Annotated in this window: 56 protein-coding genes and 2 pseudogenes (1 of these 58 cut by a window edge); 30 read left to right on the plus strand and 28 right to left on the minus strand. The window is 61.8% G+C overall.

Translation table 11 applies throughout. The features are described from left to right. Positions 1–477: 477 nt before the first annotated feature. The 5 genes from ACODTY_RS10020 to ACODTY_RS10040 form a co-directional block, all read right to left on the minus strand. Positions 478–1476 (minus strand): hypothetical protein, encoded by a 999-nt coding sequence (locus ACODTY_RS10020; RefSeq protein ID WP_488994124.1) that lies wholly within the window; start codon positions 1474–1476, stop codon positions 478–480. Continuing rightward, entirely contained in the window at positions 1466–1915 is a 450-nt protein-coding gene (locus tag ACODTY_RS10025) for a hypothetical protein (protein WP_488994125.1), read from the minus strand. Before ACODTY_RS10025 ends, ACODTY_RS10020 begins: the two co-directional genes overlap by 11 nt. Before the next feature lie 750 nt (positions 1916–2665). Continuing rightward, entirely contained in the window at positions 2666–4480 is a 1815-nt protein-coding gene (gene lepA, locus ACODTY_RS10030) for a translation elongation factor 4 (protein ID WP_488994126.1), read from the minus strand. A 54-nt stretch (positions 4481–4534) separates the two neighbouring features. After that, on the minus strand, positions 4535–5170 hold the full coding sequence (locus tag ACODTY_RS10035; RefSeq protein WP_488994127.1) for an NrsF family protein: 636 nt from the start codon (positions 5168–5170) through the stop codon (positions 4535–4537). Position 5171: 1 nt separating this feature from the next. Further along, on the minus strand, positions 5172–5711 hold the full coding sequence (locus tag ACODTY_RS10040; protein ID WP_488994128.1) for a sigma-70 family RNA polymerase sigma factor: 540 nt from the start codon (positions 5709–5711) through the stop codon (positions 5172–5174). 256 nt (positions 5712–5967) lie between these two features. Here ACODTY_RS10040 and ACODTY_RS10045 point away from each other — a divergent pair, with 256 nt between their 5' ends. After that, positions 5968–6267: a hypothetical protein gene (locus tag ACODTY_RS10045; RefSeq protein ID WP_488994129.1), complete on the plus strand. Its 300-nt coding sequence runs from the start codon at positions 5968–5970 to the stop codon at positions 6265–6267. A 110-nt stretch (positions 6268–6377) separates the two neighbouring features. Continuing rightward, positions 6378–7103 (plus strand): peptide-methionine (S)-S-oxide reductase MsrA, encoded by a 726-nt coding sequence (msrA, locus tag ACODTY_RS10050; RefSeq protein WP_488994130.1) that lies wholly within the window; start codon positions 6378–6380, stop codon positions 7101–7103. A 138-nt stretch (positions 7104–7241) separates the two neighbouring features. On the opposite strand, the gene ACODTY_RS10055 is transcribed toward msrA, so the two are convergent. From ACODTY_RS10055 to ACODTY_RS10070, 4 genes are all read right to left on the minus strand, one after another. Further along, positions 7242–8351, minus strand: coding sequence for a porin (locus ACODTY_RS10055; RefSeq protein WP_488994131.1), 1110 nt, complete (start codon positions 8349–8351; stop codon positions 7242–7244). Positions 8352–8608: 257 nt separating this feature from the next. After that, positions 8609–9613 (minus strand): cytochrome d ubiquinol oxidase subunit II, encoded by a 1005-nt coding sequence (locus ACODTY_RS10060; protein WP_488994132.1) that lies wholly within the window; start codon positions 9611–9613, stop codon positions 8609–8611. Positions 9614–9617: 4 nt separating this feature from the next. Then, a complete protein-coding gene (locus ACODTY_RS10065) occupies positions 9618–10979 on the minus strand; it encodes a cytochrome ubiquinol oxidase subunit I (RefSeq protein ID WP_488994133.1) in 1362 nt (453 codons plus the stop codon). A 105-nt stretch (positions 10980–11084) separates the two neighbouring features. Then, positions 11085–11348: a PepSY domain-containing protein gene (locus ACODTY_RS10070; RefSeq protein WP_488994134.1), complete on the minus strand. Its 264-nt coding sequence runs from the start codon at positions 11346–11348 to the stop codon at positions 11085–11087. 174 nt (positions 11349–11522) lie between these two features. Here ACODTY_RS10070 and ACODTY_RS10075 point away from each other — a divergent pair, with 174 nt between their 5' ends. After that, positions 11523–12446, plus strand: coding sequence for an ABC transporter ATP-binding protein (locus ACODTY_RS10075; protein ID WP_488994135.1), 924 nt, complete (start codon positions 11523–11525; stop codon positions 12444–12446). After that, positions 12443–13204, plus strand: coding sequence for an ABC transporter permease (locus tag ACODTY_RS10080; RefSeq protein ID WP_488994136.1), 762 nt, complete (start codon positions 12443–12445; stop codon positions 13202–13204). Before ACODTY_RS10075 ends, ACODTY_RS10080 begins: the two co-directional genes overlap by 4 nt. A 54-nt stretch (positions 13205–13258) precedes the next feature. Here ACODTY_RS10080 and ACODTY_RS10085 read toward each other — a convergent pair whose 3' ends face one another. Then, on the minus strand, positions 13259–15262 hold the full coding sequence (locus tag ACODTY_RS10085; protein WP_488994137.1) for a PhoX family protein: 2004 nt from the start codon (positions 15260–15262) through the stop codon (positions 13259–13261). A gap of 186 nt (positions 15263–15448) precedes the next feature. Between ACODTY_RS10085 and ACODTY_RS10090 the strand changes: the two genes are divergently transcribed. The 4 genes from ACODTY_RS10090 to ACODTY_RS10105 all read left to right on the plus strand — a co-directional run bounded on the left by ACODTY_RS10090 (position 15449) and on the right by ACODTY_RS10105 (position 18653). Further along, positions 15449–15787 carry a hypothetical protein gene (locus ACODTY_RS10090; protein ID WP_488994138.1) on the plus strand — a complete coding sequence of 113 codons (339 nt, stop codon included), beginning with the start codon at positions 15449–15451 and terminating at the stop codon, positions 15785–15787. A gap of 19 nt (positions 15788–15806) precedes the next feature. Next, positions 15807–16505, plus strand: coding sequence for a phosphatase PAP2 family protein (locus tag ACODTY_RS10095; protein WP_488994139.1), 699 nt, complete (start codon positions 15807–15809; stop codon positions 16503–16505). Positions 16506–16597: 92 nt separating this feature from the next. Beyond that, complete coding sequence (locus tag ACODTY_RS10100; RefSeq protein ID WP_488994140.1) at positions 16598–16846, plus strand: helix-turn-helix domain-containing protein; 249 nt, start codon at positions 16598–16600, stop codon at positions 16844–16846. A 112-nt stretch (positions 16847–16958) separates the two neighbouring features. After that, the gene (locus ACODTY_RS10105) at positions 16959–18653 is read left to right on the plus strand and encodes a SulP family inorganic anion transporter (protein WP_488994141.1); all 1695 of its coding nucleotides are present in this window, start codon (positions 16959–16961) and stop codon (positions 18651–18653) included. Here ACODTY_RS10105 and ACODTY_RS10110 read toward each other — a convergent pair. Both ACODTY_RS10110 and ACODTY_RS10115 read right to left on the minus strand, forming a co-directional pair. After that, on the minus strand, positions 18622–19434 hold the full coding sequence (locus ACODTY_RS10110) for a C40 family peptidase (RefSeq protein WP_488994142.1): 813 nt from the start codon (positions 19432–19434) through the stop codon (positions 18622–18624). The genes ACODTY_RS10105 and ACODTY_RS10110 overlap by 32 nt on opposite strands. Before the next feature lie 48 nt (positions 19435–19482). Beyond that, positions 19483–19959: a CYTH domain-containing protein gene (locus tag ACODTY_RS10115; protein ID WP_488994143.1), complete on the minus strand. Its 477-nt coding sequence runs from the start codon at positions 19957–19959 to the stop codon at positions 19483–19485. A 115-nt stretch (positions 19960–20074) separates the two neighbouring features. Here ACODTY_RS10115 and ACODTY_RS10120 point away from each other — a divergent pair, with 115 nt between their 5' ends. From ACODTY_RS10120 to ACODTY_RS10135, 4 genes are read left to right on the plus strand one after another with little or no spacing between them, the layout of a single operon-like run. Next, entirely contained in the window at positions 20075–20761 is a 687-nt protein-coding gene (locus ACODTY_RS10120; RefSeq protein WP_488994144.1) for a CerR family C-terminal domain-containing protein, read from the plus strand. Continuing rightward, complete coding sequence (locus tag ACODTY_RS10125) at positions 20758–21711, plus strand: HlyD family secretion protein (RefSeq protein WP_488994145.1); 954 nt, start codon at positions 20758–20760, stop codon at positions 21709–21711. Before ACODTY_RS10120 ends, ACODTY_RS10125 begins: the two co-directional genes overlap by 4 nt. Then, entirely contained in the window at positions 21708–22628 is a 921-nt protein-coding gene (locus ACODTY_RS10130) for an ABC transporter ATP-binding protein (RefSeq protein ID WP_488994146.1), read from the plus strand. The genes ACODTY_RS10125 and ACODTY_RS10130 overlap by 4 nt, the downstream gene beginning before the upstream one ends. Next, positions 22625–23767, plus strand: a complete 1143-nt coding sequence (locus ACODTY_RS10135; RefSeq protein ID WP_488994147.1) for an ABC transporter permease — start codon at positions 22625–22627, stop codon at positions 23765–23767. The genes ACODTY_RS10130 and ACODTY_RS10135 overlap by 4 nt, the downstream gene beginning before the upstream one ends. A gap of 41 nt (positions 23768–23808) precedes the next feature. On the opposite strand, the gene ACODTY_RS10140 is transcribed toward ACODTY_RS10135, so the two are convergent. After that, positions 23809–24792 (minus strand): threonine/serine dehydratase family protein, encoded by a 984-nt coding sequence (locus tag ACODTY_RS10140; protein ID WP_488994148.1) that lies wholly within the window; start codon positions 24790–24792, stop codon positions 23809–23811. Positions 24793–25017: 225 nt separating this feature from the next. On the opposite strand from ACODTY_RS10140, the gene ACODTY_RS10145 reads away from it, so the two are divergent. Further along, positions 25018–25428 carry a hypothetical protein gene (locus tag ACODTY_RS10145; RefSeq protein WP_488994149.1) on the plus strand — a complete coding sequence of 137 codons (411 nt, stop codon included), beginning with the start codon at positions 25018–25020 and terminating at the stop codon, positions 25426–25428. 49 nt (positions 25429–25477) lie between these two features. Here ACODTY_RS10145 and ACODTY_RS10150 read toward each other — a convergent pair whose 3' ends face one another. Beyond that, a complete protein-coding gene (locus ACODTY_RS10150) occupies positions 25478–25798 on the minus strand; it encodes a hypothetical protein (RefSeq protein ID WP_056235501.1) in 321 nt (106 codons plus the stop codon). Positions 25799–25981: 183 nt separating this feature from the next. On the opposite strand from ACODTY_RS10150, the gene mbfA reads away from it, so the two are divergent. Then, positions 25982–26965: an iron exporter MbfA gene (mbfA, locus tag ACODTY_RS10155; RefSeq protein WP_488994150.1), complete on the plus strand. Its 984-nt coding sequence runs from the start codon at positions 25982–25984 to the stop codon at positions 26963–26965. Between the two features lie 24 nt (positions 26966–26989). Here mbfA and ligD read toward each other — a convergent pair. Beyond that, a pseudogene (ligD, locus tag ACODTY_RS10160) lies at positions 26990–27841 on the minus strand (non-homologous end-joining DNA ligase); the annotation flags it as partial. A gap of 312 nt (positions 27842–28153) precedes the next feature. Between ligD and ACODTY_RS10165 the strand changes: the two are divergent. Beyond that, positions 28154–28300, plus strand: coding sequence for a hypothetical protein (locus tag ACODTY_RS10165; RefSeq protein ID WP_488994151.1), 147 nt, complete (start codon positions 28154–28156; stop codon positions 28298–28300). Positions 28301–28483: 183 nt separating this feature from the next. On the opposite strand, the gene ACODTY_RS10170 is transcribed toward ACODTY_RS10165, so the two are convergent. The 3 genes from ACODTY_RS10170 to ACODTY_RS10180 form a co-directional block, all read right to left on the minus strand. Further along, positions 28484–29110, minus strand: coding sequence for a glutathione S-transferase family protein (locus ACODTY_RS10170; protein ID WP_488994152.1), 627 nt, complete (start codon positions 29108–29110; stop codon positions 28484–28486). 184 nt (positions 29111–29294) lie between these two features. Then, a complete protein-coding gene (gene cysK, locus ACODTY_RS10175; protein WP_488994153.1) occupies positions 29295–30275 on the minus strand; it encodes a cysteine synthase A in 981 nt (326 codons plus the stop codon). Positions 30276–30551: 276 nt separating this feature from the next. Continuing rightward, positions 30552–31169, minus strand: a complete 618-nt coding sequence (locus ACODTY_RS10180) for a LysE family translocator (RefSeq protein WP_488994154.1) — start codon at positions 31167–31169, stop codon at positions 30552–30554. Positions 31170–31341: 172 nt separating this feature from the next. Between ACODTY_RS10180 and ACODTY_RS10185 the strand changes: the two genes are divergently transcribed. The 4 genes from ACODTY_RS10185 to ACODTY_RS10200 all read left to right on the plus strand — a co-directional run bounded on the left by ACODTY_RS10185 (position 31342) and on the right by ACODTY_RS10200 (position 34764). Then, positions 31342–31566, plus strand: coding sequence for an aa3-type cytochrome c oxidase subunit IV (locus ACODTY_RS10185; protein WP_488994155.1), 225 nt, complete (start codon positions 31342–31344; stop codon positions 31564–31566). A gap of 81 nt (positions 31567–31647) precedes the next feature. After that, positions 31648–32940: a Re/Si-specific NAD(P)(+) transhydrogenase subunit alpha gene (locus tag ACODTY_RS10190; RefSeq protein WP_488994156.1), complete on the plus strand. Its 1293-nt coding sequence runs from the start codon at positions 31648–31650 to the stop codon at positions 32938–32940. Next, positions 32940–33362, plus strand: a complete 423-nt coding sequence (locus tag ACODTY_RS10195) for a proton-translocating transhydrogenase family protein (RefSeq protein ID WP_488994157.1) — start codon at positions 32940–32942, stop codon at positions 33360–33362. Before ACODTY_RS10190 ends, ACODTY_RS10195 begins: the two co-directional genes overlap by 1 nt. 1 nt (position 33363) lies before the next feature. Further along, complete coding sequence (locus tag ACODTY_RS10200) at positions 33364–34764, plus strand: NAD(P)(+) transhydrogenase (Re/Si-specific) subunit beta (RefSeq protein WP_488994158.1); 1401 nt, start codon at positions 33364–33366, stop codon at positions 34762–34764. A 137-nt stretch (positions 34765–34901) separates the two neighbouring features. Here ACODTY_RS10200 and epmA read toward each other — a convergent pair whose 3' ends face one another. After that, positions 34902–35957 (minus strand): EF-P lysine aminoacylase EpmA, encoded by a 1056-nt coding sequence (gene epmA / locus ACODTY_RS10205; protein WP_488994159.1) that lies wholly within the window; start codon positions 35955–35957, stop codon positions 34902–34904. Between the two features lie 66 nt (positions 35958–36023). On the opposite strand from epmA, the gene efp reads away from it, so the two are divergent. Together efp and ACODTY_RS10215 are read left to right on the plus strand one after the other, a co-directional pair. Further along, complete coding sequence (efp, locus tag ACODTY_RS10210; RefSeq protein ID WP_488994160.1) at positions 36024–36641, plus strand: elongation factor P; 618 nt, start codon at positions 36024–36026, stop codon at positions 36639–36641. A gap of 173 nt (positions 36642–36814) precedes the next feature. Then, positions 36815–37582: a transporter substrate-binding domain-containing protein gene (locus ACODTY_RS10215; protein ID WP_488994161.1), complete on the plus strand. Its 768-nt coding sequence runs from the start codon at positions 36815–36817 to the stop codon at positions 37580–37582. Between the two features lie 7 nt (positions 37583–37589). Here ACODTY_RS10215 and ACODTY_RS10220 read toward each other — a convergent pair whose 3' ends face one another. Then, the gene (locus ACODTY_RS10220) at positions 37590–38618 is read right to left on the minus strand and encodes a histone deacetylase family protein (protein ID WP_488994162.1); all 1029 of its coding nucleotides are present in this window, start codon (positions 38616–38618) and stop codon (positions 37590–37592) included. Positions 38619–38761: 143 nt separating this feature from the next. Here ACODTY_RS10220 and ACODTY_RS10225 point away from each other — a divergent pair, with 143 nt between their 5' ends. The 6 genes from ACODTY_RS10225 (at position 38762) to ACODTY_RS10250 (ending at position 45688) form a co-directional block, all read left to right on the plus strand. Then, a complete protein-coding gene (locus tag ACODTY_RS10225; protein ID WP_488994163.1) occupies positions 38762–40429 on the plus strand; it encodes an amidohydrolase in 1668 nt (555 codons plus the stop codon). Positions 40430–40564: 135 nt separating this feature from the next. Further along, on the plus strand, positions 40565–41665 hold the full coding sequence (locus ACODTY_RS10230; RefSeq protein WP_488994164.1) for an ABC transporter ATP-binding protein: 1101 nt from the start codon (positions 40565–40567) through the stop codon (positions 41663–41665). A gap of 2 nt (positions 41666–41667) precedes the next feature. Continuing rightward, positions 41668–42591, plus strand: coding sequence for an ABC transporter permease (locus ACODTY_RS10235; RefSeq protein ID WP_488994165.1), 924 nt, complete (start codon positions 41668–41670; stop codon positions 42589–42591). Next, positions 42584–43387, plus strand: coding sequence for an ABC transporter permease (locus tag ACODTY_RS10240; protein WP_488994166.1), 804 nt, complete (start codon positions 42584–42586; stop codon positions 43385–43387). The genes ACODTY_RS10235 and ACODTY_RS10240 overlap by 8 nt, the downstream gene beginning before the upstream one ends. Positions 43388–43415: 28 nt before the next feature. Continuing rightward, positions 43416–44450 (plus strand): extracellular solute-binding protein, encoded by a 1035-nt coding sequence (locus tag ACODTY_RS10245; RefSeq protein ID WP_488994167.1) that lies wholly within the window; start codon positions 43416–43418, stop codon positions 44448–44450. A 68-nt stretch (positions 44451–44518) separates the two neighbouring features. Then, positions 44519–45688 (plus strand): serine hydrolase domain-containing protein, encoded by a 1170-nt coding sequence (locus ACODTY_RS10250; RefSeq protein WP_488994168.1) that lies wholly within the window; start codon positions 44519–44521, stop codon positions 45686–45688. Positions 45689–45713: 25 nt separating this feature from the next. Here ACODTY_RS10250 and gyrB read toward each other — a convergent pair whose 3' ends face one another. Together gyrB and ACODTY_RS10260 are read right to left on the minus strand one after the other, a co-directional pair. Beyond that, complete coding sequence (gene gyrB, locus ACODTY_RS10255; protein ID WP_488994169.1) at positions 45714–48167, minus strand: DNA topoisomerase (ATP-hydrolyzing) subunit B; 2454 nt, start codon at positions 48165–48167, stop codon at positions 45714–45716. Positions 48168–48351: 184 nt separating this feature from the next. Then, positions 48352–48921, minus strand: a complete 570-nt coding sequence (locus tag ACODTY_RS10260) for an NADPH-dependent FMN reductase (RefSeq protein ID WP_488994170.1) — start codon at positions 48919–48921, stop codon at positions 48352–48354. Between the two features lie 170 nt (positions 48922–49091). Here ACODTY_RS10260 and ACODTY_RS10265 point away from each other — a divergent pair, with 170 nt between their 5' ends. Next, positions 49092–50459 carry a cytochrome P450 gene (locus ACODTY_RS10265; RefSeq protein ID WP_488994171.1) on the plus strand — a complete coding sequence of 456 codons (1368 nt, stop codon included), beginning with the start codon at positions 49092–49094 and terminating at the stop codon, positions 50457–50459. After that, entirely contained in the window at positions 50456–50731 is a 276-nt protein-coding gene (locus ACODTY_RS10270) for an acylphosphatase (RefSeq protein ID WP_488994172.1), read from the plus strand. The genes ACODTY_RS10265 and ACODTY_RS10270 overlap by 4 nt, the downstream gene beginning before the upstream one ends. Positions 50732–50771: 40 nt before the next feature. Here ACODTY_RS10270 and ACODTY_RS10275 read toward each other — a convergent pair whose 3' ends face one another. Next, a complete protein-coding gene (locus ACODTY_RS10275; protein ID WP_488994173.1) occupies positions 50772–51149 on the minus strand; it encodes a YraN family protein in 378 nt (125 codons plus the stop codon). Beyond that, on the minus strand, positions 51142–52038 hold the full coding sequence (gene rsmI / locus ACODTY_RS10280) for a 16S rRNA (cytidine(1402)-2'-O)-methyltransferase (RefSeq protein WP_488994174.1): 897 nt from the start codon (positions 52036–52038) through the stop codon (positions 51142–51144). Before rsmI ends, ACODTY_RS10275 begins: the two co-directional genes overlap by 8 nt. 146 nt (positions 52039–52184) lie before the next feature. Here rsmI and ACODTY_RS10285 point away from each other — a divergent pair, with 146 nt between their 5' ends. Next, entirely contained in the window at positions 52185–52367 is a 183-nt protein-coding gene (locus ACODTY_RS10285; protein ID WP_488994175.1) for a hypothetical protein, read from the plus strand. Positions 52368–52443: 76 nt separating this feature from the next. On the opposite strand, the pseudogene ACODTY_RS10290 reads toward ACODTY_RS10285, so the two are convergent. The 4 genes and pseudogenes from ACODTY_RS10290 to ACODTY_RS10305 all read right to left on the minus strand — a co-directional run. After that, a pseudogene (locus tag ACODTY_RS10290) lies at positions 52444–52560 on the minus strand (EamA family transporter); the annotation flags it as partial. Positions 52561–52569: 9 nt separating this feature from the next. Beyond that, positions 52570–53727, minus strand: a complete 1158-nt coding sequence (hemW, locus tag ACODTY_RS10295) for a radical SAM family heme chaperone HemW (RefSeq protein WP_488994176.1) — start codon at positions 53725–53727, stop codon at positions 52570–52572. Positions 53728–53729: 2 nt separating this feature from the next. Beyond that, positions 53730–54377, minus strand: coding sequence for an RdgB/HAM1 family non-canonical purine NTP pyrophosphatase (gene rdgB, locus ACODTY_RS10300; RefSeq protein WP_488994177.1), 648 nt, complete (start codon positions 54375–54377; stop codon positions 53730–53732). Next, positions 54377–54640 carry the 3' portion of a VOC family protein gene (locus ACODTY_RS10305; RefSeq protein ID WP_488994178.1) on the minus strand. It continues 147 nt past the right edge of the window, so 264 of the gene's 411 nt are visible here — the last part of the coding sequence; the start codon falls outside the window, past its right edge — the gene reads right to left on this strand; it ends in the stop codon at positions 54377–54379. The genes rdgB and ACODTY_RS10305 overlap by 1 nt, the downstream gene beginning before the upstream one ends.

A 54640-nucleotide genomic window follows, 5' to 3' on the forward strand; every position in this document is an offset into this window, starting at 1 on the left:
CCTTCGCCCCTTGTGGGAGAAGGTGGCCGAGCGAAGCGAGGTCGGATGAGGGGTGAGTGAGCGCAACCAGTTCTGAACAGCTTGCATACTGCCGCACCGTCACGGAATGGATCCCGGACATTCCTCTCTCGCTTCGCTCGAGAGTGAATTCCGGGATGACGAAGTGGAGAGGCTGCGCTTGGGTTTCTAAGGCACCACCGCCACATCGCGACGCTACCGCTGCACACGCACGTGCTCAGCCTGCGCAATGTCGATCAACTCGCCAAAACGATTCTTCGCATCGGTCGCGTAAGGGTTTTCATGAGAAGAAATTAGCTGAATTAGCTAATTTGGGCAGAACTGCCGCCTGACACATCATCGACGGGATCACGGACAGTCGGCGGCCGCCCGGCTTCCTCGGGACCTGCTACCGACTCTAGGGGGCGGAAAAGGCTGAGAATAGTGGAGCGGAGATTCGAAATAGGTGGACATAGAATATTACGATATAACTCTCCGTAGCAGCTTGATTTTTAACGCTCTTTCAACCTCCTCTCTGAGAGCTTCGCTATTTTCTGTTTTAGCCATCAAGAAATCAATATACTCTGATTTCTGCGCTCTCTTCGCCTCTTCATCTGTTACGTACGAATTTCGGACGATATGAAACAAAAAACCGGATGGATAATAAAAATCATAGAACTCTCCACTTTTTTCTATTATATATTCACGTATAAGCATACTAAATTCTTCTGAGATACTATGTATCTCAGTGCTTTCGAGGAATAAATACAATACAGGCTTTACTTCTGCCACCGGTGCTGAGGCAGCGATCCGCGACTCGGACCAGTCAGCACCCAGCTGCATCATTCGCTCGTCAAACGGCCTTTTTAGAAATGCTTTTATCCAAACTTTTCCCCACTTAGGATGGAGTTTATACGCATTTAGCCATGCGAAAAGTCGCTCGAAACTTACGTCTCCAGGGGTGTCATCAAGCAGGAGATCGTTGTCAGGCGTATCTTTGATAGCCGCCCAAATAGCGTTATGTCGCTGGCTCAGCTGGTGTTCTGCATCGACCCAATCATCGCGCTCTACTTCTGGAAAATACGCTGCCGCCACCATTCCCCACATGCCGTGCATGGCTGCTCGGGGGACACCGCAAGCCCTCGCGAGTTGCAGGTCTAGAAGTGGCGCGTGTTGAAGCTGTACAGCATGCTCGTCCCGGTACCTGAAAATCTCCGTGAGGTTCATTATTCTGATTTTATTGTTCAAGTCTCGAAAAGCTATCAGCCCCGGCTCACCGACTTGGACTGAATATATACCCTCAAAATCCGATGTCATCTCATAGAATTCACTACTCAAGAACGGCACCATTTCTACCACATTATAGTATTCATCCATCTCCTGGACGAACGGTAGGTTTGATCCATCCATGATGAAAACTGGCACTACGACGCCTGGTGCATCTGATGGAGCCAAGATACTGGTGACGTTAAACTTCATAGTATCCGCGATTTCTGTAAAATGAGTCTAATTTCTCATAAATTGCATAATAATGATAATCTTTTCGAAGAGGATAAATTGGATAAGTTTCGATACGAGCACCAAAAGATCGTATCATAGATGTGTACTTTCGGCTTTCAAGATATATTTCTGGTATTATAGCCAATATAAGTTTTCGTTCTTTAAATTTAAAATCTACATTATATTGTACTTCTATTGAAAATCGTCTGTCATCGGCACGGCTACCTCTCTCTTTTATTAACGTATGAAGCGCCATTATCTCTTCGTCCGTGATCCCAAGTCCGTGCAAGTTTTCAAATTTTTCTCGTTCCAAATTTCTAAGGTGATAGTAATTTTTATTTGTAACAAAGAATGCACCAATAGCGTTTCGAACAAGCGTGTCGGATGGCGGAAATTCGTAGTCAGAAATCTCCATCATAGTGATATAATTCGGATACCGTTTCCGAGCGAACGCGCCAGTATCAAATGGATGTATCCTTCGAGCTCCATTGATATCAAAATTAAATATAAGACAGCTCGGTAGCTCCCAATATTGAGGGTCTTCTCGAAGCGTTTTTTTGTAAGCGGCCCGACCAACGAAAAAATACAATAGATTTTCGCCCTTAAATATATCGCAAGGAGAACATTGCAAAGCGCCGCTCGATACAGCCTTTCGGATCAAATACGAGTCTGACGTGTGTACTAGCGGCAAGGGTGCGGCAGGAGTAATGGAATTCTTTTCCAAGAACCGCTGTAGGGGACTTTTCTTCATTAGTGAACTGCCGAATAAACTGCCTATCAAGGCAACTATATTTTATATAATCGCCACATCAAGAAAAAAGGAGCGGTTTCGGGTGTGTTGCCAGTGGTTAGGACGCCATTCATTTGTGGCTTCTATACCTGAGCTCATAATAGGCCTTCGACCCCTCCTTGAAGAAGCCGGAACTCTCTCTTTGAGATGCGTTCCACAAAGAACAGACAACGCGCAGAGTGCTGCTGTGGGCACCCGGCTTGGCCGGCCCTTAGACAGTCCCGCTCCGAAGTCGGGGCAAGGAAGAAAGGGATCGTGCCCGCTATCAGGCGCCACCCGGGGTGGGACCCGGTGCCTCCGTCACCTCCCACCCATAATTGACTAAAATCGATCCACCGGATCGATTTCCCGACAAGCACCTTCGGTTGCTTGTCGTCGTCAATTATCCCCCATCTTCAAGGCTTGGATGAAGGCTTCCTGCGGAATGTCGACCTTGCCGAACTGGCGCATGCGCTTCTTGCCCTCTTTCTGCTTGTCGAGCAGCTTGCGCTTGCGGGTGACGTCGCCGCCGTAGCACTTGGCGGTCACGTCCTTGCGTAGCGCCGAGATCGTCTCGCGGGCAATGACCTTGCCGCCGATGGCAGCCTGGATCGGGATCTTGAACATGTGCTGCGGGATCAGGTCCTTCAGCTTCTCGCACATGGTGCGGCCGCGCTTTTCCGCCGCCGTGCGGTGGACCAGCATGGAGAGCGCATCGACCGGCTCCTCGTTGACGAGGATCGACATCTTGACGAGGTCGCCTTCCTTGTAGTCGGTCAGATGGTAGTCGAAGGAGGCATAGCCCTTCGAGATCGACTTCAGGCGGTCGTAGAAATCGAACACCACCTCGTTCAGCGGCAGGTCGTAGACCAGCATGGCGCGCTTGCCGACATAGGAGAGGTCGACCTGGATGCCGCGGCGGTCTTGGCAGAGCTTAAGGATGGAGCCGAGATAATCGTCTGGCGTGAGGATAGTGGCACGTATCCACGGCTCCTCGATGTGGTCGATCTTGACCACGTCCGGCATGTCGGCGGGGTTGTGCAGTTCCTTCATCTCGCCGTTGTTGAGATGCATGCGGTAGACGACCGAGGGCGCGGTGGCGATGAGGTCGAGGTCGAACTCGCGCTCCAGCCGCTCCTGGATGATTTCGAGGTGCAGCAGGCCGAGGAAGCCGCAGCGGAAGCCGAAGCCAAGTGCTGCCGAGGTTTCCATTTCGTAGGAGAAGGAGGCGTCGTTGAGGCGCAGCTTGCCGACGGCGGCGCGCAAATCCTCGAAGTCGGCGGCATCGACCGGGAACAAGCCGCAGAACACCACTGGCTGAGCAGGTTTAAAGCCAGGAAGCGCCTCGGCGGTCGGGCGGCGGTCCTCGGTGATGGTGTCGCCGACGCGGGTGTCGGCCACTTCCTTGATCGAGGCGGTGATGAAGCCGAACTCGCCGGGGCCGATCTCGTCGGCCTGCACCATCTTGGGCGTGAAGAAGCCGGCGCGCTCGACCGGGTATTTCGCGCCGGTGCCCATCATGCGAATGGTCTGGCCCTTGCGCAGGACGCCGTCGATGACGCGCACAAGCACGATGACGCCGAGATAGGCGTCGTACCAGCTATCGACCAGCATGGCCTTGAGCGGCTTCGAGGCATCGCCTTCGCGCGGCGGCGGCAACTGGTGGACGATGGCCTCCAGCACGTCCTCGATGCCGATGCCGGTCTTGGCCGAGATCATGACGGCCTGCGAGGCATCGAGGCCGATGACTTCCTCGACCTGCTCCTTGATGCGCTCGGGCTCGGCGGCGGGCAGGTCGATCTTGTTGAGGACGACGACGATCTCGTGGTTGTTGTCGATGGCCTGGTAAACGTTGGCGAGCGTCTGGGCTTCCACGCCCTGCGAGGCGTCGACGACCAGGAGCGAGCCTTCGCAGGCGGCGAGCGAGCGCGACACCTCATAGGCGAAATCGACGTGGCCGGGGGTGTCGATGAGGTTGAGGACGTAGTCCTCGCCGTTCTTGGCCTTGTAGGCGAGGCGCACGGTCTGGGCCTTGATGGTGATGCCGCGCTCGCGCTCGATGTCCATGTTGTCGAGCACCTGCTCCTTGCCGGCCATCTCGCGCGCATCCATGGCGCCGGTGAGCTGGATCAGGCGGTCGGCGAGCGTGGACTTGCCATGGTCGATATGGGCGACGATGGAGAAGTTGCGGATGTGGTCGAGCGGTGTGGTCATGGCCGCGGGCTTTATCAGGCAGGCCGCGCGGCGGCAAGCGCGGGAGGCTGAGTTCTACCACCGCAGGATGCGGCCGCCGGCAAGCGCGCCGAGGCCGGCAAGCGCGACAATGGCGATGCTGTACCAGGTGGCGACGAAGAGCGGCGAATCGTCGGTGCAGTGGGCGGCGTAGAAAGTGGCGGCGATGCCGCCGGCCAGAAGGCCCGCGACGGCGCCGGCCAGGCGCGGGCGGGCGGGCGCACCGCGACGCATGGCGGCGAGCAGGACGGCGAGCGGGGCAAGGCCGATCAGCGGGATGAAGACGAGGCAGAGCATGTTGTTGTTGCCGATCCAGCGGGCCGGCCAGTCCGGCATCGGCACCAGCATCATTTCCGACATGACGGCGACGGCGAGCAGGATCGGAGCGGCGAGGAGCAGGCCGACGACGCGCGAACCGGCCTGCGGGCGCGAAAGGGCGGAGGCTGCGGCGAGAGCCGTGAGCGCAAGCGTGGCGGTGATGACGAACTTCAAAAGGAAGCGCGGCGTGGAGGCGGCGGCGTGGATGTCGGCGCGAGGGCCGAGCATGCCGAAGAAGGCGATCGCCGCCAGCACGATGGCGACGGCGACCCCGCCTGCCAGCAGAGCGGTGGCGGACGGACCACTTGCGCGGGCATCCTTGGCCAGGGTTGCGATGAGGTCGTCGGTCTTCATGTCATCGCTCCCCGAAGCGCCGGGCAATCGCTGCAAGGCCGCGGTGAAGCGCCACGCGCACGGCTGTGTTGGTCATGCCGAGCGCATCCGCCGTCTCGGCTATGGACTGGCCCTCGACCGACACGGAGGCGACGACAGCCTTCTGCGAAGGCGACAGCGTATCCAGCGCACGGCCGAGGTCGCGCTGGCTGATCGCCTCGCTTTCCGGCGCGGGAAGGATGTCGGTAAAATCGGCGATGTCGAGTTCGATGCTGCGGCCGCGCCGGCGGAAGGCGTCGATGGCCTTGAAGCGGGCAATGGCGAAAATCCACGGCAGGACGGGCTCATCCTGACGCCAGGTGTGCCGTTTGAGATGGATGGCCAGCAACGTATCCTGCACGATGTCTTCCGCCTCTACCCCGCCGCCCGGTGTGGTCAGCCGCCTTGCCAGCGCGCGCACGCGCAGTGCCGTCATCGACAGGAAGCGCTGATAGGCCCGCTCGTCGCCGGCCATCGCGGCCCTGAGCAATCCGGCAAGCTCGGCGTCGTCGGGTCTGGTCAATAAGCGCTTCCCACAATGCTATTCGTCGGCAGGGCCGTCACTGTTACGTGCTGGGCGATTTTGTCGAAGTAAACCGCGGCCCGATCACGAAAGCGTGTCGATAGCCGAGCGTAACATTTGCGACCGGGCGGCGAAATACCAGCAGGACCCGGCCCTGCCAGCGAGTTGGCGACGCCCGGCCTGCGGTGGCCGTGCGGCGGCGCCGCAACCTCATCCAGGGAGCGGCACACGCCGCAACCGGCCACGGGAGAACAACATGACACGCACCACCTCACTATCGGCGATCGGCTTTGCACTTGCCTCGATCTTCCTGTTCGCAGGCGGGCCGGCTTTCGCCGAGGATGCGATGAAGCCAGCCACGGACAGCATGGCCACCGACAGCATGAAGCCTGCCGATCCGATGGCAGCGGATGCGATGAAGGCCGAGTGCATGGAAAAGGCCGGCATGGAAACCGACGCCATGAAGAAGGACGAGGCGATGAAGGCCTGCGACGACATGGCGATGAAGGGCGACGCGATGAGCACGGATGCCATGAAGCCGGCAAGTTCGAACTGAACTTTGTCAACACGCACGCAGTTGTGAGACGCGCGGCGGAGCGTTCCGTTCTATGCTTTGCCACAGAAGCGAGCGCTCCGCCCGAAACTCCCAGTTGAAGGAGATATCGCATGACCGATCCCACCAAACGATCCTCCCATCGCAACCGGACCCTGATGGCGGGATTGCTTGCGCTCAGCGCGATTGCGCTGTGGCAATCGCCGACATTCGCGGCAGAAGAGGCAGTGGTGATCCCACCGCCATCGCTTGACGAACAGGTGAAGCCCGGCCTGGAAAAGGCCGTGTTTGCAGGCGGCTGCTTCTGGGGCGTGCAAGGTGTGTTCCAGCACGTCAAGGGCGTGACGAGCGCGGTGTCAGGCTATGCCGGCGGCAGCGCCGACGATGCGGTCTACGAGACGGTGGGCAGCGGGCGCACCGGACATGCGGAATCGGTCGAGATCACCTACGACCCGTCGAAGGTCACCTATGGCCAGTTGCTCCAGGTCTATTTCTCGGTGGCGCACAATCCAACCCAGCTCAACTATCAGGGGCCGGACCGTGGAACGCAGTATCGCTCAACGGTCTTCGCGGAAAACGCCGAGCAGGAGAAGGTCGCGCAAAGCTACATCGCCCAGCTCGACAAGGCCAAACTGTTTGGCAGCCCGATCGTGACAACGCTTGAAAGCGGCAAGGCGTTCTATCCCGCCGAGGACTATCACCAGGATTTCCTCCAGCTGAACCCGACCTACCCCTACATCGTCTACAACGACCTGCCAAAGGTGGAAAACCTCAAGGCATTGTTCCCGACGCTCTACAGCGACAAGCCGGTGCTGGTCATGGCGGCAAAAAAGAGCTGAACCGGCACGGCAAGCGCAACCGGTTTTCGCATGCCGATCTGGATAGACCCTTCGCCGAAATGAAAAGCCCCGCGACCATGGCCGCGGGGCTTTTAATAACTGCCACTGTCGGGATGCATTGACCCCGAAATGCTATGATCAGAAGGCGCGCTCGAAACGGAGAATGCCGCCGATGCCATCTTCGGAGACCGGGCGCGCGTCGGTTGCCGACTTGTTGTAGTAGTCGACTTCCGCCGTAACGGTCAGGCCGGACACGACTTCGTAAGCCACGTTGGCCGCGAGGCCGAACGTCTCGCCTTCATCATACGAAAGCTGCGCGTTCAAAGTGGTCTTGTCGTTGACGGTGTAGGTGCCGCCGCCCCAGACAGCCCAGTTGCCGTCCCACAGCTTGTAGAAATTGGTCGCGGCGTTGTCGTCGGTGCCGTAGCCGCCCATGATGAACAGGGTCAGGCTATCGCCAGCGTTCACGTCCAGGCGAACCTTGCCGGCCCACTCTTCCCAGTTGCTGTTGTAGGCGCCAACGGCGGAGACGGCACCCCAGCCCTGCTCGTACTTCGCGCCGAGCACGACGTGCGGAACATAGCTATCGATCGACTCGTCGCCAGAGCCTTCTTCCAGCGAAACCACGCCGGTGAAGCCGTTGCCGCCGTCGAAATAGTAGCTGATCAGGTTGGTGTCGAAATCGCCGTAAGGCACGAGCGTGTCGTCGATGACGCCGCCGGCATAGCCGATGAAGGTGTCGAACGCCGACTCGTCCTTACCGATACGAAGGCCGCCGAGCTGGATCCAGGCGAAGTTGAGAGACCAGTTCGACTCGTTGGACAACGTAAAGTCGGTATCGCCATCACCGTCACCATCGTACTCGGTGAAGTCGTGACCATCGCGGAATTCGAACCGGGTTTCGGTATATGTCTTGAGGGTGCCGAGCTCGGTCTCGCTGCCGGTCCAGGTCATGAGGGCAAAGCGGGCCTGCTTGTGGTAGGTGTCATTCAGACCGCCAGTGCGAACATCGGTAACGTCCAGGTGGCCCTCGCGGTCACCCACACCGATGTCGTAGCGGACATAGCCGCCGACGCGCAGGCAGGTCTCGGTGCCGGGGATGTAGAAGTAGCCAGCGCCATAGACGTCGCAAATCTTGACGTATTCCGCAGGTTCCGGCTCAGCCACGACGACGGCGTCGGCTGCATGGGCCGAGGAAACTGCGATCAGGGCCGCAGCGGAACCGAAAAGGACGCTCTTGATGTTCATCCAAATTCTCCAGTCAGAAGGCAGATACCAAGACTGCGATTGCCGCAGACGGAGACCCCTCTCCGATTCGTGCCTTCACTTCACTCATCCTTCTGCCAAGCGGCGCCGGTTGACAATCGGGATTGTGAAAGTTGAATGGAAACGGAAGGGTTTAAAGACTTCCGCGCCAAGAGTAGCACAAATGTCACATTTGAACTGGCCGCAACGATGACCTGGAAACCATTCGTTAATATCCGGCGATATCCGGCAGGCACCCGCTAGTCGTAGGTCAGGTCGCCGGCTTTGCCACCGAAGACGCGGTAGGAATAGAATGAATAGGCGATGATGATCGGCAGCACGAATACCGTGCCGACCAGGATGACGGCAAGGCTTTCCGGTGCCGAGGCTGCCTGCCAGATGGTGAGCCTGTCCGGCACCACATAAGGATAGAACGACCAGGCAAGGCCGGCGAAGCCGAGTGCGAAGATCGCCGCGAGCGTGAGAAACGGCACGATGGAATGGCGGTCGTTTTCCTTTGGCAGATGAAAGGTCTGCCGCCACAGCCAGACAAACAGCAACGCCGACAGGATGGGCAGCGGCGACAGATAGAGCATCTGCGGCCAGACGAACCACTTGTCGAAGATGCGCGTGCTGGCAAAGGGCGTCGCCAGCGAGATTGCGGCCATGCCGAGCACGGTTAGAACAAGTGTCGAGCGCAGCCAGCGCACCGCCTTTTTCTGCAAGTCGCCTTCGGTCTTGTAGATCAGCCAGGCAGCGCCCATCGCGGCATAGGAAGCGGCGAGGCAGAGCGCCACCAAGGCACCGAAGGCCATCGCCGCAAGGCCGCTGTCGAGACCGAGCACATAGACGCCCAGCATATAGCCCTGCGCCAGCGAAGCGATAAGCGAACCGGCAAAGAAGATGCGGTTCCAGCGATGCTTGCGGCCCGCAGGGACCTTGGCGCGAAAGTCGAACGCAACGCCGCGCAGGATCAGGCCGACAAGCAGCAGGAAGGTCGGCAGGTAAAGCGCGGTGAGGATGACGCCGTGCGCCAGCGGAAAGGCGACGAGCAGAAGGCCTACCGCCAGTACCAGCCAGGTTTCGTTGGCATCCCAGAATGGGCCGATGGCGGCGATCATAGTGTCCTTTTCCGCATCGTCGGCAAAGTTGAACAGGATGCCGATGCCGAGATCGAAGCCGTCGAGCACGACATAGATCAGGATGGCGAGGCCCATGAGGCCGGCGAATATCAGCGGCAGAAGGGTTGGCCAGTCAAAGGTCATGATTTCACTCTCCTGCCGCCGGTTGCGAGAGCGGGGCGTTGAGCACGCCCGGCAAGGGCGAGGTGTCGCCGTCCTTCGCGGCCTTCAATGCAAGATGCACCAGCACGCCGAGATAGGTGGCGAGCAGGGCCGCGTAGAGGATGAGGTAGATCGCAAGCGTCAGGGCGACGTGGCTTCCTGCGACCGGACCGACCGCGTCGGCGGTCTTGAGGATGCCGGTGACCAGCCACGGCTGCCGGCCGATCTCGGTGGTGTACCAACCGGCCAGCGTTGCGACCCAGCCCGACAGCGCCATCGGCACCATGAGAAACGCCAGCGGCTTTGGCAGGCCGCGGCGGCGGCGCAGGAAAAAGGCGGCTGACCACGAAACGGCCAGCATCAAAAGGCCGGTGCCGACCATGATTCGAAAGCCCCAGAAGACGGGAAAGACCGGCGGATGATTGCCCTCGAACTGATCGAGGCCGGGGACCACGCCGTCCATGCTGTGCGTGAGGATGAGGCTGGCACCGTTGGGTACCGTGATCTCGAAGCGATTTTCCTTCGCCTTCTCATCCGGGATTGCAAACAGCACTAGCGGAATGTTCGGCCCGGCATGCCAATTCGCCTCCATCGCGGCGACCTTGGCCGGCTGGTGCTCCAGCGTGTTGAGGCCGTGCTGGTCGCCGACGAATATCTGAACGGGGATGAGAACGGCGGCCAGAAAAACGCCGGTGCGAAGCGCCTTCCACATGGAATCGGAACGGTCGCCGGCGAGATAGCGCAGCGCCGAGAAGCCGGCGATGAGGAACGATACCGTGAGGCCCGAAGCAATCAGCATATGGGTCAGCCGATACGGCATCGAGGGATTGAAGACGATTGCCCACCAGTCGACGGCGTGCGCGACGCCATCGCGCATCTCGAAGCCCGTCGGTGTCTGCATCCAGGAATTCAGCGCGATGATCCAGAAGGCCGAGACGGTGGTGCCGCCGGCGACGAGGACCGTGGCAAGTGTGTGGATGCGGTTCGGCACGCGGCGAAAGCCGAACAGCATGATGCCGAGGAAGGCAGCCTCCAGGAAAAAGGCGGTGAGAATCTCGTAGGCGAGCAAGGGGCCTGCGATGTTGCCGACCGTTTCCATATAGCCCGGCCAGTTGGTGCCGAACTGGAAGCTCATGGTGACGCCGGTGACGACGCCGAGCGCGAAGGAGAGCGCAAACACCTTTACCCAGGTGAAGTAGGCGCGCATCCAGGCGGTGTCGCCGGTGGCGTTGTAGCGCAGCTTGAAGAAGAGGAGCACCCAGCCGAGCGCAATGGTGATGGTGGGAAACAGGATGTGGAACGAAATATTCGCTCCGAACTGGATACGCGACAGAATGAGCGGGTCCATTGGCAAAAGGCTCCGGCTGCTCTCCCACGCAGAAGTTAGGCGCTCACCATGGCGACGTCAAAGCGGCGCGGCGTCACGCGAGGCGGAAGGTCGCAGCCGTTCCCGTTACTTGGGATCGCCGGTCACGGGATCGAACCTGATTTCCACCTTGGCCTTGTCGGTGGTGTAGTACGTGACCTCGTAGGCTCCATCGTCCCATTCGATATCGTCGATGTAACGGAAGCCATCACGCTGTTCGACCTTGGCAACAATCTCGGAGAGCTTCTTTGAATCAGCAGGCGGGGCGCGATCGGGATCCTGCGCATAGGCTGCGCCGGCGAGAAACGAGAACGCGACGGCGGCAGTGGCAATGGACACGGTCTTCAGCATGAAAGCCCCCTGATAACGGTTGAGACGACCAAACAAGATGTAACTCGCTGCGTGCCAATCGGTTCCGCCGAAAAGAAATGGCGTGAGATGTCAGGAGTGGCGTTGACTTTATCCGTCGCGCACCGACATTCAGGCGCCAGATAAAGAAATCCATTCCAATCCAAAGCCATTCCCATGCAGCCAATCATTTCGATTTCAGGCGTCTCGAAAACCTATGCTTCCGGCTTCACGGCGCTGAAGGAAGTCAACCTCGACATCAGGCGCGGCGAAATCTTCGCCCTGCTCGGCCCCAACGGCGCGGGCAAGACAACGCTGATCTCGATCGTGTGCGGCATCGTCAACCGCTCAGACGGCACGGTTACGGTGGACGGCCACGACATAGGCACGGACTACCGCGCGGCGCGCTCGCTGATCGGGCTGGTGCCGCAGGAATTGACGGTGGAAGCCTTCGAGACCGTGCGGGCGACGCTCAACTTCAGCCGCGGCCTGTTCGGCAAGCCGCCAAATCCCGAACTGGTCGACCAGATACTGAAGGACCTGTCTTTATGGGACAAGCGCGACGCCAAGGTGACGACGCTTTCGGGCGGCATGAAGCGGCGCGTGATGATCGGCAAGGCGCTGGCGCATGAGCCGCAGATCCTGTTCCTCGACGAGCCGACGGCGGGCGTCGACGTCGAGCTTCGGCAGGACATGTGGGCGATGGTGCGGCGGCTGCGCGAAAGCGGCGTCACCATCATCTTGACCACGCACTACATCGAGGAAGCCGAGGAGATGGCCGACCGGGTCGGCGTCATCAATCACGGCGAGATCGTCCTGGTCGAGGACAAGACCGAGTTGATGCGCAAGCTCGGCCGCAAGGTGATGAGGCTGGAATTGCGCCAGAAGCTGGACGCGATACCGGCAGCGCTTTCGAAATATGCACTTGAGCTAGGCAAGGATGGCGGATCGCTGACCTATACCTATGACAACCAGAGCGAACGGCCGGGCGTCGCCTCGTTGCTGCGCGACCTCGAGGCGGCAGGCATCCAGTTCCGCGATCTCGATACGGAAAACAGCTCGCTCGAGGAAATCTTCGTCAATTTGGTGAGGCACTCATGAACCGCCACGCGATCTGGGCCATCTACCGGGTCGAGATGGCCCGCACCATGCGCACGCTTTTGCAGAGCGTCGTCTCGCCGGTGATTTCGACGTCGCTTTATTTCGTGGTGTTCGGAGCGGCGATCGGCTCGCGCATCTCGGAGATCGGCGGCGTGAGCTACGGCGCGTTCATCGTGCCGGGACTGATCATGCTGTCGCTGCTGACCCAGTCGATTTCGAACGCCTCGTTCGGCATCTATTTCCCGAAATTCGTCGGGACGATTTTCGAGCTTTTGTCGGCGCCGGTGTCCTATCTGGAAATCGTCATCGCCTATGTGGGCGCGGCGGCGACCAAGTCGGTGGCGATCGGGCTCATTATTCTCGCAACCGCTTCGCTGTTCGTGCCGCTGCACATCGAGCATCCTTTCTGGATGCTGTGCTTCCTCGTGCTGACGGCAGTGACGTTTTCGCTGTTCGGATTCATCATCGGCATCTGGGCGCAGAGTTTCGAGCAGTTGCAGCTTGTGCCGCTTTTGATCGTGACGCCGCTGACGTTCCTTGGTGGATCGTTCTATTCGATCGACATGTTGCCGGGCATCTGGCGCACGATCACGCTGTTCAATCCGGTGGTCTACCTGATCAGCGGGTTCCGCTGGAGCTTCTTCGGCACTGCGGACGTGTCGCTCGGCGTCAGCCTCGGCATGACGCTCGCCTTCCTGTTTGCCTGCATCGCGGTGGTGGGCTGGATATTCAATACGGGCTACAGGTTGAGGACGTAGTTCCGACCGAAGCTTTGGGGCGAGCCGAAGCCCGCCCCTGCCCTCAAGTTCCGGTCAGACAGCGATCTTGCCGCCGCCCTGTTTCGTTATGACAACGACGCCCGGACGGACCGGCATGTCCGGCTTGAAGTCCGGCCAGCGGGTCGAAGGGTCCTCGTAGTAGGAGGGGCGGCCAAAGCCCTCCCACTCCTCGCCGCCATCGCCCGGATGCTGGACGGCGACAAAGGCGGTTTCGTCGTTGGGCGTGAACAGCGGGCCGCACATTTCCGCCCCGACAGGCACGCGGAAGAACAGCTTCGAGGTGGCGCGCGCATCGCCCTCTGTATCCACCGCCCACAGGCCGTCGGTGCGGCCGGTATCCTTGGCGTTGTTGCCGTCGGTGGAAACCCACAGGCGACCGGCTGAATCGACGGCGCAATTGTCCGGCATGCCGAACCAGCCATTGGCGGTGGTGGCGGTCGAGAAGGACGCGCCGACTTCGGCAACGGACGGATCGCCGCATTTCAAGAGCACTTCCCACTTGCCCTTGGTGGCGGTGAAATCGCCGCCGTCCTCGATGATCTCGATGATGTGGCCGAAGGCATTCTTGGCGCGCGGATTGGCGGCGTCGACCTGATCGTCCTTGCGCTTGGTGTTGTTGGTCAGCATGACATAGACCTTGCCGGTGACGCCGTTCGGCTGAATGTCCTCGGGGCGATCCATCTTGGTGGCGCCGAGCAAATCGGCGGCGCGGCGGGTCTCGATCAGCACGTCGGCTTGTGACTCGAAGCCGTTTTCCGCCGTCAGCGGACCCTCGTTGAAGGTGAGCGCAAGCCATTCGACCGAGCCGTCCTCGGCGAACTTGGCCGTATAGAGCGTGCCTTCGTCGAGCAGGTCCATATTGGCGGCGCGGTCGTCCGGATTGAACTTGCCGGCGGTGACGAACTTGTAGACGTAGTCGAAGCGCTCGTCGTCGCCGAGATAGAAGACGACGCGGCCATCCTTGGCGACGATCGATTCAGCGCCTTCGTGCTTGAAGCGGCCAAGCGCGGTGCGCTTCTTCGGCGCGGAGGTCGGGTCGTTGACGTCCACCTCCACGATCCAGCCGAAGCGGTTGGCCTCGTTCGGCTCCTTGGCAAGATCAAAACGCTCGTAGTGGGCAGCCCATTCGTAAGAGCCTTCCGGAATGCCGAGACGCTCGTAGTTGCCGGCTTCCTTGTGGTCGGCCGGCAGTTCGCCGGAGAAATAGCCGTGGATGTTTTCCTCGGCCATGACATAGGTGCCCCAAGGGGTGACGCCGCCGGCGCAGTTGTTGATGGTGCCGAACACCTTCAGGCCGGACGGATCGGCATTGGTCTTGACGCGATCATGGCCGGCGACGGGACCGGAAAGCTGCATCTCGGTATTGGCGGTGATGCGGCGGTTCAACTTGCCGTCACGCACGACCTGCCATTTGCCGCCGTCCTTTTTGATCTCGACGATGGTGCCGCCGTGCGCGGCCATCTCGATATCGACCTGCTCCTTGCTGAGAGCAGCCTGCTCCAGCACTTTCTTGCCTTCCTTCTCGCCAACGGTGACGAGGCCGGGGAACATCAGATGTGCGGTGGTGTATTCGTGGTTGACGACGAGGAGGCCATGCTCGGACGAGCCTTCTAGCGGGATGAAGCCGACATAGTCGTTGTTGTAGCCGAATTGCTTTGCCTGGGCCTCGGCGTTCTGCTTCACAGGATCGAACTCGGGCGCATCGGCAAACAGCGGATCGCCCCAACGCAGCAAAACGTCGGCATCGTAGCCGGCGGCGACATGGTGCTTGTCGTCGATGCCCGCCTCAACCTCATCGAAGGTGAAGGCCGACGTACCGGCGGCCCGCGCCTTTTCAGCGGTCATGAGCGCCAGCGGGCTGACCGTTGCGGCAATCGCGGAAACCGCGAGAGAGCCCTTCAGGAAGCCGCGGCGGGAGAAGCGGGCGGCAATGATCTCGCCCATGGTGCGGTTGTCGGTGGGATTGGTGCCCGGCCCGTCATTTTCCTCAAGCAGGCTGGTGCGGAATTGCGCCTCGTGCGCCGTCTGTTCGGTCATGGCTTGTCCTCTGGCTTTCAAATTGGCTGGAACATTGCAGTGGCAGACGGGTAACGGCGGCGGATCACAGTTTCATGACCAGCGAAGCAAAAATCGGCTGTCCCCACAAGCCAAGGGCCGACGACTTGACCGCGCCATGCGGTTCAGAAACAACGCCTTGAAGCGCCATTTTTGGGGAAGCGAGCCATGAGTGCATTGGGAATGTTCCTGCTCGGTCTTTCGACCGCGATATTCCTGCTGGCGGCTACGGTTGCGAAATACTGGGCGCTGGGGCCAAGCCTCGGCAAGCTCGTCTTGACGCTCATCCTCTATTCGCTCGGCAACCTGATCATGCTGAAGCTGATCAAGGAGTTCGGCATGTCGATCTCGTTTTCGCTGTCGGCGGTGATCCAGCTTGTCGCGGTCAATCTCGTGGCACTGGCCTTCTTCAGCGAGCGCGTGACCTCGCTACAGGCGGCAGGCATCGTGCTGGCAATCGTGGCAGTGGCGCTGATCACGCTCGGGCCCTATTTCCAGGGCCGATGACAGGCATGGAAGCGGCAGCATGAACGGGATCGCAGCAGTTCTCAAACGGGTGGAATTTCCGATGCTGCTCGCCGGCATCATCATCGCCGGCGGGATGTGGGGTTTCCTCGAACTGATGGAGGTGGCGCGCGACGCCTCTCCCCATTCGCTGGACAGCGAAATCCTGCTTTACTTCCGCGTTGCCGGGCACCCCGACATGCCGATAGGTCCGGCATGGCTGCAAGGCGCAATGCGCGACATCACGGCGCTCGGCAGCGCCAGCGTGCTGACCCTGATCACGGCGGCCGCAGCGATCTACCTTTTCCTGATCAAGCGGCCCGCGACCGCACTGTTCGTGATCGCCTCGATTGCCAGCGGGCAGATGCTTTCAAGCCTGCTCAAAGCGGGCATCGACCGGCCACGCCCCGAACTGGTCACGCATCTGGCGCAGGAAACCTCGCTGTCTTTTCCGAGCGGCCACGCCATGATCTCGGCGCTGGTTTTCCTGACGCTCGGAGCGCTTGTAAGCCGCGTGGTGCATGGGCGAACCACGAAAATCTATGTGCTGTCGCTGGCCGTGGTCATCACGCTTCTGGTCGGCGTCTCGCGCATCTATCTCGGCGTGCATTGGCCGTCCGACGTGCTGGCAGGCTGGTGTGCAGGCTTTGCCTGGGCCATGCTGTGGTGGTTGGCGGCGCGTCTGTTGCAGCGGCGCGGCGAGCCCGAGACTGACGAATAGACATATGTTTCACATATTCATACTTATGTTTGACACATCACTATGACTGTATCATATATGTATATTGCAGACTTAGACGGGAGGTCTGACCGGTGATCACAGCAGCGCAGATGCGCGCGGCGCGGGCACTGGCCGGGATCGACCAGAAGACGCTCGCCGAACGGGCCGGGGTTTCGCTGCCAACCATCCAGAGGATGGAAGCCAGCGAAGGCGTGGTGCGCGGCGTGGTGGACACGCTGATGAAGGTCATCCAGGCGCTCGACGAGGCCGGGGTAGAACTGATCGGCGAGAACCAGGCCAGCGAGCGCGGCGGCCGGGGCGTACGCCTCAAGAGCCGTTAGGCCTTTTCAATCCCAACCTTCCGGTTTGGGTCTGCGCAAAGCCGCGACAGCGGCCGCCGACGTTTCTTGAAAAATGCCGACGCCGCTGTCTTTCAGGTTTGAAGGCAGACCGATGGACCAGACGAGCCGGCACAAGGCCGCGAGCTTTTCCGAACTTTACACGCCCAAGCTGGTGACGGTGCTGCGCGAAGGCTACCACCTTGCCCAGTTCAAGGCGGATGCCATTGCCGGCCTGACGGTTGCCATCGTGGCGCTGCCGCTGTCGATGGCGATTGCCATCGCGTCCGGCGTCGGGCCGGAAAAGGGCCTGTTCACCGCCATCGTCGGCGGCTTTCTCGTTTCGCTTCTGGGGGGCAGCCGCTTCCAGATCGGCGGGCCTGCAGGCGCCTTCATCGTGCTGGTGGCCGCGACAGTCGACCGCCACGGCGTCGATGGGCTGATCCTTGCCACCATGCTGTCCGGCCTGATGATGGTTGCGGCTGGATATCTGAGGCTCGGCACCTACATCAAGTTCATCCCCTATCCAGTGACGGTCGGCTTCACCGCCGGCATTGCCGTCATCATCTTCGCCAGCCAGTTGCACGACCTGTTCGGCCTGACGCTGGCGGACAAGGAACCGGGCGACCTGATCCCGAAGCTGATGGTGTTGGCAAAGGCGCTGTCAAGCCTGAACCCTTCGGCGCTTGGGATCGCGGTGCTGACAGGCGCAATCATCGTCGGATTGAAAAAATGGCGGCCGACATGGCCAGGCATGCTGATCGCGGTTGCGGCAGGCTCGCTGGTGGCGGTGCTTGGCGGACTCGAAGTCGAGACCATCGGCACGCGCTTCGGCGGCATTCCGTCGATGTTGCCGGAGCCGTCGCTGCCCGCTTTCGATGCGGCAAAGATCGTGGCCGTGCTGCCGGACGCTATCTCCTTCACGCTGCTTGGAGCAATCGAATCGCTTTTGTCGGCGGTGGTGGCAGATGGCATGACCGGGCGACGCCATCGCTCGAACTGCGAACTGGTGGCGCAGGGCGCGGCCAATATCGGCTCGGCACTGTTTGGCGGCATCTGCGTGACGGGCACCATTGCGCGAACGGCGACCAATGTGCGGGCCGGCGCTCATGGTCCGGTTTCCGGCATGCTGCATTCGGCATTCCTGCTGTTGTTCATGCTTTTAGCGGCACCGCTGGCCAGCTACATTCCGCTGGCAGCACTTGCCGGCGTGCTGGCAGTCGTTGCCTGGAACATGATCGAGCGGCCGGCGTTCCGTGCGCTTCTGGCTTCCTCGCGCGGCGATGCGGCGGTGCTGCTGGTCACCTTCGGCCTGGTGATCTTCCGCGACCTCACGACAGGTATCGTTGTCGGCTTTGCGCTGGGCGCGCTCTTGTTCATCGGGCGCATGGCGCGGCAGGTGGAAGTGGAGGCGCATACGCCGCTTCTGGTCGACGATGTCGCCGACGACACGAACGGCGAGCGCAAGGCCTACGATGCGGCAAGCTCAACCGACCCGGATACCGTCGTCTACCGGATTTCCGGTGCGTTCTTCTTCGGCGCGGCGGCAACGGTGGGTTCTGTGCTCGACCGCATCGCCGACCAGCGGCGCACCTTCATCCTCGATTGCTCGGCGGTGCCGTTCCTCGATTCCACCGCCGCGAACGTCATCGAAGGCACGGCGCGCAAGGCCAAGAAGGCCGGCGTGCGCTTCTACATTGCCGGGGCATCGCCGCAGGTGCGGCGCATGCTGATTACGCATGGGGTGAAACCGCCGCTGGTGAAGTTTGCGGCGTCGGTCAAGGACGTTGCGAGCGTGCCGGCAGAATAGAGTTGGGCGTTTCCCCCCACACCACCGCCTTGTAGTCGAAGCCATATTCCAGCGTCGGTTTGACGATCCGGAAATAGGGCGAGAGATCGAAGTCGCGCGGCGTGTAGAGCGAGTAGTGGCGGATGTGCAGGATTTCCCGGCGCGAATAGTTCGACTGCGCCGACGCGCGGCCGGGGGCAAGCGTGATTTCCGGCAGGATCGGGTAGCGGATCTCGCCATAGGCCTGCGCGATCAGTGTCGAGCATATGGCGCGGGTGGGATCGCCGGAACCGAAGGCGAGCAGGCGGCGACGCCAGCGCACCGGCACAGGCGGCGTCGGGAAGAAGTAACGCAGCATGTCGAAGATGTTCTTGAGATCGTAGCGCAGGCCGAGCTTGCCGATCATGAAGGAGACGACGTGGTCGCGGTCTTCCGGCGACAGGCCGCTCGCGCGGCAGATGCGGGTGTTGTAGGTGCGATAGTTCGACAAAGGCACGGCCACGCAGCCCTCGCCGATGGTGACCTCGATGAGGCGCGGCCGTTCCGACCCGTCCGCCGGTTCCGGCAAGGCGTCGCCGACATAGAGCGCGGCGTGTGACCAAGTGGACTGCGTGAGGTACTTGATGGCCGCCGATATTTTCTGGTTGCCTTCGACGAGCAGGATGTCGCCGGGCTCCAGCGTGCGGCGCAAGGTGTTCGGATCAGACGGCGTGTAGGGCTCGTAGCCCGAGGATTCCGCCTGCAAGCGCCCCGCAATCCAACGGCCAAGCTTGTCGAGAAAGGTTTCGGCAGGGGCGGTCATGACGTCAGCGAACCTCCGGCCGTGGCATGCGGCTGCCTATGAGATGCCTCATCGCAGCACACGTTCCGGAAAACCGTTCAAGGCCAGCGAGGCATTGGAATAGCGCAGCTCGCCGGTGACCTCCTCGCCGAGCCACGGCGGCAAAAGGGCGTCCGCCACCTTGTCCATGGTTTCGAGCTCGGCAACGACGAGGCCGTCGAGCTCGCCGTTGAAGACATCGACTTCGTAAAGGTAGTTCTCGTGCCTGACATGGTGGCGCGTCTTGCGGATCACCGTGCCGATGGCAAAGGCCAGCATCTCGTGAGCGTCGGCCAGCGGGACGGGATATTCGAACTCGTCGCGCTGTTTAAGGTCGCTGCCGAATTTCAGCGTCAGCTTGGCGCTCCTGCCGTTGGAAATGCGCAGGCGAATGGAGCGCTCGGAGGAGATGGCCAGATAGAACTGGACGATGGCGATGCTGTCTTCGACGGCATCACGCCACGCGGCATCCTTCACCAGAAACTTGCGTTCGACTTCCTTGGCCATGGCCGGGACTAAAGCCTGTGAACCAACGCAAATCAACCTGCCCGCGGTCGGTTTGGCAGGTGAAATTGACTTTAATCAATCGATTGATTAAATCGCCAACATGCTGCGAGCGCGCATGGAGAGGACGGCTGAACACAGTGCGGTTTCGACCGCTGCCGACGAAACGCGCGCGGCCCTTATCCAGGCGGCATTGAAGCTATTCGGGCGGCAAGGCTTCGAGGGCACCTCGACGCGCGAAATCGCAGCGCACGCCAAGGCCAATATCGGCTCCATCGCCTATCATTTCGGCAGCAAGGAAGGCCTGCACGCAGCAACCGCCGACCATATCGTCGGGACGATCCAGCAGGTCGCTTCGCAGACGCTTGGCAATGTCCACACGGCGGCAAATGGCCGACCCGACCCGGAAGCCGCGCAAGCGCAGATGTTCGCAACGCTGGAGCGCATGATCGGCTTTTTCGTGGTGAGCCCGGAGGCCGGCGATATCGCCCGCTTCATGCTGCGCGAAACATCGCAACCGACCAATGCGCTGGACCGTATCTATCACGGCGTGTTCGAGCCGTTGCACAAGCGGCTTTGCCAGATCTGGGAACAGGCGACAGGCGAACCGGCGGAAAGCGAGCGCACGCGGCTCACGGTTTTCACGCTGATCGGCCAGGTGGTCTATTTCCGCATCGGTCGCGAAGTCGTGTTGAAACGCATGGGCTGGGACGGCATCGGTGACAAGGAGGCCGGCCAGGTGCTTGGCGCGATAAGCGTAAATCTGAGCGCCCTCCTGGCAGCGCGAAAGGATGCGAACGAATGAGCCTTTTTTGCTACGTCCCGCTGGCCATGCAATTGTTCTCAGCCTGTTCAGCGCCGCCGTCGCTGACGGTCGGCTATGTCGAGGGCGACTACGTGCTGCTCGCTCCGATCGAGGTGGCGCAGGTCAAGGACATCAACGTCAAGCGCGGCGACCGGGTCGAGCCGGGCATGCCGCTGGTGACGCTGGAAAGCGCCGACGCGCAGATTGCCGTCGCACAGGCCGAGGCGGCGCTGGCGCAGGCCGAGGCGCAGCTTGCCAACCTCCAGGTGGGCAAGCGGCCGGAAGAGATCGCGGTGCTGCAGGCCGCGGTGCGCTCGGCCAATGCCCAGGCCGACGAGGCAAGCCGCGTGCTCGACCGAACCAAGGACCTCGCCAAGCGCGGCATCGCCACGCAGGCGCAATTGGACGAAGCGGGGACCGCGGTCGAAGTGGCGCAGGCGCAGATCGGACAGAGCGAGGCCAATCTCGCCGTGGCCGGCCTGCCGGCGCGCGCCGAGGAGATCAAGGCGGCGAGCAGCCAGGTCAAGCAGGCTCAGGCAGAGCTTGAACAGGCAAAATGGCGGCTGTCGAAACGCCTTTTGACAGCGCCCTCGCCCGGCCGCGTCGATGATGTGATCCGCAATCCCGGCGATACCGCAGGACCTGCTGCGCCGGTGGTTTCCATCCTGCCGGACGGGGCGGTGAAGCTTACGGTCTACGTGCCGCAGGATGCGTTTTCCTCGATCAAGGTCGGCTCGCAGCTTTCCGTCACCTGCGACGGCTGCGCCGACGATCTCAAGGCGCGGGTGAGCTACGTGTCGCCCGATCCCGAATTCACGCCGCCGGTGATCTATTCGCTCGATAACCGGCAGAAGCTGGTCTACCTCGTCGAAGCGCGCCCGGAAGGCGATGCCACGCGGCTGCAACCCGGCCAGATCGTCGATGTCGGCCTGGTGGACCCCGGCCAATGAATGCCATCGACGTTCGCGGACTGGTCAAGCGCTTTGGCGACAAGACGGTGGTCGATCATGTGACCATGGCTGTGGCCGAGGGCGAGATCGTCGGCTTCCTCGGTCCGAACGGTTCCGGCAAGACGACGACGATCCGCATGATGTGCGGGTTGCTGACGCCCGACGAGGGCAATGGCACCGTGCTCGGCTACGACCTTCTCAACGAAGGGCTGAAGATCAAGCGCGAAGTCGGCTACATGACGCAGAAGTTCTCGTTCTACGAGGATTTGACCATCGGCGAGAACCTTGAATTCGTCGCCCGGCTCTATGAGTTGCAGCCGGTCGAGAAATTCGTTGCCGACACGCTTGCCGATCTCGGGCTGACGACGCGGCGCAACCAGCTTGCCGGCACGCTTTCGGGAGGTTGGAAGCAGCGGCTGGCGCTTGCCGCCTGCATCATGCACAAGCCGAAGCTGTTGTTGCTGGATGAGCCGACGGCAGGTGTCGATCCCAAGGCGCGGCGCGAGTTCTGGGATGAAATCCACCTTTTGGCGAGCAGCGGACTGACCGTCCTTGTCTCCACCCACTACATGGACGAAGCCGAACGCTGCCACCGCATCAGCTACATTTCCTACGGCAAGATGCTGGCAACCGGCACGGTGGACGAGGTGGTGAAAAACGCCGGGCTGTCCACCTTCGTCTTGCAAGGCAAGCGGCTGGACAAGATTGCGGCCGCGCTGGTCGGCAAGCCGGGCGTCGAACAAGTGGCGCCGTTCGGGGCGACGCTTCACGTGGTCGGCTCCAACCGGGCGTTGCTGCAAAACACATTGTCGGTGCTGGAAAGAATCTACCCCGGCGTTCGCATAACCCCGGGAGAAACCAGCCTCGAAGACGTGTTCATCCAGTTCATGGCCGGTGCGAAGGACAATATGGGATGACGGTCACCAGCGTCTTTTCGTTCGCGCGTCTCAATGCCTTGCTGCGCAAGGAATTCATCCAGATGCGGCGCGACCGCGTGACGTTCGCCATGATGCTCGGTGTCCCGCTGACGTTGCTTGTGCTGTTCGGCTTTGCAATCAACAACGACCCCAAGGGCCTGCCGGCGGCGCTGCTTTCGATGAGCAACGACCAGTACACCCGCGCCATGGTGTCTGCGCTGGAGAACACCAACTACTACCGGTTCGGCTACATCGCCCGGACCGAAGCGGAAGCGGACGAGCTGATGGCAAGCGGGAAGGTGGCGTTCCTGGTCACGATTCCCTCCGATTTCGGACGGCGGGTGGAGCGTGGCGACAATCCGCAGATCCTGATCGAGGCGGACGCGACCGATCCGTCGGTGGCGAGCGGCGCGATCTCGACGCTGAGCACCATTGCCGGACAGGCTCTGCTGAGAGCACAAGGCCAGCAGGCTTCGGCTGCCGAGAATGCGCAAAGCCGCCTCGATGTCGTGGTGCACCGGCGCTACAATCCCGAAGGCATTTCGCAATACAACATCGTGCCCGGCCTGCTCGGCGTCATCCTGCAGATGACCATGGTGATGATGACGTCGATTGCGCTGACGCGGGAAACCGAGCGCGGCACGATGGAGAACCTGCTCGCCATGCCTTCCAGCCCGCTGGAGATCATGCTGGGCAAGGTCTTGCCCTATGCCTGCGTGGGCGCGGTGCAGGTCGTGGTCGTGCTGATAGCCGCCAAGCTCTTGTTCTTCATACCGTTTGTCGGCGGACTGGCGCTGCTTCTGTCATCGATTCTGGTGTTCGTGCTGGGGCTGGTGCTGCTTGGCTACACGATATCGACCGTGGCTCGGACACAGATGCAGGCGATGCAGCTTACCTTCTTCTTCTTCCTTCCTTCGATCCTCTTGTCAGGTTTCATGTTCCCGTTCAGCGGCATGCCGCAATGGGCGCAATGGCTGGGCGAAATCTTCCCCCTGACCCACTTCCTGCGCATCGTGCGCGCAGTGATGCTTAAAGGCGCGGGGCTTTTTTCCATCCTGCCAGAAATAGCATGGCTGTTCGGCTTCGTGCTTTTGTTTGCCGGCTTTGCGTTGCTGCGCTTCCGGCGCACGCTCGACTAAGAACTGCGGCATTTGGATGAGGGTGGCCTGCGCTTGGGCGGTCAGGTGCCGGCGACCATGCGCGAATAGACGTCGAAATCGACATTGCCGCCCGACAGCACGACCGCGACAGATTTGCCCTGCAAGTCGATGCGGCCGGAAGAAAGTGCCGCAAGCGCCACTGATCCGCCCGGTTCAACCACCAGCTTGAGGTGGGCCATGGCGTCGCGCATGGCGGCGGCAACGGCTTGTTCTGAAACGGCGACGACGCCGGCAAGATTGCGGCGGTTGATTTCGAAGGTGATGAGGCCGGGCTCCGAGGTCATCAGGGCATCGCAGGACGAATTGTGGCCGGGCTCGTTGGCAACCCGTTTTCCGGCTTCCAGCGAACGGCGCGTGTCGTCGAAATGTTCGGGCTCCGCGCCCCAGACAGCGGTAAGGGGCGAGGCATCCTTCACGGCAAGCGATACACCGCCGATCAATCCGCCACCGCCACATGGCACGACCACCGTGTCGAGGCGAACGCCAAGCTCCGCCGCCTGCTGCATGAGTTCGAGGCCGACAGTGCCCTGCCCGGCAATGATGGCCGGGTCGTCAAAGGGCGGGACCAGGACCATGCCGCGATCGAGATATGGCTGCACGACATCCTCGCGGCGGTCGCGGGCACGGTCGAAAGGAACGACCTCCGCGCCCATGCGAAGCACATTGCCGACCTTGGTCTGCGGTGCATCTGCGGGCATGGCGATGACGGCCTTCGCGCCGAACAGCGCCGCCGAAGCCGCGACACCCTGCGCATGGTTGCCGGAGGAGAATGCGACGATGCCACGCGCCCGCTCTGCGTCGCTCAGGCCGGAAATCTTGTTGTAGGCACCGCGGAACTTGAAGGAACCGGTGCGCTGCAGGACTTCCGGCTTGAACAATACCCTGCCGCCAAAGCGCTCGTTGAGCGCCTGCGATTCAACGAGCGGCGTGCGCACGGCAAGCCCGGCAAGGCGCTGCGCGGCGTTTCTGATATCGGCGATGCCGGGAGCGGACGCGAGAGCCATCGAAAAATCCTTGTGCGACATGTTTTGTTAATCATGCCCGCAAAGCAAAACGCCGCACCAATGAATTTTCTCGATCAAGTCATCAAAGTACCGCAATCCATGCGCCTTCAAGCATGGCAATCGAGGTAAGATTCGGGTCACTCACCGAATGTTTCGTGCCGATTGCAAAAGCTGATGTGAACCGGATCGCTTCGGCGCCGTTATGGTCCGACAGGAGGCCTTGTTATGCGAAACATTCTCAAAACCACCCTGATGGCTGCAGCCCTCGCCCTGACGGGCGCTGCAACGACCGTCGCTCATGCCGATTCGCTGGAATTGCATTTTGGCCAGGGCGGACCGACGGTGCGCATGAGGGAAGACTGCAATCCATACCGCGAGGACTGCCGCACCGGTCGGTGGAGCTATCGTGACAACGAATGGCGCGAAGGCGGCCCGCGCAGCGACAACCGTGGCTGGGCCCGGCGTGAGTGCCCGCCGGAACGGGCGCTGGCCAAGGCTGACCGGATGGGAATCCAGCGTGCCCGCATTCTCGACGTCGGTCGGCGCACCATCGATATCGGCGGCCGCTCGCGCTATGGCGATCGCGTAGTCGTGAGCTTTGGACGCTGGGACAGAAGCTGCCCGGTCTATCGCTGACCTGCGTGGATGACTTCAGCGGGATGAGGAAACCGTCCCGCTGAAAGACCTATCCCAATAGTTCGCGCTGACGCCTTGAGCCGCCCGCCTTGCGCCAGGCGTTGAAGCGGTGGGTCGCAGCAGCGAAAGATATCTTCATCTGCTGCGCTACGTTGTAGCGCGACTTGCCTTCATCGAACATGCGGTAGCAGCATTCGACACCCTCGGTGGTCAATTTGCCATCGGGGGTCTTGTTGTGCGGATTGGCCGGGTCAAATTTCTCGACCTCCTGCTCCACCATGCTTTTGAGGCGCTGCAAATCCGCTTCGATGGAAGCGATCAGGTCCAGCAACGGCTTTGGATCGAACGCGTTTGAGTGTTCTTTGTGCATGGGCGTGGTGCCTTCTGGGGGGGGACCGGAAAGAAACACCATATAGGTGAACGTTCGCTGATAAAAAGAGCCTGCGGGCAAACTCCGATTCAATAAATCTGATGGTGGATTTCCCGCCGCGCGGTTGACCTTTCGCGGCGCAATATCTAATTTAGAATCATTCTAAACTAGATTGGATTGCTCATGCTTTCTCGCGTCTTCGGGTTTGGGCGACGCCCGTTCGATTCCCTGTCGGAACAGGAAATTCTGGCGCTGGCCATTTCCTCCGAAGAGGACGACGCGCGCATCTACCGGGCCTATGCCGATGGGCTGGAAAAGGACTTTCCACATTCGGCCAAGGTGTTCGAGGGCATGGCCGGGGAAGAGGACGGGCATCGCGCCGCGCTGATCGAACTGCATCGCCAGCGCTTCGGCGAACGCATTCCGCTGATCCGCCGCGAGCATGTGAAGGGCTATTATGAACGCAAGCCGGACTGGCTGGTGAGACCGCTGGGCATCGACAAGGTGCGCGGGCAGGCCGAGGACATGGAGCGGCAGGCGCACCTGTTTTACGTCGAGGCGGCCAAGCGCACCTCCGATGCCTCGACGCGAAAGCTGCTGGGCGACCTTGCCGCTGCCGAGCAAGGCCACGAGACGCTGGCGCAGAAGCTTGAGCAGGAACATGTGCCGGGTGCGGCGCGCAGCGAGGAAGCCGCGACCGAACGGCGGCAGTTCATCCTGACCTATGTGCAGCCGGGTCTGGCCGGTCTGATGGACGGATCGGTCTCGACGCTGGCGCCGATCTTCGCCGCCGCCTTCGCGACGCAGGATACATGGCAGACCTTCCTGGTCGGGCTCTCGGCTTCGGTGGGCGCCGGCATTTCCATGGGCTTTACCGAAGCGGCGCACGATGACGGCAAGCTTTCAGGGCGCGGCTCGCCGCTGAAACGCGGCCTGTCATCCGGCATCATGACGGCGCTGGGCGGCCTCGGCCATGCCCTGCCCTACCTCATCCCGAATTTCTGGACCGCGACCACGGTGGCTGCCATCGTGGTGTTCTTCGAATTGTGGGCCATTGCCTTCATTCAGAACCGCTACATGGAAACGCCGTTCCTGCGCGCTGCATTCCAGGTGGTGCTGGGCGGAGCGCTGGTGTTTGCAGCAGGCGTGCTGATCGGCAACGCATAGGGATTCAGGTTATGGCGGACTAAGCTATGCGCGCTTGAGCGGTTTAGCCTTAGCGAAGAAGTCTTGCCAAGGATCGTCGGCTTCGAGGCGTTTCAATGTCGCCTTGTCGCCGAGCTGAAAGGCGTTCGGGGCAAGACCGGCCTCTATCTCGGGCCATGTCACCGGCATGGAAATGGTGGCGCCCTTCCTGGCGCGCGACGAATAGGGCGCGACCGTGGTGGAGCCGCGGCCATTGCGCAGATAGTCGATGAAAATCTTGCCGGTGCGCGCCTTCTTCGACAGCGTGGCGGTGAAGCGGTCCGGTTCGGCCTGTTCCATGGCGCGGGCAAAGTCGTGGGAGAACCCCTTGACCTGATCCCACTTGGCCGCCGGCTTCAGCGGTACCACGACATGGTAGCCCTTGCCGCCCGATGTCTTGACGAAGGTGGGCAGCGACATTTCGTGAAGCTTGTCGCGAATGTCGAGCGCCGCCCTGCGGACCTCATCGACAGCCACGCCCTCATCGGGATCGAGGTCGAAGACGATCTGGTCAGGCGTGTCGATTTCATCGACCTTGCAGCCCCAGATGTGGATCTCGACCACGCCGATCTGAACCAGCGCGGCGATGCCGTCGAAATTGCGGACAAAAAGGATCTCCTCATTGTCCTCGGGGTCCTTCGATTTGAAGATGTGTTCGCTCATGCCGGGCGAAGCGTGCTTCTGGAAAAAGCGCTGGCCATCGACGCCATCGGGCGCACGCACCAAAGCCAACGGCCGCTCGACCACAAATTGCTTCATGCGCGGCCACACCAGCGCATAGTGGTCGAGCAGATCCTGCTTCGAAACCTTCTCGTCCGGCCACAGCAGCTTTTCGGGATGCGTAAGCTTGGCCGTTGTGTCGGTGTTCCGCTTCTCCTGCATGGCGTCCTCTCCTGGCGCGCACCGGTCCCTATTCTACCACTTCAAATGAACAGGCGTAGACGGGGTTCCCGGCGGTCGCGCGGTGCGGGTCCATGTGTCGCAAATGACACATCGGCGAAGATGGCGACAAAAAGCACGAAAAGACCCCGAATCAGCCGCAATCCCGCCACGAAGCGAGGCGGTTTCGACCGAAAGTTAACATAGCGTTCACCGACTATTCACGCCTCGGCGCTATGGTGTCCGTAATTCGGAAGGGACTCCGAAGTTCGGGACAGGGACTGAACGACAATGGCTATTTTCAACCAATTGCGCGGCTATGCCGCCACCTTTCGCGAGTTCATCGCGCCAACCTATCGGCCAGAGCGCTACTACATGCGCGGACCCGGTCCGGCTTGCGCCCGCCGCAACCACCGGCTCGGCTTCGGCACGCACTGACATGCTGCCGGAAACCCGCCACGGCCCGAACATCTCGAAGCCGGCGCTCGAAAGCCGCGCCACAACCTATCGCACGGCGCAGCCCTCGGCCTTGCGCCGCCGCTAGACGACCATGCGCCCGGCACCAGTGCCGGCGCGGGCTAGCGCCCACAGCAACCTTCCAAACAGCAAATCCAGAACCGCCTAAGCTGGCCACATCTCGTGGCTGGCATTGAGCTTTGCCAGCACGGCGTGGCTGCGCATGCCGGCACAGACACGCTCGACATTGGCGAACGCCTGCCGTGCCCGCTCCGTTTCGGGATGCCAGGAAAACAGCATCAGAAGATAGACATCGGCAATGGTCATGCTGTCGCCGACCAGCCACTGTCGCCCAGCCAGCGCCTTGTCGACGACGGCAAAGTCGCGGTCGAGTTCGGCGACGGCTGCTTTCCTGACGCCTGCCTTGGCACCTTCATCCGACGAATAGCGATGGGGATAGTAGAAGCGCAGCACCGCCGGATAGAGCGCCGACGACATGAAGGCCATCCAGCGCAGGAATTCCGCACGCGCCGGCGCACCGGCTTGCGGGGCAAGGGCGGCCTCAGGATGACGCTCGGCGAGCGCCATGCAGATCGCAGCGGATTCGGTCATCGTGTGACCGTCCGGCAAGGTCAGGACGGGCACCTGATTGAGCGGGCTGATGGCGAGGAAGGCGGCGTCCGGATTGTCGGTCTTGGCGACGTCGATATGTTCGAATGGCTCACCGGCCAGAAGAAACGCTGCCTCGGCGACGAAGCCGCCGCTGCCCGGACGGGTATAAAGTTTGTACATTCTTTTCCTCCCCACCCGCGCTCAAGGCGGATGGGGACTTTTAGCGCAAAGCGCAGACCGCTCAACGCGGCACGGCTTAGCCAGCGCGCCTTTTTCAGCGGTCCAGTAACAGTGGCTCGCCGGCCGCTTGATGTTCAGGCGTGCCCTTGCGCCGAAAGCGGTTCCGACTTTCGGCAGCCATGCATCAGACGCCTAGACCCTCGAACAGGACGGTCGAGAGATAGCGTTCCGCAAAGGAAGGAATGATGACGACCATGTTCTTGCCCGCGTTTTCGGGCCGCGAACCAACGACGATGGCGGCCTGTAGCGCAGCTCCAGACGAGATGCCGACCGGCACGCCTTCGAGCCTTGCGACAAGGCGCGCATTGGCCACCGCCGCATCGTTCGAGACGGTGACGACCTCGTCATAGACCTTGGTGTCCAAAATCTTCGGCGCGAAACCGGCACCGATGCCCTGGATCTTGTGCGGTCCGGGCGCGCCGCCTGAGAGCACCGGCGACGCTTCCGGTTCGACCGCCACGACCTTGACCGACGGCTTGCGCTTCTTCAGCACCTGACCGACGCCCGTAATGGTGCCGCCCGTGCCGATGCCGGCGACGAGGATATCGACGCTGCCATCCGTGTCGTTCCAAATTTCCTCGGCAGTGGTGACGCGATGGATTTCGGGATTGGCCGGATTTTCGAACTGCTGCGGGATGACCGCATCGGGAAGTTTCGCCGCCAGTTCGTCAGCCTTGGCGATTGCACCCTTCATGCCCTTGGCGCCTTCGGTAAGCACGAGTTCGGCACCGAGTAGGGCGAGCATCTTGCGCCGCTCCACCGACATGGTCTCTGGCATGGTCAGGATCAGCTTGTAGCCCTTGGCCGCAGCGGCGAAGGCGAGCGCGATACCGGTGTTGCCGGACGTCGGCTCGATCAGCGTGGTCTTGCCCGGCTTGATACGGCCTTCGGCTTCGAGCGCCTCGATCATCGCCACGCCTATACGGTCCTTGACCGAGGCGATCGGGTTGAAGAACTCGAGCTTGACCATAAGATTGGCGACGATGCCCTTCTCCTTGGCGAAGCGGTCGAGCCTGACCAGCGGCGTGTCGCCAATCGTTTCGGTGATCGAGTTGTAGACGCGGCCACGGCCGGGATGGTGGGCGGAAGCCTCGGATTTGGTCATGGAATCTCTCTCAGATCGGTCGGTAGGAACGTTGCAGCGAAAATAGGCGACGAAATGAGACTATCCGAGTGGCAAGCGTGCTGAAAAGCCCGCAGACAAGGGAAGGGATTTCCTGCGAAGGCTTGTTTGCGGATTTTCCTACCGCGACGGGTTCGAAACCGCTCGTTCTGCGGCTGGCCGCGCGGATCTGGATCGGCCGCGTCATCCACCACAATTGCATTCGGTTTTGGTGGAAACTGTTTTGCGGCGTGCGCGGGCTATCGCCCAAATACCCGACTAATGGCGCGCTGCGATGGCCGCCGCCGCACCGATCATGAAGGACGCTGCGGTGCGGTTCAAAAGCTTCAGCGCACGCGGCGAGGACAGGAACCAGCGCGCCTTTGCTGCAAGTGCAAGATAAGGCACAAGCACGATCACGAGGATCACCGCCGTGACGCCGGTGAGGATGGCATAGTCGCCGAAGGTGATGGCGCGGAGATCGACGATGGTCGGCGTGATGGCGAGGTAGAAGATCATCGTCTTGGGGTTGCCGAGCGTCAGCGTCAGGCCGCCGACGAAGCTCGAAACCAAGCCGCCCTTTGCCTTGCCGGCCTGAACGGTTTCCGCGGAAATGCCGCCTTTCCAGAAGCGCCAGCCGAGCCAGGCGAGGTAAAGCACGCCGAACCACTTGATCGCCAGAAACACCATGCCGAATTGCTGGGCGACGAAGGCGAGGCCGAGCACGGTGGCGGTGAGATAAAACAGATCCCCGAGCAAAAGACCCCAGAACATGGCGAAGGCCGAGCGGAAGCCGGAGCCGAGCGCGCGCGCGACAAGGGCCGTGACGCCGGGGCCGGGAATGGCTGCGGCGATGCCAAGGGCTGCGCTATAAGCAAGAAATCCGGTCAGTGTCATGGTGGCCGCTTTCGTGATCCGGCTTGGTTTTGCCACATGTTCGCGGGGCCGTAAATTTCCCTGCAGGCAACAATCATTACGCCAGAGAGAACAGGCGATGCGGCAATAGCGCCATTGCCCTTAGGCGTGCTTTTCGCTATGTGCCGTTGAGATAATTTCGGAGGGTATTGCAATGGCCGACCACACGCCGACCGGTCCTGTCGAACTTGGTGCTCAGATGGACTATCCCGAGCATGAGCGGACCTATCATGGCTTCACCGTGTTGGCCAAATATGGAACGCTGGTCTGCGCGGCCATCATGATCGGAATGGCCTTCGGCTTCTTCGTCGGCGGCGCGATTTCCGGCTTCATCGTGTTCCTGCTTGCCTGCGCCGTCGGCGCCGTCATCCTGCGATAAAATCTTCCTCTCCTTGGCCCGGGGCGTCGCCGCAAGGGTCGCCACCGACCTGCGCAAGGCTCCAGCCGAAAGGATCAAGCGGTGGGACAGACGATTTTCGTACCCAAAGAGGTTGACGCTGCGGAAACCCGCGTTGGCGCTTCACCGGACACGGTGAAGCGGCTTGCCGCATACGGCTTCGACGTTATCGTCGAGGCGGGCGCCGGAACGGCATCGCGCATCACCGACGATGAGTTCGCCAAAGCCGGAGCAAAGATCGGCAAGGCCGGCGACGTTTCGAAGGCGGACGTTGTGCTGAAAGTGCGCCGCCCGAACGAAGCCGAGCTGAAATCCTACAAGCAGGGCGCTGCGGTGCTGGCCATCATGGACCCCTATGGCCATGAGGCGGCGGTTGCGGCGCTTGGCAAGGCGGGCGTGACGGCATTTGCCATGGAGTTCATGCCGCGCATCACCCGCGCGCAGGTGATGGACGTGCTGTCCTCGCAGGCGAACCTCGCCGGCTACCAGGCCGTGATCGACGGCGCTGCCGAATATGACCGGGCGCTGCCGATGATGATGACGGCGGCGGGCACGGTTCCGGCAGCCAAGATCTTCATCATGGGCGTCGGCGTGGCCGGCCTGCAGGCGATTGCCACGGCGCGCCGGCTGGGCGCAGTCGTCACGGCGACCGATGTTCGGCCCGCCGTGAAGGAGCAGGTTCAGTCGCTCGGCGCGAAATTCCTCGCCGTCGAGGACGAGGAGTTCAAGGCGGCGGAGACTGCCGGCGGCTACGCCAAGGAAATGTCGAAGGAATACCAGGCGAAGCAAGCGGCGCTTACGGCCGAGCACATCGCCAAGCAGGACATCGTCATCACCACGGCGCTGATCCCCGGTCGCCCGGCCCCGAAGCTGATCTCCGCTGCAATGGTCGCCTCGATGAAGCCTGGTTCGGTGATCGTCGATCTGGCCGTCGAGCGCGGCGGCAATGTCGAGGGCGCTGTGCCGGGCAAGGTGGCGACTACCGCCAACGGCGTGAAGATCGTCGGCCATCTCAACGTGCCGGGACGCGTCGCGGCATCGGCTTCGCTGCTCTATGCCAAGAACCTGTTCGCCTTCCTCGAGACGATGATCGACAAGGAAACGAAGTCGCTGAAGATCAATCGCGACGACGAACTGGCCAAGGCGACGATGCTGACCGATGGCGGCAAGGTCGTGCATCCGGCATTTGCCGGCAAGGAGCCGACAGCCCCTACCGCAGCAGCCAAACCGGCCAAGGCGGAAGCGGCCAAGAAACCGGTCGCGCCGAAGGCGGCTGCTGAAAAGAAGCCCGCCGCCAAGGCTCCGGCCAAACCCAAGACCAAGACCTCGCCTAAGACCACTGGGGGGACTGCGTGATGGAAAGCTTGCAAAAAGCGCTCGACCAACTCGACCAGGCGACGGCTGCCGTGCGCATGGCGGTGCAGGACCTTGCCAACGCGCCGGGTGCAGCCGACGCGGCAGGCGGTGCGGCGCATGCCCTGTCGGGCGGCGCGATCGACCCCTTCGTGTTCCGCTTCGCCATCTTCGTACTGGCGATCTTCGTCGGCTACTACGTGGTGTGGTCAGTGACGCCTGCGCTGCACACGCCTTTGATGGCCGTTACCAACGCCATCTCCTCGGTGATCGTGGTGGGTGCGCTATTGGCGGTCGGCATCTCGGCCTCGGGCCTTGCCACCGGCTTCGGCTTCATCGCGCTGGTGCTGGCCTCGGTCAACATCTTCGGTGGCTTCCTGGTCACCCAGCGCATGCTCGCCATGTACAAGAAGAAGGAAAAGTGACGTGTCAGTGAACCTCGCTTCCTTCCTCTATCTCGTCTCCGGCATCCTGTTCATCCTGGCGCTGCGCGGCCTGTCGCATCCGACCACCAGCCGCCAGGGCAATACCTACGGCATGATCGGCATGGCGATCGCCATCGTCACCACGCTGGCGCTAGCGCTGCCATCGGCCGGCGGGCTTGGCCTGATCGTCATTGGCCTCGCCATCGGCGGCGGCGTCGGTGCGGTTACCGCGCGCCGCATCGCCATGACCTCGATGCCGCAACTGGTTGCCGCCTTCCACTCCCTCGTCGGCCTCGCCGCCGTGATGGTGGCGGCTGCCGCGATCTATGCTCCCGAGAGCTTCGGCATCGGCACGGTGGGCGACATCCACGGCCAGGCACTGGTCGAGATGAGCCTTGGCGTCGCCATCGGCGCCATCACCTTCACCGGTTCGATCATCGCCTTCCTCAAGCTTGACGGGCGCATGTCTGGCAAGCCGATCATGCTGCCGGCGCGCCATCTGGTGAATCTCGGCCTCGGCGCGGCGCTCGTCGTGCTGATCGTCCTGCTCGTCACCACCCAGAGCTATACGGTATTCTGGCTGATCGTGGTGCTGTCGCTGGTGCTCGGTATCCTGCTCATCATCCCGATCGGCGGCGCGGATATGCCCGTCGTCATCTCGATGCTGAACTCCTATTCGGGCTGGGCGGCCGCTGCACTCGGCTTCACGCTCGGCAACCTCGCGCTGATCATCACCGGCGCGCTGGTCGGCTCGTCCGGTGCCATCCTGTCCTACATCATGTGCAAGGGCATGAACCGCTCCTTCATCTCCGTCATTCTCGGCGGCTTTGGCGGCGAGACGGCAAGTGCAGCCGGCGACGACGGCATCGAGCGCACCGTCAAGCAGGGCTCGGCGGACGATGCCGCCTACCTGATGATGAACGCGCAGAAGGTCATCATCGTGCCCGGCTACGGCATGGCGGTGGCGCAGGCGCAGCACGCGCTGCGCGAAATGGCCGACAAGCTGAAGGCCAATGGCGTCGAAGTGAAGTACGCCATCCATCCGGTTGCCGGACGCATGCCCGGCCACATGAACGTGCTTCTGGCCGAGGCCAACGTGCCTTACGACGAGGTGTTCGAACTCGAAGACATCAACTCCGAGTTCGCGCAGGCCGACGTCGCCTATGTCATCGGCGCCAACGACGTGACCAACCCGTCGGCGCGCGACGACAAGTCCTCGCCGATCTACGGCATGCCGATCCTCGACGTCGACAAGGCCCGCACCTGCCTCTTCGTCAAGCGCTCGCTCGGCTCCGGCTACGCCGGCATCGACAACACGCTGTTCTACAAGGACGGCACCATGATGCTCCTCGGCGACGCCAAGAAGATGACCGAGGAAATCGTCAAGGCCATGGACCACTAGATATTCAGGTGAGGGCGGGCTGCAAACGGCGGCCCGCTGCGGTTCCGGTGCTCATGTACCGAATGTACATTCCGCGCCGGTTCTCGCCGACCCCCATTTCCGCTCCGCCCTGACCTGAATCCTCAGTATGCGCTTTCCTATCGCGACGGTGAATCTGGAACTGGCGTCCAGATAACGTCCTCGATGCGGTTGGCACCTGCAGCCAGCATCACCAGCCGGTCAAAGCCGAGCGCAATGCCGCAGGCATCCGGCATGATGGCAAGGGCGGACAAAAAGTCCTCGTCGATCGGGTAGCGCTCGCCATAGATGTACTCTTTCTCATCCATGTCGGCTTCGAAGCGCTTGCGCTGCTCGACCGGATCGGTGAGCTCGCCAAAGCCGTTGGCAAGTTCGACGCCGCAGCAATAGAGCTCGAAGCGCTCGGCCACGCGTGGATCGTGCGGCGCGGGGCGCGCAAGGGCAGCCTCGACGATCGGATATTCGCAAAGCACGGTGGCGCGGCCCTGCCCTAACTGCGGCTCGACCAGCTCGACCATGACGCGACTATAGAGATCGGACCATGTGTCGTCGAGCGCGGTGCGCAGGCCAGACTTGGCGAGCGCGGCATGCAGGCCGTCGCGGTCCGTCGATCCGTCCGGCGCGACGGTCGAAAGCAGGTCGATACCGGCATAGCGGTCGAAGGCCTCCGCGACCGTGAGGCGTTCCGGCTCGGCATAAGGATCGGCTTCGCGGTTCCTGAATGTGAAGCGCCGGGTGGCGGCCTTGTCTGCGGCAAGTGCCAGCAGCGCGGCGCAATCCTGCATCAGGCTTTGATAGGTTTCACCGACGCGATACCATTCCAGCATGGTGAATTCGGGATGATGAAGGGCGCTGCGCTCGCGATTGCGCCAGACCGGACCGAAGCTGAAGATGCGCTTTTCGCCTGCCGCCAGCAATTTCTTGCAGGCGAATTCCGGCGAGGTGTGCAGGTAGAACGGCTGCGTGGTGCCGTCGGAACGGATTTCGGCAGTGGCGAAGGCACTGAGATGGGTTTCATTGCCCGGAGATATCTGGAGCGCGGCAGCGTCCACCTCGATGAAATCTTCGTCGGCAAGAAAGCTGCGGATTGCCGCAGCAATCCTGTTGCGCAGCAGAAGGCGCGGCCTGCGGTCGGCGTGGACATGCGGCGTCCACCAAGGCGATGCTTCGATCATGATTGTGCGGACAAGCGGTGCGGGGGTGGCTGGCGATTGGCGCGCGGATAGGGTAAAGCGCGCACGATGGCTGCGACAGCCGAATGGCCGCAACGCAAATTTTCAGGAAGAACGCTAGTGAAGGTAATTGCCAGTTCCCTCCGTAAAGGAAATGTCGTCGACAAGGACGGCAAGCTCTATGTGATCCTCTTTGCCGAGAATATCCATCCTGGCAAGGGCACGCCGGTCACCCAACTCGACATGCGCCGCATTTCGGATGGCGTGAAGGTTTCCGAACGCTATCGCACGACCGAACAGGTCGAGCGCGCCCATGTCGAGGATCGCGAACATACGTTCCTCTATAGCGACGGCGAAGGCTTCCACTTCATGAACCCGGAAAGCTACGACCAGATCGCGGTGTCCGAGGACGTGATCGGCGACCAGGCGCCTTACCTGCAGGAAGGCATGGCGGTGACGCTGTCGGTGCATGAAGGCGTCGGCATTGCGATCGAGCTGCCGCAGCGCGCCATCTACGAAGTGGTCGAGACCGAGCCGACGACCAAGGGCCAGACCGCGTCTTCCTCGTACAAGCCGGCGATCCTTTCGAACGGCGTCAAGACCACCGTTCCGCCGCATATCGCTGTCGGCACGCGCATCGTCGTCATGACCGCCGACGGCTCCTATGTGGAACGCGCCAAGGACTAAGTTCCGAGGCTTAGTCCGGAAGTCGGGATCGATTTCCGGGCTGTATTATGCGTATATTCTAAATTAACAAGAGCTCGGATAGCTGGCGGAACCGCGGCGTTGCTGAAACGCCGGCGGTTTCAACGGCCCGGGTTTTTTCACGCCTGTACGCAACAAGCCAAAAAGGAAAAGCAGTGAAATTCGTCGCCATCATCGCGTTAGGTCTCATTCTCGCAAGCACAGCAGCGCGAGCCGAAGACCCGCCGCTGAAGATGGGTGTCGAAGGCGCCTATCCGCCGTTTAATTCGGTCGATGCCGCCGGCAAGGTCGAAGGCTTCGACGTCGATATCGGCGAAGCGATCTGCAAGCGCCTCAAGCGCACATGCGAGTGGGTGGTGGTGCAGTGGGACGGGCTGATCCCGGCTCTGCAGGCCGAGAAAATCGACGTGCTGATGTCGTCCATGACCATCACGCCCGAGCGGCAGAAACAGGTGCTGTTTTCCAAGCCCTATTACTTCTCCTACGGCATGATGATCGCCAACAAGGGAAGCGGATTGAGCTTTTCCAGCGAAGGCATGAAAGGCCACGATGTCGGCGTCCAGGCGGCGACCACGCATGAACACTGGCTGCGCGACAAATTCGGCGAGACGATCAAGCTGCACGGCTATCCGTCGAGCGACGAGATGTTCCTCGATTTCCAGAACGGGCGGCTGGACGCGGTGTTTGCCGAAGCGCCGGCCATGGTGCCGTGGATGGAGGCAAATGGCGGCGTTGCGGCCTATGAGCAGATCGGTCCCAACATCACCGACGCAGCGCTTGGCACCGAGATCGGCATCGCCGTTCGCAAGGGCGATGCCGCGTTGGCCGACCAGATCAACGCTGCCATCGACGGGATCATTGCCGACGGCACGTTCAAGACGGTCGCCAAGAAATATTTCAGCTTCGAACTGAGGCCGCAGTAGGCGGCCTCTACTCCTCGAAGCCGGTCAGCACGCCAACCGCATTGACGCCGATTTCCTCGACCGCGTAGCCGCCTTCCATGACGAACAGGGTGGGCAGGCCGAGCTTGGCGATGCGCGCGCCGATCTTGGGATAGTCGGCGCTTTTCAGCTTGAACTGGCTGATCGGATCCTTCTCGAAAGTATCGACGCCAAGCGAGACGACGACGACATCCGGCGCGTAGTCCGCGAGCCTTTTGCAAGCGTCGTCCAGGTTCGCGTTCCATGCGTCCCAATCGGTACCGAAAGGCATCGGGTAATTCAGGTTGAACCCCTCGCCCGGCCCCTCGCCGCGTTCATCGGCGTGGCCGAGGAAATACGGATACTCGACCATCGGGTCGCCATGCAGGTTCAGCACCTGAACGTCGTTGCGGCTATAGAAAATCTCCTGCGTGCCGTTGCCGTGGTGGTAGTCGACATCGAGGATCGAGACGCGCCCTGCACCCTGGTCGCGGAACCATTGGGCTGCGACGGCGGCGTTGTTGATGTAGCAATAGCCGCCCATGAAACCTGCCCCGGCATGGTGGCCGGGCGGGCGGCAAAGTGCGAAGGCGGCACGTTCGCCGCCCTTGACGATGGCCGACGCCGTCAAGGCAACCTCGTAGGACGACTTGATCGCATCCCACGTGCCTTTGACGAAGGGCGCGCCGCCATCGAAGGAATAGAAGCCGAGCTGGGCGTCGATGGATTTCGGCCGGACATCGCCGCGCAGGCCGCGTGTCGGCCAGGTGAACGGGATGGCCGACCCTTCCCTGCCCGAAGCCAGCCATTGCGGCCAGACCGTCGGCAGGAAATCGATATAGTCGGCCCTGTGCACCCGCTTGGCGGCGGCGAGGTCATGCGCCTGCGGCGGCAGGATCGGTCCGAGCTTTTCACTCTCCACCCTCGCCTTGATGAACTCGGCGCGCGACGGCTTTTCAAAACCGGGCACGATCGCACCGGAAATCAGTTCCATCGTGCCGGCATGACCAGCGTGGAGCGGCGAAAAAACGGTCTTCATGAAAAACCTCTCGAGTGCGGGAAAAACGAGCCTAGCCGAGCCATTCGCTTCTTAACAAGCGCTGTGCCAACCGGCGATGGCTTGCTGGCATGGCCGCCGGTCGTCTAGCCTGCTTGCCTCGCCAACAGCCTCGCAGGCGTTTCATGGCTTTGATCGCGGACCTGATCGTAACGAATGCTCGCATCCTGACTTTGGATGAAGGTCACCCAACGGCTGAGGCAATCGCGATCAGGGACGGCTCGATCCTCGCGGTCGGTGCGCGCGCCGAGATTGATGCGCTGCGCGGGCCTGCGACAACGATGATCGACGCGAATGGCGGTTCGGTCATTCCTGGTTTCATCGAAGCCCATATGCATCTGTTTTCCGGGGCGGCCGAACTGGCGCACCTGCAACTCTTCGGTGTTACCGGATTCGAGGCGCTCCAAGAGGCGATCCGCGCCTATGCACCGACCCGCCCGGACGGAACGATGCTCGTTGGGCAAGGCGTGGATTATACCGTGCTCGGCAGCGAGCGGGTGACCCGGCATCATCTGGACGCCATCTTGCCCGACCGCGCCTTCTGCATGGCCGCACCCGACCACCACACGATGTGGGCCAACACCAGGGCGCTGGAAATGGCCGGCGTGCTGCATGGCCGGGTTCTTGGCCCCGGCAACGAAATCGTCATGGGCGAGGACGGACTTGCAACGGGCGAATTGCGCGAAGGAGAGGCATTCGGTCCCGTGCTCAACCTGGCCGGCGAAAGCCGTGTGCGGCTTGGCCTTGCCACGGGCGGCGAACCGGACCCGATGCCGACGGAGGCTGAACGGGACGCCGACCGCGCCATCATGCGGCGCGGGCTTGCCTGGTGCGCGCGCCACGGCATCACCTCGATCCAGAACATGGACGGCAATTTCTACCAGCTCGAGCTTCTGGCCGAGATCGAGGCAGAGGATGGCGGCCTGCCGTGCCGGGTGCAGGTGCCTTTCCACTTCAAGAACTTCATGACGCTCGACATGCTCGACAAGGCATCGACGATGGCCGAGCACTACAAAGGCGAATGGCTTTCGTCGGGCATAGTGAAGGTCTTCTACGACGGCGTGCTCGATTCCTGGACGGCGGCAATGATCGAGCCCTACGCCGATCGCCCGGACTGGGTGGGCGAGCCGCTGTTTACCCCGCAGCAGTTCAAGGAACTTGCCGTCGAGATCGACAGGCGCGGCTTGCAGATTGCCGTGCATTCGATCGGAGATGGAGCGGTGCGCGCCGTTCTCGACGGTTATGAGGCGGCGCAGAAGGCGAACGGGCGGCGCGACAGCCGCCACCGTGTCGAACATATCGAGGTTATCGCCGCCTCCGACATACCACGCTTTGCAGAACTTGGCGTGATCGCCTCGATGCAGCCGCCGCATCCGCCAGGCGCGATGGGGTTTCCGCTGGAGCCAACCGTTTCGCGCATCGGCCCGGCCCGCTGGCCGCTCAGCTATGCGTGGCGCACGCTGAAGAATGCCGGCGCGCACATCGTTTTCGCTTCGGACTGGCCGGTATCGCCGATCGATCCGATCCTCGGCATGCAGGCAGCGATCCTGCGCAAACCATGGGCAAAGGGAGACCCGGACCAGAGCTTTTCGCTCGAGGAGGCGCTTGCCGGCTATACCGTCGAAGGCGCTTACGCCGGCTTCCTGGAGCATCGCAAAGGCAAGCTGAAACCGGGCTACATGGCTGACCTGGCGGTGCTTTCCGCCGACATCGAAGCAATCGACGCCGAAGAACTGCACAAGGTGCACGTGGCGGTCACGGTCTGCGGCGGCAAGGTGACGTATCAGGCATGATGCCGGTGCAGAGCGGCAGTCGGTTTTTGAATCGAGGTTCAACTGTGCTGTTGCCAAGCCACTTGGCATGTGGTGACAATTGGAACCGGAGCGAGACCCGCCGAAAAGAGCGGACTCAAAACAATGGGGTGCTGTGTGCCGGAAACGCCGGGTAGGAACGCGATCGAAGTTCGCGGAGTTCGCAAGGTCTTCGGCGCCGGGGAAGCGCAGGTTGCGGCGCTTGACACGGTATCCGTCTCCATTCGGGAAAATGAATTCTTCACGCTGCTGGGACCTTCGGGCTGCGGGAAGACGACGCTTCTGCGTCTGATCGCCGGGTTCGATTTCCCGACCGCCGGTGAAATCATGCTCTATGGCGAGGATATTGCGCCGTTGCCGCCGTTCAAGCGGCCGGTCAACACCGTGTTCCAAAGCTACGCGCTTTTCCCGCATATGAGCGTAGCGCAGAATATCGGCTTTGGCCTCGAAATGCTCGGCAAGCCGAAGGCCGAGATCAAGGCGCGCGTGGCTGAAATGCTGAAGCTGGTGCGCATGGAAGCGCTCGCCAATCGCCGAACCAGCCAGATTTCCGGCGGCCAGCAGCAGCGCGTCGCGCTGGCGCGGGCACTCGCGCCACAGCCGAAAGTCCTGCTGCTGGACGAACCCTTGTCGGCGCTCGACTACAAGCTGCGCAAGGAAATGCAGATCGAGCTGAAGCGGCTGCAAAGCGAGACCGGCATTACCTTCATCTTCGTCACGCACGACCAGGAAGAGGCGCTGACCATGTCGGACCGCATCGCGGTGATGTCGTCTGGCAAAATCCTGCAGGTCGGCACGCCGCACGACATCTACGACCGTCCGGCGGAACGGTTCGTCGCCGACTTCATCGGCGAGACCAATTTCCTCAAGGCGGAAGTGGTCGGGGCGGCGAACGGGCGCGCGACGGTGAAACTGTCATCCGGTGTTGAAATCCCTGCTTCGCTGCCGGCGGGTTTCTCTCCCTCGGGCAAGGTCACCATTGTCGTTAGGCCGGAGCACGCGCATCTGGTCGCAGGCAATGAGAAGGCTTCGCTTTCCGGCGTGGTCGAGAACGTGGTCTATCTCGGCACCGACACGCATTTCCACCTCAAGCTCGATGACGGCGACGCTTTCATCGTACGCCGCCAGAACGCTCGCGGCGGCCCGGTCGATCTCGCCCAAGGCGACCGCGCCGGTATCGTCATCGGCGGTGATGCCGCGCAAGTGCTGAAAGACTGACGATGGCGAGCGCAGAGGAAACTGCCCGCGCCGCCGACCGAAAGGACATTCGCGACCGCTGGCTGCTCTCAGCACCAGCCCTTGCAATCATATTCGTCGCGGCCATCGGGCCGCTTTTCGTCATGCTCGCCTATTCTTTCATGATGAAGGGCGACTATGGCGACGTGAAGCCGTGGACCTTCTCCCTTGACGGCTGGACCTCGGTCCTGTTCCAGCGCGACATCTTCGACGACACTCTGGGACTGGCCGACGCTCACCTGACGATCCTGTGGCGCTCCGTCCGCCTTTCCTTCTACACCACCCTGCTAACGCTGATCTTCGGGTTTCCAACCGCCTATTTCATCTCGACCAGACCACCAACGACGCGTGAAATATGGGTGTTCCTCGTCACCATCCCATTCTGGACAAACCTGTTGATCCGCACCTTCGCGATGCAGCAGGTGATCCGCAACGAGGGACTCGTCAACACGGCGCTGATCTGGCTGGGCGTTCTCGAGCGGCCGCTGCAGATCATGAACACCGACGTCGCCATCCTGCTCGGCATGGTCTACGTCTACCTGCCGCTGATGGTGCTGCCGCTTTACGCCAGCATGGAAAAGCTGGATTTCCGCCTGGTCGAAGCAGGCTACGATCTCTACGCCAGCCGCTGGCAGGTTCTGCGCCGCATCATCCTCCCGCTGGTAAAACCGGGCGTGATCGCCGGATCAATCCTCGTCTTCATTCCCTCACTCGGTGCCTATGTCATCCCGCGCGTTCTCGGCGGCGGCAAGAACATGATGCTTGGCAACCTGATCGAGCTGCAATTCGGCTCAGGCCGCAACTGGCCGCTCGGCGCGGCCATTTCCATCACGCTGATGGTGCTGGTGATGATCGCGCTGCTCTTCTACGTGCGCAATGTCTCAAAGTCGGAGGCCGGGCATGGCTAGACGCACCTTCGACATCCGCGCGCAGCCGGGCTTCGGCTTCATGGCACTGGTGACGTTCTTCGCCCTCTATCTGCCGATCGCAGCCCTCGTCGCCTATTCGTTCAACGCAGGGGAATCCCTGTCGCGCTGGGACGGCCTCTCACTACGCTGGTTCGTGTCGGCCTGGAACAACTCGACCGTGCAGGACGCGGCTATCCGCTCGCTCATGCTTGCGGTATGGGCCGCGACACTGGCCACGATCGTGGCTACCATGGCGGCGCTGGCAACGACCCGGACCCGGCCCTATCCCGGCCTCACCTTCAAATACGCGTTCATAAACCAGCCGCTGATGGTGCCGGAGATCGTCACCGCCGTGGCGCTTCTGATCGTGTTTTCGCGCATCAAGGTTTGGACCGGCTATTCCGGCATGGGGTACCTGATCCTGGCTCACACGGCATTCTGCATTCCGTTTGCCTATCTTCCGATCCGGGGCCGGCTTGAAGACATGGACCTGACGATGGAACGCGCGGCCGCCGACCTTTATGCCACGCCATGGAAGACGTTCCGCTATGTAACGCTGCCGCTGCTGAGACCCGCTATCATAGCGGGCTTCATGCTGGCCTTCGTCATTTCGCTCGACGACGTGGTCATCACCGAATTCGTCAAATCCGGCGGGCAAGATACGTTGCCGACCTACATGCTGGGGCAATTGCGGCGCGAAACAAGCCCCGAAATCAACGCCATAGCGACCGTGTTCCTGGCCCTGTCGGTCCTGCTCGTGACAATTTTCTTCTTCGTAAACCGGCGCAAGACATAGGCAATCACAACTCGAAGGGAGAGCAGAAATGAGATGGAAGACACTGGCCGCGACAGCGGCAATGGCGGTCGTCGGCTTTGCCGGCAGCGCCTCGGCGGCGGGAGAGCTCAACATTTTCAACTGGGGCGACTACACCAGCGCCGAAATGATAAAGAAGTTCGAGGCGGCCTATGACGTCAAGGTCACCATCACGGACTACGACTCCAACGACACCGCGCTTGCAAAGGTGCGCGCCGGCGGCCACGGCTTCGACATCGTGGTCCCTTCCGCCAACTATGTGCAGATCTGGGTCAAGGAAGGGCTGTTGCTTGAAGCTCGCCCCGACCAGATGGAAAACTTCAAGAATGTCGATGAGCGCTGGGTGAACGTTCCGTGGGATCCGGGCCGGCACTACACCGTGCCGTGGCAGTGGGGCCTGACCGGCATCGGGGTCAACACCAAGGTCTATAGCGGCGACATCAACACCTCCGCGATCTGGCTCGACCCGCCGCCGGAACTGGCAGGCAAGATCAACGTCGCGCCCGAGATGAATGACGTCCTGTTCGCCACCATCAAGTATTTCGGCGGCGAATGGTGCACGGAAGATCGTGAACTGCTCAAGAAGGTACGCGACAAGCTGGTGGAAGCAAAGCCGAAGTGGCTGGCGATGGACTATAGCGTCACCGAAAAGTTGCCGGCGGGCGACTACTCGGCTGTTTACTACTGGAACGGCGCAATCATGCGTTCGCGCGAGAAGAACCCCGACATCAAGTTCGGCTATCCGAAAGAAGGCTTCCCCTACTTCATGGACAGCGTGGCGATCCTGAAGGATGCCAAGAACGTCGAAAACGCGAAGCTGTTTATGAATTTCATCATGGACCCGCAAAACGCGGCCATGATTTCGGCCTTTGCAAAGTACTCCAACGGCATCAAGGGTTCGATGCAGTACATGCCGGCAGAGATGCAATCGGCACCAGAACTCGTCGTGCCGCCGGAATTCGAAAAGGCGGGCGAGTTCCTCACCACCTGCGAGCCGCCGGTGCAGGAGCTTTACACCAAGATCTGGACCGAACTTCAGAAGTAACCGCGACCTGCGATGGGCCGGGCGCGAATGCCCGGCCCTAGCTGGAACACACACACGAAATCAAGAAGATGCAGCAGACGACCGCGTTCGAGACGCAATTCGGCTTTCGCCGTGACGAGGTGACGCTGGCCAACTGGCGAACCCATCCGTTCAACAAATGGTCATTCCAGAACGCCGGCGAACTGGTGCCCAGCGCCCGCATCTCTGCGCTTGAAGCCAGCGAAACCCCGATGCAGGACATGAGTGGCTTGCTGGGCGAGAAACTCGCGCTGAAATCACGGACGGAAACGGTCACCGATTTTCTCGCGCGCTCGGATACCGACGCGCTGACGGTGATGAAGGACGGCAAGATCGTCGGAGACTGGCTTTCGCCGCACATGCAGCCGGTCGCGCGCCATATCATCTTTTCGATCAGCAAATCGCTGACAGCGATCCTCGCCGGTATCGTGGAGGGTGAAGGTCTGCTCGACCCTGACGCACCGGTGACGCAATACGTGCCGGAGGCAAAGGGTTCAGCTTACGGCGATGCGACCGTGCGCCATGTGCTCGACATGGTGGTCAGCATCGACATCGACGAAGCCTATACCGACCCGGACAGCGCCTATGGCCGCTATCGCAAGGCGACGTTGTGGAACCCGGGCGGCGGCACGGAAAGCCTGACATCGTTCCTGATGACGCTGCCCCGGCTAGCGGAAGATCACGGCAAGACATTCCGCTATCGCTCGCCCAACTCCGACCTGCTCGGCATCGTCATCGAGCGCGCGACCGGGCGACGCATTCCCGACCTGATGAGCGAGAAGCTTTGGCAGCCGCTTGGCGCCAAGAGTGAGGCGTCTGTCACGGTCGATATGGAAGGTGCGGCGCGCACCGCCGGCGGAATGTCGGTGACGCCGCGCGACCTTGCCCGCGTCGGCGAGATGATGCGGCAGGGCGGCACGGCGAATGGACGCCAGATCGTTCCGCAAGCTTGGGTTCGCGATACCACGAGCGCAGGCAGTTCAGCCGCGTGGCAACGCGGAGAGATGGTGCATCTGTTTCCGAACGGCCGCTATCGCAACAAGTGGTATCAACCGGGAGACGGAACATTCTGCGGCATCGGCATCCACGGCCAATGGCTCTACGTAGACCCATCGACCGCGACGGTGATCGTCAAGATGTCATCGCAGCCGGAGCCGATTGACGACCCGCTCGATGCCGACTGCGTCGCTTTCCTTAAGGCGCTGGCCAAGATGGCTTAAGGCCGCCGGATCGACGGCCTCACGATCAGATGTCGAGATTGGCGACGCTTAGCGCGTTGTCCTGGATGAACTCGCGGCGCGGTTCGACCTCGTCGCCCATCAGGCGCGAGAACAGCGAATCCGCACCGGCGGCATCGTTGACCTTCACCCTCAGCAGCGAACGCACATTAGGGTCCAGCGTGGTTTCCCAAAGCTGCTCGGCGTTCATCTCGCCCAGCCCCTTGTAGCGCTGCATGGTGAGGCCCTTGCGGCCGGTTGCGAAGACCGCATTGAGCAGAGCAAGCGGACCAGAAATCGTCTCGCTGGATTCCTTGCGACGCAGCACCGGCGGGTGGCCGTAAACATCTATGAGGCGAGGAGCCAACTTGTCGAGCTGGCGCGCGTCGGCCGAATTGACCAGCCCCATGTCGAGATGAACATATTCCTTGACGCCGCGCACGGTGCGCTCGAACACATAGCCTCCAGAGCCGTCGTTGGAACGCGAGGTCGAGCCCTTCCAGCCGCGCTCTGTGTCCTCTGCGATGATGTCCAGCCGCTCGGCAATGCGCTCTGCCATGGCGTTCGCTGTGCCAAGGTCCGCAAAGAGTTCCGGGTTAAGGCCGCCGGCAATGGCAGCCTGCTCAACGACGGGGCGGCTGTAGCGGGTGTGCAGACCGTTCAGCAACTGGCGAACGGCCAGCGCATCTTCCACCGCGACGCGCAAATCCTGCCCGGTGCGGACTTCGCCGGAACCCAGCGTCAAGGCCGCTTCCTCAAGGCCGGTGCCGATGAGGTATTCCTCAAAGGCGCTTTCATCCTTCAGGTACTGCGAGCTCTTGCCGCGCGAGACTTTGTAGAGCGGCGGCTGGGCGATGTAGAGATAGCCGCGCTCGATCAGCTCTGGCATCTGCCGGAAGAAGAAGGTGAGCAAAAGCGTCCTGATATGCGCGCCGTCGACGTCGGCGTCGGTCATCAGGATGATCTTGTGGTAGCGCAGCTTTTCGATGTTGAAGCCGTTGACCTCGTCCTTGCCGATGGACGTGCCCAGCGCAGTGATCAGCGTGCCGATCATGTCGGACGAGAGCATGCGGTCGAAACGCGCCCGCTCGACATTGAGGATTTTGCCGCGCAGCGGAAGGATGGCCTGGTTCTGGCGCGAGCGTCCGCCCTTGGCGGAGCCGCCGGCGGAGTCACCCTCGACGATGAACAGTTCGGACTTTGCCGGGTCCTTCTCCTGGCAATCGGCCAGCTTGCCCGGCAGCGACGTGACGCCAAGCGTCGACTTGCGGGTGATATCGCGCGCCTTGCGCGCTGCCTCGCGCGCAGCCGCTGCCTGGATGACCTTCTCGATCACCACCTTGCCTTCGGCGGGATGTTCTTCGAGCCAGGTGCCGAGAGCTTCGTTGACGAGACCTTCGACCACCGGTCGGACTTCCGACGAAACCAGCTTGTCCTTGGTCTGCGAGGAAAATTTCGGGTCAGGCACCTTGACCGAAAGCACTGCCGTCAGCCCTTCACGGCAGTCGTCGCCGATCAGGCCAACCTTTTCCTTCTTGGTAAGGCCGGAGCTTTCGCCGTAGCCGGTGACCTGCCTGGTCAGCGCGCCGCGGAAGCCGGCCAGATGGGTGCCGCCATCGCGCTGCGGGATGTTGTTGGTGAAGGCCAGCACGTTCTCGTGGTAGCTGTCGTTCCACCACATCGCGACCTCGACGGTGATGCCGTCGCGTTCGGCGCGAATGGCGATCGGCTTGTCGATCAGCGGCTTCTTGGCCTTGTCGAGATATTTCACGAACTCTTCCAGCCCGCCGTCATAGTGCAGTTCCTGCTGCACGATGTCGGCATGGCGCTTGTCGGTCAGGACCACGCGCACGCCGGAATTCAGGAAGGCCAGTTCGCGCAGGCGATGCTCGAGCGTGTCGTAGTCAAACTCGACCATGGTGAAGGTGTCGGGCGACGGCATGAAGGACACTTCGGTGCCGGTTTCGTCACCCGCATCGCCGGTTTCCTTCAACGGTGCGTCGGCCACGCCGTGGGTGAAGCTCATCTCATGAACCCTGCCCTTGCGGCGAATCTTGAGCCTCAGCCAGACCGAAAGCGCATTGACGACCGAAACGCCGACGCCATGCAGGCCGCCGGAAACCTTGTAGGAATTCTGGTCGAATTTACCGCCGGCATGAAGCTGGGTCATGATGACCTCGGCTGCCGAGATGCCTTCTCCGCTGTGGATATCGGTCGGAATGCCGCGCCCATTGTCGGTCACGGTGCACGAACCATCGGGATTAAGCGTCACGGTCACCAGCGTGGCGTGGCCGGCCAGCGCTTCGTCGATGGCGTTATCGACGACCTCGTAGACCATGTGGTGCAGGCCTGAGCCGTCGTCGGTGTCGCCGATATACATGCCCGGCCGCTTGCGAACGGCGTCCAACCCCTTCAAAACCTTGATGGAATCGGCACCGTATTCGGCCTGCGCGCCGTTGTCGTTCTCGGACTGATCGCTCATGAAAACCTGTTTTCTCGAAGCTGCACGGGAGGCGCGAAAAACACGCCTCGAATCGCACTGTCTGATGCACCAAGATATAGGCGTTCAGAGGCGATTTTCCAAGCTTTCCGGGCATTTGACCACAGGTGACGCCAAGCGGGCAGCGGCTGGAGAAAGCAAGACCGGCAACGCTTGCGGAGACAGGCTAGCCGGCGCGCATCGGCTTCAGCGCCAGGCTCCAGCGATGCAGTTCGTTCAGCATGGTTTCCGCACCCGTTGTCACCTGCTCGGAAGGCTGGAAGACACCGTCTTCGTCTAGGCTTTTCTGGTACATCGGGATCGCGACGGCTTCCGGGATCGGCATGATCTTGACGGTGGTGAGCAGCGGCTTCACCGCCTGCACCGCGCGCAGACCGCCGGACACGCCGCCATAGCTGAAGAAAGCAGCCGGCTTGTACTGCCATTCGCGCGTAAGGTAATCGACCGCGTTCACGATGGCCGGGGCGGCGTAGTAATTATACTCAGGCGTGACGAAGACGAAGGCATCGGCGGCATCGACCGCCTTCGACCATGCCTTGGTGTGTTCTTTCTCGTATTTGCCAAGCCGCGGGTGATGCGGTTCGTCCAGCAAAGGCAGATCAAACTCCGCGAGGTCAGTGAGGACCGGCTCGAATTTACCGTGCTTGCGCGCAAACGCCTCCAGCCATTCGGCGAAAACGGGGCCGGCGCGGCCGGGGCGGGTCGAGCCGATGATGATGGCGAGGCGATGCTTCAAGGTTCAGTCCCTTTCAATGCGATACCCTGTGGGCGGTATCCTGTGGTGACCGCGAGATAGGGCTCAACCGCAGGGCAGGCAAGAAGGCACCTTTCGGTAACCGCAAGTGCCCCGCTGCTATGGACGCTTTGCCCGTCGGCACCTACATTCCGCTTTCAAGAGAGCAGACAATGGACGCACAACCTGCCCCATTCGTGCCGCCGGCCCCCAGGCCGCGCACCAAGCCGCCATCGACGCTGGAGATGATCCGCATCGTCTACCGCAATCCGCTCGAATTGTGGGGCGAGCCTTCCTACAATGAACCGTGGATTTCGGTGACCGGTGTCGGCGGGCCATTGGTGATCGCCAACGATCCGGGCCTGATCCGGCACGTGCTCGTGGACAACGCCAAGAACTACAAGATGGCGACGGTGCGCCAGAAAATCCTGCGCCCGATCCTGCGCGATGGGCTTTTGACCGCCGAGGGCGATGTCTGGAAGCGTTCGCGCAAAGCGATGGCGCCGGTATTCACGCCACGCAACATCTTCGGCTTCGCGGGACCGATGCTGAAGCGGACGCTCGAGTTTGTCGAGCGCTACGAGGACGGCGCGGTTTCGGACATCGCCCACGACATGACGATGCTGACCTATGACATCCTCGCCGAAACGCTGTTTTCGGGCGAGATTGCGGGCGAACCGGGCAGCTTCGCCAAGGAGATCGACCATCTGTTCGAGACGATGGGCCGGGTCGATCCGCTCGACCTGTTGCGCGCGCCGGACTGGCTGCCGCGCCTGACCCGCATTCGCGGGCGAAAGACGATGGCCTATTTCCGCAAGATCGTCACCGACACGGTTTCGATGCGCGAAGAGCGCCTGAAACGCGACCCGGACGGTGCACCGCAGGATTTCCTGACGCTGCTTTTGCGCGCCGAAGGACCGGACGGGCTGACGCGCGCGGAGATCGAAGACAACATCATCACCTTCATCGGCGCAGGCCACGAGACGACGGCGCGGGCGCTAGGGTGGACGCTTTACTGCCTTGCCGAAGCGCCGTGGGAGCGCGAGCGGATCGAACGGGAGATCGATGCGGTTCTCGCTCGCGAACCCGACCCGGTGAAATGGCTGGAAGCGATGCCGCTGACACGCGCGGCCTTTGACGAGGCGCTGAGGCTCTATCCGCCCGCCCCTTCCATCAACCGCGAACCGATCGAGCCGGAGACCTACAAGGGGCTCTACATTCCTCCCAAGGCCGCCGTGCTGGTGATGCCGTGGGTGGTGCATCGCCACCGCAAGCTGTGGGACCAGCCGGACGCCTTCCTGCCCGAGCGCTTCCATCCCGGCAATCGCGACAAGATCGACCGTTACCAGTATCTGCCGTTCGGCGCGGGCCCGCGCGTTTGCATCGGTGCGTCCTTCGCCATGCAAGAGGCGATCATCGCGCTCGCCATCCTTCTGTCACGTTTCCGGTTCGAGACTGTGTCCGAGACCAACCCGTGGCCGGTGCAGAAATTGACCACGCAGCCGCAAGGAGGCCTGCCAATGCGGGTGACCCGGCGATGACACGTGCAGTGCTGGTGCGCATAAGCGGGCGCGTGCAAGGGGTGAGCTTCCGCTTCTGGACACGACAGGAGGCCGAGCGACTTAGCCTCAATGGCTGGGTGCGCAACGAGCCGGACGGCTCGGTGCAGGCGCTCGTGGCCGGGTCCGACGGCGCGGTTGCTATGATGCTGGAACGGTTCTGGGAAGGTCCGAGCGGCGCGGTTGTGGCCGATGTGAGGGCCGAGGCAGCCGACACCGCAGGCGTGCCGGTCGGATTCCGCATCAGCGGCTAGGGTGGCTAGCTGTTCCGGTGCCGTTGCCCGGACTTGCGGCTCAATTCCTGCCCTGGAAAATGTTTTCCACATGCACGGGCCAGCGCCGGGGCAGAACCGCCACCATGTCGAAGCGCACGGACAGGCGGCCATAGTCGGGTTGGCGCACAAGCCACAAGTCGGCTGCGCCTTCGATGCGGCGTTCGGATTCACGCGCGATCGCCTCCATCGCTTCGACCAGCGAACGCCGCGCCTTTACCTCGACGATGAGGATCAGGTCGCCGCGACGGGCAATCAGGTCGATCTCGCCCAGTTTCGTGCGGTAGCGGCGGGCAAGAATGCGATAGCCCTTCAGCATCAGCGCGAGCGCCGCCAACCATTCGCCGTGATGACCGCGCCGATAGGCCTTGCGACGGCCGGCGGTTCCGGTGTCAGGCATTCGCTTTCAGTTCCAGCAGGCGGCGATAGAGGTCCTGCTTGCTGGTTCCCGTCATCTTCGCCGCCTCGGCTGCGGCTTTGGAGGCCGGCAATTCGGCGGCAAGCGACAGAAGCAGGCTGTCAATGTCGGCAGGCGCTTGGGCCTCAGTATCAGGCGGACCGACGCAGATGACGATTTCGCCCTTGGGCGTGTCGGCGGCAGCATAATGATCGGCAAGCTCACGAAGCGAACCAAGCCGCATTTCCTCGAAAGCCTTGGTGAGTTCGCGGCCGATGGCGGCCTTGCGCGTGTCGCCCAGCGTTTCCGCCATCGCGGCAAGCGTCTCGGCCAGTCGACGCGGCGATTCGAAGAAGATCAAGGTCGCGGGCACGGCACGGAGTTCTTCCAGTCGGGTGCGTTTCTGGCCGGCCTTTACCGGCAGGAAGCCTGCGAACAGGAAGGCATCGGACGGCAAGCCGGACGCCGTGAGGGCTGCCAGCGCCGCAGAAGGCCCCGGAATTGGCACGACGCGCAAGCCGCGCTCCAGCGCCTCGCCAACCAGCCGGTAACCGGGATCGGAGACAAGCGGCGTGCCGGCATCGGAGATCAGCGCCACGCTTTGGCCGGCCTCCAGCGCCTCGATCAGCCGTGGACCGGCCTCGGCGGCATTGTGTTCGTGATAGGCGGTGGTGCGCCGCCGGATGCCGTAGCGCTCAAGCAGGACGCGGGAAACGCGGGTGTCTTCACACGCGACGATGTCGGCGGCGGCGAGCGTTTCCAGAGCGCGCAAGGTGATGTCGGCCAGATTGCCGATGGGCGTGGCAACGAGATACAACGCCGGCTGCAGCGGGCGGGCCGGGACTTCGGTCGAGCCGATCAGGTAGCTGTGTTTTTTTGTTTCGCCGGCCATTTCAAACCCTCGCCGGCCCCTGTTTGGCACGGCTTGGCCCGCGTTGCAAAACCCACAGCTTTCCATCCTCACCGCCATGTCTTTGCCACAGTGCGGAACGAAACCGGCGACCATGGATTTAGACATCGATTCTCGAGGAGGACACGATGGACAGTCTGAAAATCCAGGATGCTTTCGAGCCCTACTATGCCGGGCGCAAGCGCTTTGCCTCGGACCGCAAGTTGTCCGGCGCCAACGGCATCAACAATCTCAAGCAGTTACGGGCGGCATACAAGCAGCGGCTTGAGGCCAAACGCGCTGGCAAGACCGGCAAAGCAATGGAGCGCTGATCGACCGATGCCCAACCGCTTCGACGTTTTCATGTCGCGGATCGAAACGAAGAGCGCCCGAAGCGACGCCCCGCCGCTACACCCGGCAGGCAACAAGTACGGCGCCAACAGCAACAAGGCCGACGCCAAGCCAGTTCGTGCCGCTGAGGCGTTCTCCGAGAAACACAACGCCAAACACCGCAACAAGCACAACGCCTGAGCGTTACCGCGCCAGATCGGCAACCAGTGCATCAAGCACGATCATGCCGGATGGCGTGGCGCGCAAGCGGGAATTGCCGATGGAGGCGACCAGTCCCTCATCCTGCAGGATCGATAGCCGCGACGAGGAAAGGCCGCGACCTGAAAGGCGTTCGTAGCGCGCCAGATCGATGCCTTCGACGAGGCGAAGCCCCATCAGCAAGAACTCGTCGGCCTCTTCGGACCGGCTCAGCACCTCGCCGTCGATGATGCCATGACCCTTGCGTTCGACCAGATCGGCCCAGCTTTCCGGCATCTTCTCGGCAATGGTGACGATGCGTGTGCCATTTTCGACAAAGCGCCCGTGCGCGCCCGGGCCGACGCCGACATATTCGCCGTAGCGCCAGTAGGTCAGGTTGTGGCGGCTCTCCGCTCCGGGGCGGGCATGGTTGGAAATCTCATAGGCCGGCAGACCGCGCGCGGCGGTAATTTCCTGGGTGACGGCATAGAGGTCGGCGGCATGGTCGGGATCGGGGATCTCGAACTTGTGCGCCGCATGCAGTTTTGAGAAAGGCGTGCCGTCCTCGATGGTGAGCTGGTAGAGCGACAGGTGGTCGGCGGCGTGCCTAATCGCCTGCTCAAGTTCTGCCGCCCACGCCTCCGGGGTCTGGTTTGGCCGAGCGTAGATCAGGTCGAACGATAGGCGCGGGAAAATTTCGCGGGCGAGACCGATGGCGTGCAAGGCTTCCTCGACATTGTGCAACCGGCCGAGAAAACGCAAATCGGCATCGTTCAGCGCCTGCACGCCAAGGGAAACGCGGTTGATGCCGGCAGCGCGGTAGCCGCGAAAACGCTCGGCCTCGACCGATGACGGGTTGGCTTCCAGCGTCACCTCGATGCCGGCGGGCACCGTCCAGTTTTTCGCCACCGCATCCAGAACAGCGCCAACGGTTTCCGGCTTCATCAGCGAAGGCGTACCGCCGCCAATGAAGATGGACGTGACCTCGCGCGGACCTGTGCGGGCGCGCATGGTGGCAAGCTCGGTGGCAAAGGCGTTGGCAAAGCGCTCCTGATCCACCGGCTGGTGGCGGACATGGCTGTTGAAATCGCAGTAAGGGCATTTGGCCGCGCAGAACGGCCAATGAATGTAGACCCCGAACCCGGGTGAGCGATCCAACTGCATGATCAGGCGACGTCCAACCTCGCTTGCGCGAATTTCTGGAAGGCGCGGGCGCGATGCGACAAGGCAGTCGCCTGCCCCGGTTTCCAACCGTGCTTTTCCTCGGCCTTCATCTCGCCGAAGGTCTTGTCGAAGCCGTTTGGCAGGAACACCGGATCATAGCCAAAGCCGAGTTCCCCGCGCGGCGGCCACACCAGCGTGCCTTCGACCTCGCCACGGAAATATTCGGCCTGCCCATCGGGAAAGGCGAGGCAAATGACGGCAACGAAACGGCCGGTGCGTTGTGCTTGTTCCCTGGCGCCGACCTCCTGCATCGCCACTTCCGTGCGCTGCATGGCCATGGCGAAGTCGCGGCTGCCATCCGGCAGTTCGGCCCAGTTGGCGGTGTAGACGCCCGGCGCGCCATCGAGCGCATCTACGCACAGGCCGGAATCATCGGAAAGAGCCGGCAGATTGGTGGCCTTGGCCGCCGCGAAAGCCTTGATGTAGGCGTTTTCCTCGAAAGTCGTGCCGGTTTCGTCGGGTTCGGGCAGGCCGTATTCCTTGGCGGATTTCGCTTCGAAGCCGAACGGACCCATGAGGTCGGCGAATTCGCGCAGCTTGCCGGCGTTGTGGCTGGCAATGACGATCCTGCGGCCATCCAGTTTGTGCATCACAGATTCCAGATCTTCGGTTCGGCGAATTCCAGCGAATTGCCGGAAGGGTCACGGAAATAGATTGAACGTCCACCGGCTGGCCAGTGAAAATCGGCCTCGATTTCCACCCCCAGTTCGACCAGACGCGCACGCCAGCGTTCGATCTCGTCGGCGCTTGCGGCAAAACACAGATGTCCCTGCCCGACCGTGCCATGCGGCGGCACCGGCAGGCGGGCATCGGGCGGCGGCGGAATTTTCGTCGCCTCTGCATTGAACAGCAA

The organism is Mesorhizobium sp. FG116 (genome assembly GCF_057809835.1).

What these genes read in the sequence shown, in the direction of transcription:
- ACODTY_RS10020 (WP_488994124.1), bottom strand. Translation starts at nt 1,476, where the DNA reads ATGAAGTTTAACGTCACCAGTATCTTGGCTCCATCAGATGCACCAGGC.
- ACODTY_RS10025 (WP_488994125.1), bottom strand. Translation starts at nt 1,915, where the DNA reads ATGATGGAGATTTCTGACTACGAATTTCCGCCATCCGACACGCTTGTT.
- lepA (WP_488994126.1), bottom strand. Translation starts at nt 4,480, where the DNA reads ATGACCACACCGCTCGACCACATCCGCAACTTCTCCATCGTCGCCCAT.
- ACODTY_RS10035 (WP_488994127.1), bottom strand. Translation starts at nt 5,170, where the DNA reads ATGAAGACCGACGACCTCATCGCAACCCTGGCCAAGGATGCCCGCGCA.
- ACODTY_RS10045 (WP_488994129.1), top strand. Translation starts at nt 5,968, where the DNA reads ATGACACGCACCACCTCACTATCGGCGATCGGCTTTGCACTTGCCTCG.
- msrA (WP_488994130.1), top strand. Translation starts at nt 6,378, where the DNA reads ATGACCGATCCCACCAAACGATCCTCCCATCGCAACCGGACCCTGATG.
- ACODTY_RS10055 (WP_488994131.1), bottom strand. Translation starts at nt 8,351, where the DNA reads ATGAACATCAAGAGCGTCCTTTTCGGTTCCGCTGCGGCCCTGATCGCA.
- ACODTY_RS10060 (WP_488994132.1), bottom strand. Translation starts at nt 9,613, where the DNA reads ATGACCTTTGACTGGCCAACCCTTCTGCCGCTGATATTCGCCGGCCTC.
- ACODTY_RS10065 (WP_488994133.1), bottom strand. Translation starts at nt 10,979, where the DNA reads ATGGACCCGCTCATTCTGTCGCGTATCCAGTTCGGAGCGAATATTTCG.
- ACODTY_RS10070 (WP_488994134.1), bottom strand. Translation starts at nt 11,348, where the DNA reads ATGCTGAAGACCGTGTCCATTGCCACTGCCGCCGTCGCGTTCTCGTTT.
- ACODTY_RS10075 (WP_488994135.1), top strand. Translation starts at nt 11,523, where the DNA reads ATGCAGCCAATCATTTCGATTTCAGGCGTCTCGAAAACCTATGCTTCC.
- ACODTY_RS10080 (WP_488994136.1), top strand. Translation starts at nt 12,443, where the DNA reads ATGAACCGCCACGCGATCTGGGCCATCTACCGGGTCGAGATGGCCCGC.
- ACODTY_RS10085 (WP_488994137.1), bottom strand. Translation starts at nt 15,262, where the DNA reads ATGACCGAACAGACGGCGCACGAGGCGCAATTCCGCACCAGCCTGCTT.
- ACODTY_RS10090 (WP_488994138.1), top strand. Translation starts at nt 15,449, where the DNA reads ATGAGTGCATTGGGAATGTTCCTGCTCGGTCTTTCGACCGCGATATTC.
- ACODTY_RS10095 (WP_488994139.1), top strand. Translation starts at nt 15,807, where the DNA reads ATGAACGGGATCGCAGCAGTTCTCAAACGGGTGGAATTTCCGATGCTG.
- ACODTY_RS10105 (WP_488994141.1), top strand. Translation starts at nt 16,959, where the DNA reads ATGGACCAGACGAGCCGGCACAAGGCCGCGAGCTTTTCCGAACTTTAC.
- ACODTY_RS10110 (WP_488994142.1), bottom strand. Translation starts at nt 19,434, where the DNA reads ATGACCGCCCCTGCCGAAACCTTTCTCGACAAGCTTGGCCGTTGGATT.
- ACODTY_RS10115 (WP_488994143.1), bottom strand. Translation starts at nt 19,959, where the DNA reads ATGGCCAAGGAAGTCGAACGCAAGTTTCTGGTGAAGGATGCCGCGTGG.
- ACODTY_RS10120 (WP_488994144.1), top strand. Translation starts at nt 20,075, where the DNA reads ATGGAGAGGACGGCTGAACACAGTGCGGTTTCGACCGCTGCCGACGAA.
- ACODTY_RS10125 (WP_488994145.1), top strand. Translation starts at nt 20,758, where the DNA reads ATGAGCCTTTTTTGCTACGTCCCGCTGGCCATGCAATTGTTCTCAGCC.
- ACODTY_RS10130 (WP_488994146.1), top strand. Translation starts at nt 21,708, where the DNA reads ATGAATGCCATCGACGTTCGCGGACTGGTCAAGCGCTTTGGCGACAAG.
- ACODTY_RS10135 (WP_488994147.1), top strand. Translation starts at nt 22,625, where the DNA reads ATGACGGTCACCAGCGTCTTTTCGTTCGCGCGTCTCAATGCCTTGCTG.
- ACODTY_RS10140 (WP_488994148.1), bottom strand. Translation starts at nt 24,792, where the DNA reads ATGGCTCTCGCGTCCGCTCCCGGCATCGCCGATATCAGAAACGCCGCG.
- ACODTY_RS10145 (WP_488994149.1), top strand. Translation starts at nt 25,018, where the DNA reads ATGCGAAACATTCTCAAAACCACCCTGATGGCTGCAGCCCTCGCCCTG.
- ACODTY_RS10150 (WP_056235501.1), bottom strand. Translation starts at nt 25,798, where the DNA reads ATGCACAAAGAACACTCAAACGCGTTCGATCCAAAGCCGTTGCTGGAC.
- mbfA (WP_488994150.1), top strand. Translation starts at nt 25,982, where the DNA reads ATGCTTTCTCGCGTCTTCGGGTTTGGGCGACGCCCGTTCGATTCCCTG.
- ACODTY_RS10165 (WP_488994151.1), top strand. Translation starts at nt 28,154, where the DNA reads ATGGCTATTTTCAACCAATTGCGCGGCTATGCCGCCACCTTTCGCGAG.
- ACODTY_RS10170 (WP_488994152.1), bottom strand. Translation starts at nt 29,110, where the DNA reads ATGTACAAACTTTATACCCGTCCGGGCAGCGGCGGCTTCGTCGCCGAG.
- cysK (WP_488994153.1), bottom strand. Translation starts at nt 30,275, where the DNA reads ATGACCAAATCCGAGGCTTCCGCCCACCATCCCGGCCGTGGCCGCGTC.
- ACODTY_RS10180 (WP_488994154.1), bottom strand. Translation starts at nt 31,169, where the DNA reads ATGACACTGACCGGATTTCTTGCTTATAGCGCAGCCCTTGGCATCGCC.
- ACODTY_RS10185 (WP_488994155.1), top strand. Translation starts at nt 31,342, where the DNA reads ATGGCCGACCACACGCCGACCGGTCCTGTCGAACTTGGTGCTCAGATG.
- ACODTY_RS10195 (WP_488994157.1), top strand. Translation starts at nt 32,940, where the DNA reads ATGGAAAGCTTGCAAAAAGCGCTCGACCAACTCGACCAGGCGACGGCT.
- epmA (WP_488994159.1), bottom strand. Translation starts at nt 35,957, where the DNA reads ATGATCGAAGCATCGCCTTGGTGGACGCCGCATGTCCACGCCGACCGC.
- efp (WP_488994160.1), top strand. Translation starts at nt 36,024, where the DNA reads ATGGCTGCGACAGCCGAATGGCCGCAACGCAAATTTTCAGGAAGAACG.
- ACODTY_RS10220 (WP_488994162.1), bottom strand. Translation starts at nt 38,618, where the DNA reads ATGAAGACCGTTTTTTCGCCGCTCCACGCTGGTCATGCCGGCACGATG.
- ACODTY_RS10225 (WP_488994163.1), top strand. Translation starts at nt 38,762, where the DNA reads ATGGCTTTGATCGCGGACCTGATCGTAACGAATGCTCGCATCCTGACT.
- ACODTY_RS10235 (WP_488994165.1), top strand. Translation starts at nt 41,668, where the DNA reads ATGGCGAGCGCAGAGGAAACTGCCCGCGCCGCCGACCGAAAGGACATT.
- ACODTY_RS10240 (WP_488994166.1), top strand. Translation starts at nt 42,584, where the DNA reads ATGGCTAGACGCACCTTCGACATCCGCGCGCAGCCGGGCTTCGGCTTC.
- ACODTY_RS10245 (WP_488994167.1), top strand. Translation starts at nt 43,416, where the DNA reads ATGAGATGGAAGACACTGGCCGCGACAGCGGCAATGGCGGTCGTCGGC.
- ACODTY_RS10250 (WP_488994168.1), top strand. Translation starts at nt 44,519, where the DNA reads ATGCAGCAGACGACCGCGTTCGAGACGCAATTCGGCTTTCGCCGTGAC.
- gyrB (WP_488994169.1), bottom strand. Translation starts at nt 48,167, where the DNA reads ATGAGCGATCAGTCCGAGAACGACAACGGCGCGCAGGCCGAATACGGT.
- ACODTY_RS10265 (WP_488994171.1), top strand. Translation starts at nt 49,092, where the DNA reads ATGGACGCACAACCTGCCCCATTCGTGCCGCCGGCCCCCAGGCCGCGC.
- ACODTY_RS10270 (WP_488994172.1), top strand. Translation starts at nt 50,456, where the DNA reads ATGACACGTGCAGTGCTGGTGCGCATAAGCGGGCGCGTGCAAGGGGTG.
- ACODTY_RS10275 (WP_488994173.1), bottom strand. Translation starts at nt 51,149, where the DNA reads ATGCCTGACACCGGAACCGCCGGCCGTCGCAAGGCCTATCGGCGCGGT.
- rsmI (WP_488994174.1), bottom strand. Translation starts at nt 52,038, where the DNA reads ATGGCCGGCGAAACAAAAAAACACAGCTACCTGATCGGCTCGACCGAA.
- ACODTY_RS10285 (WP_488994175.1), top strand. Translation starts at nt 52,185, where the DNA reads ATGGACAGTCTGAAAATCCAGGATGCTTTCGAGCCCTACTATGCCGGG.
- hemW (WP_488994176.1), bottom strand. Translation starts at nt 53,727, where the DNA reads ATGCAGTTGGATCGCTCACCCGGGTTCGGGGTCTACATTCATTGGCCG.
- rdgB (WP_488994177.1), bottom strand. Translation starts at nt 54,377, where the DNA reads ATGCACAAACTGGATGGCCGCAGGATCGTCATTGCCAGCCACAACGCC.